The 44,183-nt window shown below is 71.8% G+C and carries 44 protein-coding genes and 1 riboswitch; of the genes, 21 read left to right on the top strand and 23 right to left on the bottom strand.

Annotated elements, in window-relative coordinates; genetic code table 11:
* Positions 1-558: 558 nt before the first annotated feature.
* The 3 genes from ACGFH8_RS32750 to ACGFH8_RS32740 form a co-directional block, all read right to left on the bottom strand.
* A complete protein-coding gene (locus tag ACGFH8_RS32750) occupies positions 559-2,292 on the bottom strand; it encodes a DEAD/DEAH box helicase (RefSeq protein WP_393374963.1) in 1,734 nt (577 codons plus the stop codon).
* Positions 2,293-2,482: 190 nt separating this feature from the next.
* The gene (locus ACGFH8_RS32745) at positions 2,483-3,145 is read right to left on the bottom strand and encodes a trimeric intracellular cation channel family protein (protein WP_393374961.1); all 663 of its coding nucleotides are present in this window, start codon (positions 3,143-3,145) and stop codon (positions 2,483-2,485) included.
* A 40-nt stretch (positions 3,146-3,185) separates the two neighbouring features.
* Positions 3,186-3,404, bottom strand: a complete 219-nt coding sequence (locus ACGFH8_RS32740; protein WP_007456912.1) for a DUF3039 domain-containing protein — start codon at positions 3,402-3,404, stop codon at positions 3,186-3,188.
* A gap of 88 nt (positions 3,405-3,492) precedes the next feature.
* Between ACGFH8_RS32740 and ACGFH8_RS32735 the strand changes: the two genes are divergently transcribed.
* Both ACGFH8_RS32735 and ACGFH8_RS32730 read left to right on the top strand, forming a co-directional pair.
* Positions 3,493-4,428 carry a pseudouridine-5'-phosphate glycosidase gene (locus ACGFH8_RS32735; protein ID WP_393374959.1) on the top strand — a complete coding sequence of 312 codons (936 nt, stop codon included), beginning with the start codon at positions 3,493-3,495 and terminating at the stop codon, positions 4,426-4,428.
* Complete coding sequence (locus tag ACGFH8_RS32730) at positions 4,425-5,324, top strand: carbohydrate kinase family protein (protein WP_393374956.1); 900 nt, start codon at positions 4,425-4,427, stop codon at positions 5,322-5,324. Before ACGFH8_RS32735 ends, ACGFH8_RS32730 begins: the two co-directional genes overlap by 4 nt.
* A gap of 106 nt (positions 5,325-5,430) precedes the next feature.
* On the opposite strand, the gene ACGFH8_RS32725 is transcribed toward ACGFH8_RS32730, so the two are convergent.
* On the bottom strand, positions 5,431-5,790 hold the full coding sequence (locus tag ACGFH8_RS32725) for a DUF3099 domain-containing protein (RefSeq protein ID WP_393374954.1): 360 nt from the start codon (positions 5,788-5,790) through the stop codon (positions 5,431-5,433).
* Positions 5,791-5,894: 104 nt separating this feature from the next.
* Here ACGFH8_RS32725 and ACGFH8_RS32720 point away from each other — a divergent pair, with 104 nt between their 5' ends.
* Both ACGFH8_RS32720 and ACGFH8_RS32715 read left to right on the top strand, forming a co-directional pair.
* The gene (locus tag ACGFH8_RS32720; RefSeq protein ID WP_124771959.1) at positions 5,895-6,182 is read left to right on the top strand and encodes a hypothetical protein; all 288 of its coding nucleotides are present in this window, start codon (positions 5,895-5,897) and stop codon (positions 6,180-6,182) included.
* A gap of 13 nt (positions 6,183-6,195) precedes the next feature.
* Positions 6,196-6,507 carry a hypothetical protein gene (locus ACGFH8_RS32715; RefSeq protein WP_088951534.1) on the top strand — a complete coding sequence of 104 codons (312 nt, stop codon included), beginning with the start codon at positions 6,196-6,198 and terminating at the stop codon, positions 6,505-6,507.
* Positions 6,508-6,510: 3 nt separating this feature from the next.
* On the opposite strand, the gene ACGFH8_RS32710 is transcribed toward ACGFH8_RS32715, so the two are convergent.
* Entirely contained in the window at positions 6,511-7,095 is a 585-nt protein-coding gene (locus tag ACGFH8_RS32710; protein WP_393374951.1) for an HhH-GPD-type base excision DNA repair protein, read from the bottom strand.
* On the opposite strand from ACGFH8_RS32710, the gene ACGFH8_RS32705 reads away from it, so the two are divergent.
* The 3 genes from ACGFH8_RS32705 (at position 7,067) to dtd (ending at position 10,242) form a co-directional block, all read left to right on the top strand.
* Positions 7,067-8,167 (top strand): CPBP family intramembrane glutamic endopeptidase, encoded by a 1,101-nt coding sequence (locus tag ACGFH8_RS32705; protein ID WP_393374949.1) that lies wholly within the window; start codon positions 7,067-7,069, stop codon positions 8,165-8,167. The genes ACGFH8_RS32710 and ACGFH8_RS32705 overlap by 29 nt on opposite strands.
* 37 nt (positions 8,168-8,204) lie before the next feature.
* Positions 8,205-9,689, top strand: a complete 1,485-nt coding sequence (locus tag ACGFH8_RS32700; protein ID WP_393374946.1) for a methyltransferase — start codon at positions 8,205-8,207, stop codon at positions 9,687-9,689.
* 130 nt (positions 9,690-9,819) lie between these two features.
* Entirely contained in the window at positions 9,820-10,242 is a 423-nt protein-coding gene (gene dtd / locus ACGFH8_RS32695; RefSeq protein WP_393374944.1) for a D-aminoacyl-tRNA deacylase, read from the top strand.
* Between the two features lie 142 nt (positions 10,243-10,384).
* On the opposite strand, the gene ACGFH8_RS32690 is transcribed toward dtd, so the two are convergent.
* The gene (locus ACGFH8_RS32690) at positions 10,385-11,173 is read right to left on the bottom strand and encodes a sporulation protein (RefSeq protein WP_393374941.1); all 789 of its coding nucleotides are present in this window, start codon (positions 11,171-11,173) and stop codon (positions 10,385-10,387) included.
* A gap of 229 nt (positions 11,174-11,402) precedes the next feature.
* On the opposite strand from ACGFH8_RS32690, the gene sigB reads away from it, so the two are divergent.
* The 4 genes from sigB to ACGFH8_RS32670 all read left to right on the top strand — a co-directional run bounded on the left by sigB (position 11,403) and on the right by ACGFH8_RS32670 (position 13,821).
* Positions 11,403-12,419, top strand: a complete 1,017-nt coding sequence (sigB, locus tag ACGFH8_RS32685; RefSeq protein WP_393374939.1) for an RNA polymerase sigma factor SigB — start codon at positions 11,403-11,405, stop codon at positions 12,417-12,419.
* 123 nt (positions 12,420-12,542) lie between these two features.
* Entirely contained in the window at positions 12,543-12,914 is a 372-nt protein-coding gene (locus ACGFH8_RS32680; protein WP_393374937.1) for an ArsR/SmtB family transcription factor, read from the top strand.
* Positions 12,915-12,967: 53 nt separating this feature from the next.
* Entirely contained in the window at positions 12,968-13,417 is a 450-nt protein-coding gene (locus ACGFH8_RS32675; protein WP_393375150.1) for an SRPBCC domain-containing protein, read from the top strand.
* A complete protein-coding gene (locus ACGFH8_RS32670; RefSeq protein WP_393374934.1) occupies positions 13,414-13,821 on the top strand; it encodes a VOC family protein in 408 nt (135 codons plus the stop codon). Before ACGFH8_RS32675 ends, ACGFH8_RS32670 begins: the two co-directional genes overlap by 4 nt.
* A gap of 6 nt (positions 13,822-13,827) precedes the next feature.
* Here the strand turns inward: ACGFH8_RS32670 and ACGFH8_RS32665 are convergent, their stop codons facing one another.
* Genes ACGFH8_RS32665 through ACGFH8_RS32655 form a run of 3 tightly spaced genes read right to left on the bottom strand, consistent with a single transcriptional unit; the run spans position 13,828 to position 18,496 of the window.
* Positions 13,828-16,383, bottom strand: a complete 2,556-nt coding sequence (locus ACGFH8_RS32665; protein WP_393374931.1) for a GNAT family N-acetyltransferase — start codon at positions 16,381-16,383, stop codon at positions 13,828-13,830.
* Between the two features lie 22 nt (positions 16,384-16,405).
* A complete protein-coding gene (locus ACGFH8_RS32660; protein ID WP_393374928.1) occupies positions 16,406-17,587 on the bottom strand; it encodes an acetoin utilization protein AcuC in 1,182 nt (393 codons plus the stop codon).
* 48 nt (positions 17,588-17,635) lie between these two features.
* Positions 17,636-18,496: a sulfurtransferase gene (locus ACGFH8_RS32655; RefSeq protein WP_393374926.1), complete on the bottom strand. Its 861-nt coding sequence runs from the start codon at positions 18,494-18,496 to the stop codon at positions 17,636-17,638.
* A gap of 101 nt (positions 18,497-18,597) precedes the next feature.
* Between ACGFH8_RS32655 and ACGFH8_RS32650 the strand changes: the two genes are divergently transcribed.
* The gene (locus tag ACGFH8_RS32650; RefSeq protein WP_393374923.1) at positions 18,598-19,287 is read left to right on the top strand and encodes a metal-dependent transcriptional regulator; all 690 of its coding nucleotides are present in this window, start codon (positions 18,598-18,600) and stop codon (positions 19,285-19,287) included.
* Positions 19,288-19,306: 19 nt separating this feature from the next.
* On the opposite strand, the gene ACGFH8_RS32645 is transcribed toward ACGFH8_RS32650, so the two are convergent.
* Both ACGFH8_RS32645 and ACGFH8_RS32640 read right to left on the bottom strand, forming a co-directional pair.
* Entirely contained in the window at positions 19,307-19,858 is a 552-nt protein-coding gene (locus tag ACGFH8_RS32645; protein ID WP_393374920.1) for a hypothetical protein, read from the bottom strand.
* Between the two features lie 73 nt (positions 19,859-19,931).
* Positions 19,932-20,186: a DUF5522 domain-containing protein gene (locus ACGFH8_RS32640; protein ID WP_393374919.1), complete on the bottom strand. Its 255-nt coding sequence runs from the start codon at positions 20,184-20,186 to the stop codon at positions 19,932-19,934.
* Positions 20,187-20,384: 198 nt separating this feature from the next.
* Here ACGFH8_RS32640 and ACGFH8_RS32635 point away from each other — a divergent pair, with 198 nt between their 5' ends.
* On the top strand, positions 20,385-20,948 hold the full coding sequence (locus ACGFH8_RS32635; protein ID WP_393374916.1) for a dihydrofolate reductase family protein: 564 nt from the start codon (positions 20,385-20,387) through the stop codon (positions 20,946-20,948).
* A gap of 47 nt (positions 20,949-20,995) precedes the next feature.
* Positions 20,996-21,937: a MerR family transcriptional regulator gene (locus ACGFH8_RS32630; RefSeq protein WP_393374915.1), complete on the top strand. Its 942-nt coding sequence runs from the start codon at positions 20,996-20,998 to the stop codon at positions 21,935-21,937.
* 39 nt (positions 21,938-21,976) lie between these two features.
* Here ACGFH8_RS32630 and ACGFH8_RS32625 read toward each other — a convergent pair whose 3' ends face one another.
* On the bottom strand, positions 21,977-22,912 hold the full coding sequence (locus ACGFH8_RS32625) for a DUF2332 family protein (protein ID WP_393374912.1): 936 nt from the start codon (positions 22,910-22,912) through the stop codon (positions 21,977-21,979).
* 183 nt (positions 22,913-23,095) lie between these two features.
* Here ACGFH8_RS32625 and ACGFH8_RS32620 point away from each other — a divergent pair, with 183 nt between their 5' ends.
* On the top strand, positions 23,096-23,860 hold the full coding sequence (locus tag ACGFH8_RS32620) for a hypothetical protein (RefSeq protein WP_393374909.1): 765 nt from the start codon (positions 23,096-23,098) through the stop codon (positions 23,858-23,860).
* Positions 23,861-23,882: 22 nt separating this feature from the next.
* Here the strand turns inward: ACGFH8_RS32620 and ACGFH8_RS32615 are convergent, their stop codons facing one another.
* Together ACGFH8_RS32615 and ACGFH8_RS32610 are read right to left on the bottom strand one after the other, a co-directional pair.
* Entirely contained in the window at positions 23,883-24,848 is a 966-nt protein-coding gene (locus ACGFH8_RS32615) for a CU044_5270 family protein (protein WP_393374906.1), read from the bottom strand.
* An 18-nt stretch (positions 24,849-24,866) separates the two neighbouring features.
* Entirely contained in the window at positions 24,867-25,436 is a 570-nt protein-coding gene (locus tag ACGFH8_RS32610; RefSeq protein ID WP_393374903.1) for an RNA polymerase sigma factor, read from the bottom strand.
* Positions 25,437-25,734: 298 nt separating this feature from the next.
* Between ACGFH8_RS32610 and ACGFH8_RS32605 the strand changes: the two genes are divergently transcribed.
* Positions 25,735-26,634, top strand: coding sequence for a bifunctional 5,10-methylenetetrahydrofolate dehydrogenase/5,10-methenyltetrahydrofolate cyclohydrolase (locus tag ACGFH8_RS32605; RefSeq protein ID WP_393374901.1), 900 nt, complete (start codon positions 25,735-25,737; stop codon positions 26,632-26,634).
* 11 nt (positions 26,635-26,645) lie between these two features.
* A riboswitch (cobalamin riboswitch) is annotated at positions 26,646-26,847 on the top strand.
* Positions 26,848-26,876: 29 nt separating this feature from the next.
* Entirely contained in the window at positions 26,877-27,503 is a 627-nt protein-coding gene (gene bluB, locus ACGFH8_RS32600; RefSeq protein ID WP_393374898.1) for a 5,6-dimethylbenzimidazole synthase, read from the top strand.
* Between the two features lie 162 nt (positions 27,504-27,665).
* On the opposite strand, the gene ACGFH8_RS32595 is transcribed toward bluB, so the two are convergent.
* Complete coding sequence (locus ACGFH8_RS32595) at positions 27,666-27,884, bottom strand: hypothetical protein (RefSeq protein ID WP_393374896.1); 219 nt, start codon at positions 27,882-27,884, stop codon at positions 27,666-27,668.
* Positions 27,885-28,369: 485 nt separating this feature from the next.
* Between ACGFH8_RS32595 and ACGFH8_RS32590 the strand changes: the two genes are divergently transcribed.
* The gene (locus tag ACGFH8_RS32590; protein ID WP_357379401.1) at positions 28,370-28,579 is read left to right on the top strand and encodes a DNA-binding protein; all 210 of its coding nucleotides are present in this window, start codon (positions 28,370-28,372) and stop codon (positions 28,577-28,579) included.
* A 223-nt stretch (positions 28,580-28,802) separates the two neighbouring features.
* On the opposite strand, the gene ACGFH8_RS32585 is transcribed toward ACGFH8_RS32590, so the two are convergent.
* The 3 genes from ACGFH8_RS32585 to nrdR all read right to left on the bottom strand — a co-directional run bounded on the left by ACGFH8_RS32585 (position 28,803) and on the right by nrdR (position 33,500).
* Positions 28,803-29,828, bottom strand: a complete 1,026-nt coding sequence (locus ACGFH8_RS32585; RefSeq protein WP_393374894.1) for a hypothetical protein — start codon at positions 29,826-29,828, stop codon at positions 28,803-28,805.
* A 239-nt stretch (positions 29,829-30,067) separates the two neighbouring features.
* Positions 30,068-32,965: a vitamin B12-dependent ribonucleotide reductase gene (locus ACGFH8_RS32580; protein WP_393374892.1), complete on the bottom strand. Its 2,898-nt coding sequence runs from the start codon at positions 32,963-32,965 to the stop codon at positions 30,068-30,070.
* A gap of 34 nt (positions 32,966-32,999) precedes the next feature.
* Positions 33,000-33,500 (bottom strand): transcriptional regulator NrdR, encoded by a 501-nt coding sequence (nrdR, locus tag ACGFH8_RS32575; protein ID WP_393374889.1) that lies wholly within the window; start codon positions 33,498-33,500, stop codon positions 33,000-33,002.
* 542 nt (positions 33,501-34,042) lie between these two features.
* Here nrdR and lexA point away from each other — a divergent pair.
* Entirely contained in the window at positions 34,043-34,828 is a 786-nt protein-coding gene (gene lexA, locus ACGFH8_RS32570; protein WP_030489395.1) for a transcriptional repressor LexA, read from the top strand.
* 87 nt (positions 34,829-34,915) lie between these two features.
* Here lexA and ACGFH8_RS32565 read toward each other — a convergent pair whose 3' ends face one another.
* Both ACGFH8_RS32565 and hflX read right to left on the bottom strand, forming a co-directional pair.
* Complete coding sequence (locus tag ACGFH8_RS32565; RefSeq protein WP_393374887.1) at positions 34,916-36,685, bottom strand: hypothetical protein; 1,770 nt, start codon at positions 36,683-36,685, stop codon at positions 34,916-34,918.
* Between the two features lie 50 nt (positions 36,686-36,735).
* The gene (gene hflX / locus ACGFH8_RS32560; RefSeq protein WP_393374885.1) at positions 36,736-38,190 is read right to left on the bottom strand and encodes a GTPase HflX; all 1,455 of its coding nucleotides are present in this window, start codon (positions 38,188-38,190) and stop codon (positions 36,736-36,738) included.
* A 183-nt stretch (positions 38,191-38,373) separates the two neighbouring features.
* Here hflX and ACGFH8_RS32555 point away from each other — a divergent pair, with 183 nt between their 5' ends.
* Positions 38,374-39,840 carry an NAD-dependent malic enzyme gene (locus ACGFH8_RS32555; protein ID WP_393374882.1) on the top strand — a complete coding sequence of 489 codons (1,467 nt, stop codon included), beginning with the start codon at positions 38,374-38,376 and terminating at the stop codon, positions 39,838-39,840.
* 154 nt (positions 39,841-39,994) lie between these two features.
* Here the strand turns inward: ACGFH8_RS32555 and dapF are convergent, their stop codons facing one another.
* The 3 genes from dapF to ACGFH8_RS32540 are packed head-to-tail and all read right to left on the bottom strand — an operon-like array spanning position 39,995 to position 42,601.
* Positions 39,995-40,831, bottom strand: a complete 837-nt coding sequence (gene dapF, locus ACGFH8_RS32550) for a diaminopimelate epimerase (RefSeq protein ID WP_393374880.1) — start codon at positions 40,829-40,831, stop codon at positions 39,995-39,997.
* Positions 40,832-40,838: 7 nt separating this feature from the next.
* Entirely contained in the window at positions 40,839-41,774 is a 936-nt protein-coding gene (miaA, locus tag ACGFH8_RS32545) for a tRNA (adenosine(37)-N6)-dimethylallyltransferase MiaA (RefSeq protein ID WP_393375147.1), read from the bottom strand.
* On the bottom strand, positions 41,759-42,601 hold the full coding sequence (locus ACGFH8_RS32540; protein ID WP_393374877.1) for a hypothetical protein: 843 nt from the start codon (positions 42,599-42,601) through the stop codon (positions 41,759-41,761). Before ACGFH8_RS32540 ends, miaA begins: the two co-directional genes overlap by 16 nt.
* Before the next feature lie 150 nt (positions 42,602-42,751).
* On the opposite strand from ACGFH8_RS32540, the gene ACGFH8_RS32535 reads away from it, so the two are divergent.
* A complete protein-coding gene (locus ACGFH8_RS32535; protein WP_393374875.1) occupies positions 42,752-43,960 on the top strand; it encodes a DUF349 domain-containing protein in 1,209 nt (402 codons plus the stop codon).
* Positions 43,961-44,183: the final 223 nt, after the last annotated feature.

The raw sequence follows: 44,183 nt of genomic DNA, 5'->3' as shown, positions 1-44,183 counted from the left end.
ACCAAGATCCACACAACATCGCTGAAGTTGCTGCCTCGACACCCCCGCGAGACAGCAATTGCCCTGATGTTGCGCGGATCTTGCGCCCCGCGCCCCGCGCCCCGCGCCCCGCGCCCCGCGCCCCGCGCCCCGCGCCCCGCGCCCCGCGCCCCGCGCCCCGCGCCCCGCGCCCCGCGCCAAGATCGTGCTCGAACCAGGATGTAGTGGCCTCACCGACACGCCGACACCACTACATCCCGGATGTAGCGCGATCTTGCAATAGCGGTGCCTCACAAAGGGTGCATCCTTGCACTTTTCGGGCAGGAAACGCTCGGCACCGCCCCCGCCCTCGTTGATCCACTCGGTTTCACGGAAGTCGCGCTTTCCACCTCGCTCGAACACCGCGTTTTCAACAAAGCCGAGTGGATCAAGCGCCAGCACGGACACAGGCCACAGCGCACGCGCGAGCGCACACCCCACCGCACCCCGAACGCACGCCACGGCGCAGCCCGCCGGAGACACGGCGCACCACACGCGGCCGCTCCGTCACGGACGCGGACCCGCTACCGCGGGGAGGGTTTAGAGGGTCTGCACGGTGGCGATGCGTTCCTCAAGTTGCTCGATGGTCGCCTGGGCACTCGGCGGGCCACCGCAGAGTCGGCGTAGCTCGGCGTGGATCTTGCCGTGCGGCTGGCCGGTGCGGTGGTGTCGTGCGGCCACCAGAGCGTTCAGTTGGCGTCGGAGCGCCACGCGACGCTGGGCGGCACTCAGAGGTGCCGGTGGCGCTGCCGTAGGCGCAGCGGCAGGCTGAGCGGCCCCGTCGGCGGTACGGCGGCGTTGGGCGGCGAGCTGGGCGGCCTGCCGCTTGGTCAACAGCAGCGAAACCTGGTCGGCGGTGAGGAGGCCGGGCAGCCCGAGGTATTCCTCTTCCTCGGGGGTGCCGGCCTGGGCCGCGGTGCCGAACGACGCCCCGTCGAAGATCACCTGGTCCAGTTCAGCGGTGGCCGAGAGCGCGGCGAACCGCTTTTCCAGCTCGCCGCTGGCCTGGTCGTCGCGCTGCGCCCGTTCCAGCAGGTCGTCGTCGAGGCCGTCGGAATCCTTGGGTTTGCCGAGGACGTGGTCCCGTTCGGTCTCCATCTCGCTGGCCAGCCCGAGGAGGTGCGGCACGCTGGGCAGGAACACCGACGCGGTCTCCCCGGGGCGGCGGGCGCGGACGAACCGGCCGATCGCCTGGGCGAAGTAGAGCGGCGTGCTGGCGCTCGTGGCGTAGACCCCGACCGCGAGCCGGGGGATGTCCACCCCTTCGGACACCATCCGCACCGCCACCAGCCAGCGCTGGTCGGACGCCGCGAACGTCGCGATCCGGGCGGACGCGCCCTGGTCGTCGGAGAGCACCACGGCGGCCTTCTCGCCGGTCACCTGCTCGATCAACTTGGCGTAGGAGCGGGCGGTCTGTTGGTCGGTGGCGATGATCAGACCGCCGGCGTCGGCCATCCCCGCGTTACGCAGCACGGTGAGTCGGGCGTCGGCGGCCCGCAGCACCTGTGGCATCCAGTCGCCGGCCGGGTCCAGGGCGGTACGCCAGGCCTGCGCCACCAGATCCTGCGTCATCGGCTCGCCGAGGCGGGCGGCCAACTCCTCCCCCGCGTTGGTCCGCCACCGGGTCTCTCCCGAGTACGCCAGGAAGAGCACCGGCCGGACCACGCCGTCGCGCAGCGCGTCGGAGTAGCCGTACACGGAGTCGGCGCGGGAGCGCAGCAGCCCGTCCCCGCCCCGCTCGTAGCTGACGAAGGGGATCGGGTTGTCGTCGGAGCGGAACGGTGTGCCGGTGAGCATCAGCCGGCGTACGGCGGGTTCGAAGGCGTTCTTCACGCCGTCGCCCCAGGACCGGGAGTCACCCGCGTGGTGGATCTCGTCGAGGATGACCAGGGTGCGCCGGGTCATGGTGCGCCGGCGGTGCACCTGCGGGGCCATGCCGACCTGGGCGTAGGTGACCACCGCGCCGTGGAAGTCGGCCGCGGAGTGCAGGTCGGCGTTGCGGAAGGCGGCGTCGAGTTGGATGCCCACCCGGGCCGCGGCGTCGGACCACTGGTTCTTCAGGTGCTCGGTCGGTGCGACCACGGTGACCGCCTCGATGGTGCCGTCGGCGAGCAACTCGGCCGCGATCCGCAGGGCGAAGGTGGTCTTGCCGGCACCTGGCGTGGCGACCGCGGTGAAGTCGTCGGTACGCCGACGCAGGTATTCCACCAGGGCTTTACGCTGCCAGGAGCGTAGTGCCGGGAACGTCTCGAGCACCGGCGTCCGGGCTGCCACGCGAAGCTCCTCTCCGACCGCACGATCGCGGACCCCGGGCGAGGGCCACGAGTCCCGCCGCCCATGAAAACGCCTCCGCGCAGTAGCTGCCGCGAAGGCCGACTCAGCATAACCAGCACGGGCCCCGCGGCCCAGGCGACGCCACGCTGGTCACAATCCCGCACTCGAATCGAACAACTGCCGGACCGTCTCACCACTCCCGGTCGGTACGCGGATCGGCTCCACCGGTGCGCGGCGGGCGCAGGGTCGCCACCGGGGCGGACCAGCGTCGACGTAGTGCGATCAGGCGCAGCCCGAAGACCAGGACGGCGGCGGCGGTGAGCGGCGCGGGTCCGGTCTGCCCGGTGACGTACAGCAGCGCCACCGTGACCGAGCCGGCCAGCGCGGCAAGGGCGTAGATCTCCCGGCGCAGCACGACCGGGATCTCGGCGGTGAGCAGGTCGCGGGCGAGCCCGCCGCCGATCGCGGTGAGCATGCCGATGAGGCAGGCGCCGACGGCCGGCACCCGGGCGTCGAGCGCCTTGAGCGTGCCGGTGACGGTGAACAGCGCGAGGCCCGCCGCGTCCAGCACCAGCACCGTGGTGCGCAGTCGGGCCAGTTGGGGGTGCAGCCAGAAGACGGCGAGCGCGGTGATCGCGGCGGTGCCCGCGTACCGCCAGTCGGCGAAGGCCAGCGGCGGCACCTCGTCGATGACCAGGTCCCGGAAGATCCCACCGCCGAGGGCGGCCACGAACCCGACGAACGCGACGCCGAACAGGTCCAGCCGTTTGGCCACCGCCGCCGACGCCCCGGATGCGGCGAACACCGCGACGCCGGTCAGGTCGGCGAGGAGCAGGGGGGTGGAGGTGGTCACCGCCGCAGGCTACGTCGCCGGCCGGGACGCCGGCCCAGGATCACTCGCGGTACGAGTCGTAGATCTCCTTGCACTTGGGGCAGACCGGCGAACCCGGCTTGGCCGCCTTGGTGACCGGGAACGTCTCGCCACAGAGCGCGACGACGAAGGTGCCCATGACGGCACTCTCGGCGATCTTCTCCTTGCGGACGTAGTGGAACATCTCGGGACCGGTGTCGGCGTCCTTCAGTTCGGGACGCTCGAGAACCTCTGTGCTCACGTCTGCACCTCCAACCGTCAAGTTTGGCAGGTCATCACGGCCGGGTCCACCTGAGGCCGACCGGAGCCCGACCCCGTACGGTGCCCGTGTGACTGACTTTCACCTCAGCTACGGCACCGAGGTCGCCGAAGCCCTGCGCGACGGCCGGCCCGTCGTCGCACTGGAGAGCACCATCGTCTCGCACGGGCTGCCCCGGCCGGAGAACCTGCGGGTGGCCAGGGAAATCGAGCGGGCGGTCCGGGACGCCGGGGCCGTTCCCGCGACGATCGGCATGATCGGCGGCAAGCTGGTGGTCGGCCTGGACGACGCGCAGCTGACCCGGTTGGCCACTGTCGATGGAGTGACGAAGCTCTCCGTCCGCGACCTCGCGGTGGCCGCGGCCACCGGCGTGGACGGCGCCACCACTGTTGCCGCGACAAGCGCCGTGGCCGCCGCGGCCGGGATCGGGGTGTTCGCCACCGGCGGGTTGGGCGGGGTGCACCGGGAGGCCACGCACACCTTCGACGAGTCGGCCGACCTGGTCACCCTGGCCCAGACCCCGATCGTGGTGGTCTGCGCCGGCGTCAAGTCGATCCTCGACGTGGGCGCGACGCTGGAGCGGTTGGAGACCCTCGGGGTCGCCGTGCTCGGTTACCGCACCCGCCGGTTCCCCGGCTTCTACCGCACCGACGCCGGCTTCGATCTCGACTGGTCGGTGGACTCGCCGGAGCAGGTCGCCGACGTGCTCGCCGCCCGCGACGCGCACGCGCTGCACACCGGCGGGCTGCTCGTGGCCAACCCGCTGCCGGTCGACGAGCAGCTCGACCCGGACCTGCACGACCGGACGCTCGCCGACGGTCTGGCCCTGTTGGAGCGGGACGGGATCACCGGCAAGGCCGTCACCCCGTACCTGCTGGCGCACTTCCACTCGGCCACCGAGGGCGCGAGCCTCGCCGTCAACGTCCGGATCATCCTGCGCAACGCCGACCTGGCCGCGCGGATCGCGGTCGCCGCGGCGGCCCGCGACACCGCCGCCGCGGTATGACCCGACCGGCCCGGGTGGTCGTCGTCGGGGACGTGATCACCGATGTGGTCGCCGTGCTGTCCGGGCCGCTCGCGGCCGGCTCGGACACCCGAGCCGAGATCAGCATCGGCGGAGGCGGTCAGGCGGCCAACACCGCCGCCTGGTTGGCCGCGCAGCGGGTGGACGTCACGCTCGTCGGTGCCGTCGGTGACGACGACGCCGGACGGGACCGGGTGGCCGAGTTGGAGCGGGCGGGTGTCGACTGCGCGGTCGAGCGGGTCGAGGACGTGCCGACCGGCACGGTGATCGTGTTGGCGACCGACGACGAGCGCACCATGGTCAGCCAGCGGGGCGCGAACGTCCGGCTGAGCGTCGCGCACGTCGAGCGGTCCCTCGCGGCGGTGCCCGACGCCGGGCATCTGCACCTGTCCGCGTACACCCTCCTGGACGCCGGGTCGCGCGACGCCGGGCTGCGGGCGTTGGCCGCCGCCCGCGAGCGTGGGTTGACCACGAGCGTCGACGCGGCCTCCGCGGCCCCGCTGCGGCGGGTGGGCGCGGCGGCGTTCCTGAGTTGGGTACGCGACGTCGACCTGCTCCTGGTCAACGCGGACGAGGCCACGGTGCTGGCCGGCGGGCTGGACCCGGCGGCGCAGGGGCGGGCGCTGTCGGCGACGGCCCGGCGGGTGGTGGTGAAGCGCGGCGCGGCCGGCGCGGTCTGGGTCGACCGCAGCGCGGCGGTCTGGGTGGCTCCGGCCCGGCGGGTGGCGGTGCGGGACGTCACGGGGGCGGGCGACGCCTTCGCGGCCGGTCTGCTCACCGCCTGGCTCGCCGACGCCGCCCCGACCGTGGCGCTGAACCGCGCCACCGACCTGGGCGCGCTGGCCGTCTCCACGGTCGGCGCACGGCCACAGCCGTAGAGGTCGGCGCACGGCCACCGCCGTAGAGGTCGGCGCACGGCCACCGCCGTAGAGGTCGGCGCACGGCCGCGCCTCCCGAGTGCTCGGACCCTGGCCCGTTCGCGGGTCAGGGTTCGACGTCGATGATCTTGTGCGGTCGCTCCTCGGCGGTGAGGCTCATCGGCGGGGTGTCGTCCGTGTGCCGGCGGTGGAACCGGTTGGCCAGCCGGTGCTCTTCCTTCGGCGGCCGGTCGTTGGCCAGCAGCACGGCCAGCCAGGGGATGAGCGCCATGCCGAGGGCGCACAACGGCAGCCAGAGCCAGAGCAGCGGGGCGTTCGCACCGACCAGGATCGCGCCGGCGATGATGCAGGCCACCCGGATGCCCATCATCAGGACGTAGCGGCGCTGACGGCTGGTGAGCTGGTCACCCTGGCTGCGCGAGGCGTCGGTGATCAGAATCGGCTGGTAGGCCTGACGCTTCACCATGGACCTCCTCGAGGGGATTACGCCTCATCCTGTCACCGCGGGACCGTGATCAGCGAACTTCGACTCATCCCAGTACGTGTTACGCCCGTGGTACGCTCCGCGACGTGGGCAGCAGGTTCAGCTTCACCGACGAGGCGTTGGCCAACCTGAGGGTCTACGACGTCACGCCCGGGGAAGTCTGGGAGGCGCTGCACAGCGCCCGACGGGTCATCCGCCACCTGGGCGACGACGTCATGGTGGTCTATGCCGCCGCCCGTCGGGGCCGCCGGCTGGCGGTGCTGCTCGCCGAGGCCGATGGCACCGACAACGACTGGGACATCCTCTCCGCCCGCGAGTTGAGCGACGTCGAGTCCAAGCGCTACGACGAGGCCGTGCGGAGAGATCGCCGATGAGGAGGCCGTGACGATGCACCGAAACGACGCGACCAAGCAGTTCCACAGCGGCGACGACCGGATCGCCGAGCTGATCGACGAGGGCCCGGGGGTCGATCTCCCCGCCCCCGACACCGACGTGCCGATGGTGAGCCGGTCAGTCCGGCTGCCGCTGGAGACCTACGAGCGGGTGCGGGCCGCCGCCGACGCCCGGGGCATCGGGGTCACCACGCTGATGCGCCAGTGGATCGAGGCCGGCCTGGCCGACCTGGACGACTCCGCGACCGTCTCGCTCGCCGACGTCCGGCGCGCGCTGGCCTCGCTGGCACACCCGACCGCCGCCTGAGCGTCAGTCCCGCGCAGCCTTGGCCGCCGCCTTCATCTGCTGCTTGAACTCCCGCACCCGACGCAGCGAGTCGACGTCGGTGACGTCGGCCACCGACCGGTACGCGCCCGGGTCGCCGTAGTCTCCGGCTGCCGTGCGCCAGTCCTGTGGGGTCACCCCGAAGCGCTTGCCGAGCAGGGCCACGAAGATCTGCGCCTTCTGCCTGCCGAAGCCGGGTAGCGCGGAGACCCGGCGCAGCAGCTCCGGACCGTCGGCGACATCCGACCACAGCAGTGCCGCGTCACCGTCGTAGCGCTCGACGAGCACCTGGCAGACCTCCCGCACCCGGGCCGCCATCGCCTTCGGGAAGCGGTGCAGCGCGGGCGGCTGGGCGAAGAGCGCGACCAGGGCCTCCGGGTCGTACGCGGCCAGCTCCGCCGCGTCCAGGTCGTGGCCGAGCCGTTGGGTGAGCACGTACGGCGAGGAGAACGCCTTCTCCATCGAGACTTGTTGATCAAGGACCATCCCGACCAGCAGGGCCAGGGGGCTGCGCTCCAGCAGCCGGTTGGCCTCCGGGTCGATGGGCAGCACGAGCGTCATGCCGACCATCCTGCCCGGCGTACCGGTGCGGGCGGACACCGACGCTCCGATCGCACGACTGTGGCGCCCGTCTGCCACGCTCGACGCCATGCTGCGGACCGCCAGGCCGGGATCCCCGTACCACCGACTCGGCCGCACCGACCGGCACCGCTGGTGGCGGCCCCTGGTCGGCACCCTCGCGCTGCTCGCCTCGGCGGCGGTGGTCATGGGCCTCCTCTTCGTCGTCGCCGCAATCGTGGGCGAGCTCACCAACCGCCCGAACGACGCCGACGGGTTCCCCACCTTCGGCCCGATTCCGGACACCGCGCTGCTGATCGTCTCGCTGGCGCTGCTGCTCCCACTGGTGCTCGGCACCGCCTGGCTCGTACAGCGCCGGCCCGCCGGCACGGTCTCCTCGGTGCTCGGTCGGCTGCGGTGGGGTTGGCTCGGCCGCTGCCTGCTGATCGCCACGCCGCTGATCATCGTGATGCTGGCCGGCGCGGACCTCCTGCTCGGGCTGACCGACGAGGGTTCGGTCCTTGATCCGGTGGCGACGTGGGTGGGTTGGCCGGAATTCGCCGCCGGGCTGCTGATGGTCGTCCTGCTGGTGCCGTTCCAGGCCGCCGCGGAGGAGTACGCGTTCCGGGGCTGGCTGGTGCAGGCCGTCGGCGCGTACCTGCGCACACCCTGGCCCGGGATCGCCCTCCAGGCGGTGCTCTTCGCCGCCGCGCACGGCTGGGGCACGGCCTGGGGCTTCCTGGACCTGGTCTTCATGGGAGCACTCCTGGGCTGGCTGACGATCCGCACCGGCGGGCTCGAGGCCGCGATCGCGCTGCACGTGGTGAACAACCTGATCGCCTTCACCCTGGCGGCGGCGTTCGGCGGGCTGACCGCCGACGAGACGATGGCCGACGCCCCCTGGCAGCTCGTCGTCGTCGACGTGCTGGCACTGTCGGCGTACGCCCTGGTCATCGACAGGTTGGCGGCGCGGCGGGGGCTGGCGACTGTTGTGCCACCGGCTCTGGCGGCGCCCGGCGAGCCCTCGGCCCCGACCGGTGCGGAGCTGGGGCTGCCGAGCGTCGGGGTCGAATCTCGCGGGTGATGACGGCTGCCTCCGCGACGGCAGGCAGGATGTCGGGGTGGACGAACACGACATGCTGCTCTCCCCCGCCGGTGTCGACGCGCTGCGGGCCGCGCTGACCCGGACCGGCTTCACCGGCCACGGCATCGCCGAGCGGTTGGGCGCCCAGGCGACCGCCGCTGTCGGCCGTAACGACTACCGGGCCGCGCTGCGCGCCACCGAGGACGGCGACCCGCTCGGCACCCTGATCCGGGTGTTCATCTGCGACCAGACCGAACCGGAGGCCGCGGTGGCCGCCGCGCTGGCACCGCTGGGCCTGGCGGAGGCGCTGGCCGGCGGGCTGGTCGAGCGGTACGGCGACGGCCTGCGGGCCGGCGTCGACCTGGAGCCGTACGGCGAGGACTGGTGGGTGCTCGCCGACGTGCCCGCGAGTGCCCGGCCGGGTCGCCCGTTGCGCGCCGAGCACGTCCTCGGCGTCGGCGGGGCCACCCACACCCTGATCGGCGCGACCATGCGCCGGCCGGTCGACACCGCGCTGGACCTGGGGACCGGCTCCGGCGTCCAGGCTCTGCACCTGGGCACCCACGCCAGGTCGGTGACCGCCACCGACCTCTCCGAGCGGGCGCTGCGCTTCGCCGCGACCACCGCCGCCCTCAACGGTCAGGACTGGGAACTGCTCCGCGGTGACCTGGTCGCCCCCGTGGCCGGTCGTCGGTTCGACCTGGTGGTGAGCAACCCGCCGTTCGTGGTCGGTCCGGGCACCACCACGCACGTCTACCGCGACTCCGGCCGGGTCGGTGACGCGATCGGCGCCGAGTTGGCCGCCGCCGCCCCGGGCCTGCTCACCGAGGGCGGCACCATGCAGTACCTGGCGAACTGGGTGCACGTCGCCGGCGAGGAGTGGGACGAGCGGGTGGCCGGCTGGTTCGCCGGGACCGGCCTGGACGCCTGGGTGATCCAGCGCGAGGTGGCCGACCCGATGGCGTACGTCGACCTGTGGCTCACCGACGTCGGCGAGACCGCCGACCCGCAGCGGATGGCCGCCTGGCTGGACTGGTTCGACGCGCACAAGGTGGAGGCGATCGGCTTCGGCATCGTGTCCCTGCGCCGGGGCGGGCACGCCGACCCGGTGGTCCGGGTGGAGGACCTGCGCCAGCGGGTGCAGCCACCGCTGGGCGACCAGGTCGCCGCCTGGTTCGACCGCCAGGACTTTCTCCGGGTACGCGACACCGAGGCGTTGCTCGCCGAGCGCTACCGGGCCGCCGAGGGCCTCCAACTGCGGCAGGAGGCCACCATGGGCGACGAGGGCTGGGCGGTGGACCGGCAGGTCCTGGCGATGCCGCACGGCCTGCGCTGGACCGAGGAGATCGACCCGCTGGTGCTGGCGCTTGTCGGTGGCGCCGACGGACGCCTGCCGCTGCGTGACCAGCTCGCCCTGCTCGCCGCCGCGCACGACGTCGAACCCGACGAGATGGCCGAGGCCGCCGGCCCGATCGTGGCGCACCTGCTGGAGCGCGGTTTCATCGAGCCGGTGACCACGTGACTCGGGCCGCCACTGCGTGGACGGGCATTGCGCCGGCTTGCGGCTTCGCGACGGCTTCCGGCTTCGTGGCGGCTTGCGGCTTCGCGACGGCTTCCGGCTTCGTGGCGACCGGCGTGACGGTGGGCCGCTGATGCGTGCGGTGGTGCAGACCGTCGGGCAGGCCAGCGTGACAGTCGACGGCGAGGTGGTCGGCGCGATCGAGAACGGACTGCTGGTGCTGCTCGGGGTGACCCACACCGACACCGCGGAGACCGCTCAGACGATGGCCCGCAAGGTGCACGAGCTGCGCATCCTGGACGACGAGCGGTCCGCCGCCGACACCGGCGCGGCGATCCTGGTGGTCAGCCAGTTCACCCTCTACGGCGACGCGCGCAAGGGTCGCCGTCCAAGCTGGACGGCGGCCGCCCCCGCCGAGGTGGCCGAACCCCTGGTGACCGCCGTCGTCGACGCGCTGCGCCAACGGGGCGCGACTGTGGAAACCGGACGCTTCCGCGCCCACATGCTCGTCGAAAGCACGAACATAGGCCCCCGCACCCTCCTCCTAGACCTCTAACCCCCTCCCGCCCTCCCTCCCACCCCCACCCACCCTCCCACCCACCCTCCCACCCCCACCCCTCCTGGTTGATCATGAGGTTATTGCTCGCCACCTCGGCGTGTCGTGGCGATAACCTCATGATCAACGCGCCGAAGGGGGGTTAGGAGAAGAGGCCTCGGCGGGAGAGGGACTGGCGGAGCCAGTTGTCGAGTTCGGCGGTCCAGTCGGTGCGGTCGGCGGTGGCGTGGGCGACGGTGAACCGACCGAAGGCGTCCCGCCCCTCGGTGAAGACACCGCCGCGCTTGTCGACCTCCAGCACCACCTGCATCTGCTGGGCGTCGGCGATGAAGGTGACCTCCAACTGGTTGATCGAGCGGGCGTACTGCGGCGCCGGGCCGAACTCGATCTCCTGGTAGAACGGCAACGTCTGCCGTACGCCGTAGATGTGGCCACGCTCCACATCGGCACGCGCGAACCGGAAACCCAGTCGCAGTAACGCGTCCAGCAGTCGTTCCTGGGCCGGCAGCGGGTGCACCGACACCGCGTCCAGGTCGCCCTTGTCCACCGCGCGGGCGACCTCCAGCTCGGTACGCAGCCCCATCGTCATGCCGTGCAGGTGCTGCCCGTACAGCTCGGTGACGGGTGTCTCCCACGGCACGTGGAAGCGGAACGGGATGTCGTGGCGCTGCCCCGGCTCCAGCCGGAACGCGCCGGTGACCTGTTGACGGTGGAACTCCTGCGTGGTGTCGTAGTCGTTGTCGCCACTCTCGACCTCGACGCGGGTGACCAGGCCGAGGGCGACGTGGTCGATGTCGACCTGGTGGTCACCGCCGACCACCTGGATGCGGCCCTCCAACTGCCCGCCCGGGCGGCAGTTCGGGTTGGCCAGCACCGTCTCGACCGACGGGCCGCCGACCCCCATCGCCTTCATGAGCCGCTTGAAGACCACGCCGTCCTCCAACTGTGTCCGGGGCCGACCGCGGTGGCCGACCGTCCGCAACGTAGCCGGGGCGGGCAAGCACAGACCGGGGCGACACTCCGCACAACGATCCGACCAATTCCTGTCGGGTGCCCGATCGCCTCACTCCCGTTTTACGCCCTGCCCGCCAAGCTGTGTCTCACACCGGCACCACTGGGCCGGAGACACGGCACAGACGTGGAAACGGGGAGAGACAGAGATGGTCCTGCAGATGACGGAACACCGGACGCGCCCGGCCACCACGACCGACACCGACGGGACCTCCGAGGTCCTCGCCGACCTGGACGCCACCGACGAGCGTGGCATCTCGACCGACCTGGTCCGGGCGTATCTCAACGGGATCGGCCGGACGAAGTTGCTGACCGCCGCACAGGAGGTCGATCTGGCCCGGCGGATCGAGGCCGGCCTGTTCGCGGACGAGAAGCTGGCCACCTGCACCCCCGTCTCCGAGGAGTTGCGGGCCGACCTGGAACTCGTCGTCGCGGAGGGCCGGGCGGCCAAGGACCATCTGTTGGAGGCGAACCTGCGGCTGGTGGTCAGCATCGCCAAGCGCTACACCGGACGCGGCATGGCGTTTCTCGACCTGATCCAGGAGGGCAACCTCGGCCTGATCCGGGCGGTGGAGAAGTTCGACTACGCCAAGGGTTACAAGTTCTCCACGTACGCCACCTGGTGGATCCGGCAGGCGATCACCCGCGCGATGGCCGACCAGGCCCGCACCATCCGCATCCCGGTGCACATGGTCGAGCAGGTCAACCGGATGGTCCGGGCCCGCCGTGAGCTGGCGGTGACGCTGGGCCGCGAGCCCACGGTCGCCGAGGTCGCCCACGCCCTGGAAGTCCCCGAGATCCAGGTCATCGAGCTGATCTCCTACGACCGGGAGCCGGTCAGCCTGGACCAGGCCGTCGGCGACGACGGGGAGAGCGCGCTCGGCGACTTCGTGGCCTCGGTGGACCCGCGTACCGAGCCGAGCGACGCCGCCGCCCAGGGCGAGCTGCGTAACGAGGTCAGCATCGTGCTGGCCACCCTGTCCCAGCGGGAGCAGGCGGTCATCCGGTTGCGGTTCGGGCTGGACGACGGCCGGCAGCGCACGCTCGACGAGGTCGGCCGGGAGTTCGGCCTGTCCCGGGAGCGGATCCGGCAGATCGAGAAGGTGACGCTGCTGAAGTTGCGCGCCCCGGAGCGGGCGCAGCGCCTGGAGGCGTACGCCTGCTGACGCACCCGATTCCCACGGAAGGCCCTGGCGGTTCGCCAGGGCCTTCCGTGCCGCTGTGGTGCTTGACGACGGCACCCATCCACGATAAAACCAACTGGTTATAGAACCAGGAGGTTATGAATAGTGGACACGGAGCTGTTGGATGCGACCTTCGCGGCGCTGGCCGACCCGACCCGGCGGGCCATCCTCGCCCGACTCGCGGCTGGGGAGGCGACCGTGACGGAGCTGGCAGCGCCATTCGAGATGAGCCAGCCGGCCATCTCCAAGCACCTCCGGGTGCTGGAACGCGCTGGTCTCGTCAGCCGGGGTCGGGACGCCCAACGCCGCCCGTGCCGACTGGAGGCCCGCCCCCTGCGTGACGCGACGGCCTGGCTCGCCACCTACCGCGACTACTGGGCGGAGAGCTACCAGCGCCTCGACGTCCTGCTCGACGAGCTCCAGTCCGTCGACGGCACTGAGCATCGGCCCGCCGGACCGGACGGGACGGGCGAGTGACAGGCGTCGACGAACCGCTGGTCGTGCGCACCCCGGGCGACCGGGAGATCGTGATGAGTCGGCTGTTCGAGGCGCCGGCGCGGCTGGTGTTCGCCGCCTTCACCCGACCCGACCTGCTGGTCCGGTGGTACGGCGCACACGGATGGCGGCTGGCGGAGTGCGACGTCGACCTGCGGGTCGGCGGTCGGTGGCGGTTCGTGTCGCAGGGCCCGGAGGGCGCACGGATGGCCCAGGCCGGGGTCTATCGACGGGTCGAGCCGCCACACCGACTTGTCTACACCGAGCTCTTCGACGACCAGTCCTACCCGGGCGAGACAGTTGTCAGCCACGAGTTCACCGAGGTGGCCGGACGAACGACAGTCACCACCACGCTGCTCTACGCCACGGCGCAGGGACGGGACACCGTGCTGCGCTACCCGATGGCGCGGGGGGTCGGGCAGAGCTTCACCCGACTGGCCGACCTGCTGCGCTCCGCAACGACGACAGAGGAAGAGCACCCATGAACTGGACACTCGAAGTGGTGATCGTGCCGGTCTCCGATCTGGACCGGGCGAAGAAGTTCTACGCCGACCAGCTCGGCTTCACTGTCGACCACGACACGGTGATCAATGACGAGGCGCGCATCATCCAGCTGACCCCACCCGGCTCCGGCTGCTCGATCGTGATCGGCAAGGGCGTCGTCCCGGACATGCCACCGGGCTCGCTCAAGGGCCTGCAACTTGTGGTGCCCGACCTGGAGCGGGCACGCACGGAGCTGGTCGAGCGGGGGGTGGAGGTGAGTGAGATCCAGGTGCTGGGCGCCAGCCCGACCCCCACGCCACACCCACTGGACAACGTCGGCTTCGTCTTCTTCACCGACCCGGACGGCAACTCCTGGGCGGTGCAGCAAATCTCCAGCCGCGCCTGACCAGTGCTACAACCGGCGGGGGCCGGTGTCCGGGCGGGTGGCCTCGCCGCCCACCCGGACCTGGGCGTGCAGGACCGCGATGCCGTCCGGGCGGGCGAGCACCGGGTTGAGGGTCAGCGACCGCACGCGGGGCTGTTCGTCGGCGAGCCGCCCCACCCGCAGCAGCAGGTCGGCCAGGGCGGTCCGGTCGACCGGCGCGGCACCCCGGTGCCCGCGCAGCAGTGGCGCCGCCCGGGGCTCGTCGACCAACTCGGCCGCGTCGGTGTCGGTCAGCGGCACCGCCCGCCAGGCCCGGTCGCCCAGCAACTCGGTGGCGACCCCACCGAGACCGAAGCCGACCACCGGCCCGAACGCCGGATCCTCCACCAGCTCCACCACACAGGCCACCCCGGGCGGGACCATCGGCTGGACCAGCGCGCCCGCACCGAAGGCCGTGGCCAGCTCGGTGTACGCCCGACGAAGAGCCGGCTCGTCGGGCAGGTCGAGCCGGACCGCGCCGAGGTCGAGCCGGTGCCGCAGCCCGGGGGCTGCCGCCTTGAGCGCCACCGGATAGCCCAGCAGCGCCGCCGCGTCGACCGCCGCGTCGACCGAGTCGACGGGCACCGACGCCACCACGTCGATCCCGTACGCGGCCAGCAGCGCACCGGGGTCGGTGGCGTCGGTGCGGAACGCGGCAGGCGCGGCGTCCCGATCGACGCCTGGCAACTCCGGCACGACCCCGGGCGGGCGGCGCAGCCACTCGGCGTAGCGGTGCACCCGGGCGAGAGCCCGCACCGCCTCCTCCACTCCCCCGTACGCGGGCACCCCCGGCGGCAGTTGCCCGACCAGAAACGTCGCCACGGTCGGCTTGCCCAGCGCGAGGGCCGCCGGTAGGGCTGCGGTCACGTCGGCGTCCACCTCGGTCCGCTGGCCGGGCAGCGGCGGGGCGAAGACCACCACCAGGGCGTCCACCTGGTCGTCGCCGGCCGTCTCGGCGAGAGCGGCGGCGAACTCGGCGGCACCGGCGCTCGGCCCGACGTCGCGGGGATAACCGTCGGCCACCGTGAGGCCCTGTCCGACGCAGGCGGTGGCGGCCAGGCCGGTCAGGGCCGAGGAGTTGCCCACCACACCGACCCGGCCGCCGACCGGCAACGGCTGGTTGGCCAGCAGCACACCCACGTCGAGCAGCTCCGGCACGGTGTCCACCCGGATCACCCCGGACTGGGCGAAGAGCGCGGCCACCGCCACCTCGTCCGGCCCGGCGGTGTCACCGACCCCCACCGGGCGGGCCGGCGAGGCGAGCGCGACCACCGGTTTGGCGCGGCCGATCCGTCGGGCCAGCCGGGCGAACTTGCGGGGGTTGCCGAAGGTCTCCAGGTACAACATGATCACGTCGGTGCCGGGATCGTCCTGCCAGTACTGCAGCAGGTCGTTACCGGAGACGTCGGCCCGGTTGCCGGCCGAGACGAAGCTGGACAACCCGAGGCCACGCCGGTCCGCCTCGGCGAGCAGCGCCACCCCGAACGCGCCGGACTGGCTGAAGATGCCCACCCGACCCGCCGGCGGTAGTGCCGGGGCGAGGGTGGCGTTGAGGCGTACCGTCGGGTCGGTGTTGGCCACGCCGAGACAGTTCGGGCCGACGACCCGCATGCCGGCGGCGTGCGCCGCGCGGACCAGCGCCCGCTGCGTGGCCGCGCCCTCGGCCCCGGCCTCGGCGAAGCCCGCCGAGATGACCACCAGGCCGTGCACCCCCGCGGCGGCGGCGTCGGCGACCACCGCGGTCGCCACCTCCGGCGGGACCGCCACCACCGCCAGGTCCACCGGCGTGCCGGCATCAACCGCCGACGGGTACGCGGGCAGGCCCGCCACTGTCGACGCGCTCGGGTGCACCGGCACCACCGCGCCGGTGAAACCGCCGTCGCGCAGATGCCCCAGCACCGCCGCGCCGACGCCCTGGCCGGTGGCGCTGGCGCCGTAGACGACGATGCCCCGCGGGGCGAGCAGGCGGGCGATCGAGCGGGCCTCGGTGCGGTGCTCCCGGCCGCGCTGCACCTCGAGCGTGGCCTCGGTGGGCGCGATCGGGAAGCTCAGGTGCACCACACCGTCGGCGTACTCGCGTTGGACCTGGTAACCGAAGTCGGCGAAGACCCGCAGCATCGTCCCGTTGCTCGGCAACACCTCGGCGACGAAGCTCATGATGTCGTTGCGGCGGGCGGTCTCGGCCAGGTGCTCCATCAGCACCGAACCGATGCCCCGGCCCTGGTAGGCGTCCTCCACCACGAAGGCCACCTCCGCGTCCGGCGCCTGCGGGCCGAGCCGCTCGTACCTGCCGACCGCGACAATCCGGTCGGCGGCCAGCACCACGAACGCCTCCCGGTCGTGGTGGTCGACGGTGACGAACCGGATCAGGTCCCGTTCCGGGATGCGGGGGTACGGCGAGAAGTACCGAAGGTAGCGGGTGCGCTCGGAGAACCGGCTGTGCATCGCCACGATGCCCGGCGCGTCCGCCGGGTCGATCGGACGCAACTGGACGGTGCTGCCGTCGCTGAGCAGCACGTCCACCGGCTGGTCCACGGTCGTCACCGGCGCAGCCCTCCCGCTCCGCTCAGTCCCGCGGATCGTGCGGATCGAGCCCGAGCAGCGGAAAGACGGCCTTGCGGGTCGCCGCGATCGCCCGGTCCACCGCGTTCGGCTCGCCGGTCGGCTGCCACGGCTCGTACGACGGGTCCGCGTCGTCGGTCATCCGCAGCGGCACCTCCCGGCCCAGACGACGGGACGCGGCCAACTCCCGCCAGCCCGGCGGGGTGAGCGTCGCCGGGTCGATCGCGGCACCGGTGGCCACGGCCAGCAGGTGACTCCAGGCCCGGGGCACCACCTCGACGAGCGCGTATCCGCCGCCGCCGGTGGCCACCCACCGGCCGTCGCACAACTCGTCGGCGAGCGCGCGCATCGCCAGGTAGGTGGCCCGCTGCCCGTCCACCGTCAGGTTGAGGTCGGCGAGCGGATCCAGTCGGTGCCCGTCGGCGCCGCACTGGCTGACGAGCACCTGCGGCCGGAACGCGCGCAGCACCGACGGCACGATCGCGTGGAACGCCCGCTGCCAGCCGGTGTCGTCGACACCCGGCGGCAGCGGCATGTTGACGACGGTGCCCTGCGCGCCCGGCCCGCCCGTCTCGTCCGCGAACCCGGTGTACGGGAACAGGGCGAGCGGGGTCTCGTGCAGGCTGACCGTGAGCACCCGGGGGTCGTCGAAGAAGACGTGCTGCACGCCGTCGCCGTGGTGCACGTCGACGTCCACGTACGCGATCCGCTCCGCGCCCAGGTCGAGCAGGCGGGCGATGGCCACCGCCGGGTCGTTGTAGACGCAGAAGCCGGACGCGCGGGCGGGCATCGCGTGGTGCAGGCCGCCGGCCACGTTCACGGCCCGCCGGGCGTCACCACGCCAGACCGCCTCGGCGGCGGCCACCGTCGCACCGGTGATCAGCGCGCTGGCCTCGTGCATCCCCTCGAAGATCGGGTTGTCGGAGGTGCCCAGCCCGTACCCGGCGAAGAGCGGATCGCGGGGCGCGGCCCGCACCGCGGCCAGGTAGGCCGGGTGGTGCACGCGGGTGAGCAGGGCGTCGTCGGCGGGCTCCGGCTTGACCATCCGCACGCCGGGCCGATCCAGGATGCCCAGCTCGCGGGCCAGCGCGACGGTCAGCTCCACCCGGACCGGGTCGAGCGGATGGTCACCCATGTCGTAGGCGAGCAGCGACTCGTCCCACACCACCACCGTGTCGTCGGACATGAGCCCATCGTCGCACGAGGACCGTCGCCGACCCACCGCACGCGCTGGTCAGCGCCCGGATGTCGGCCCGGGGGCGACCGGGCGCGTCGGATCGGCCACCCAGTTGCTCCACGATCCGACGTAGAGGGCCGCGTCGGTGCGGCCGGCCAGGTGCAGCGCGAGCACCGCCTGCGCGGCGGTCACCCCGGAGCCGCAGTACGCCCCGACGGCTCGCGCCTCGGTCGCCCCGACGGCGGCGAACCGCTCTCGCAACGCGTCGGCGGCCGGGAAGCGCCCGTCCGGGCCGACGTACTCGCCGGCGGGCAGGTTCGCCGCCCCCGGCACGTGCCCGGCGACCGGGTCGATCGGCTCGACCTCACCCCGGTAGCGGGGCGCCGCCCGGACGTCGAGCAGCACGGCGTCGTCCGCGGCGGCCAGCTCGGCGGCCTGCCCCGCGTCGAGCACCGGAAGATCACCGGGGCGTACCACGACGTCGCCGGGGGTCGGGGTGGGCGCGGCGGTGGAGACGGGCCGGCCGGCGGCGACCCAGGCCGGGTAGCCACCGTGCAGCAGGCGCACCTGCCGGTGTCCCGCCCAGCGCAGCGTCCACCAGGCCCGCGCGGCGGCCAGGCCGTCGCCGCCGTCGTACACCACCACGGGGTGACCGGCGCGGACGCCGGCGGCCCGCAGCGCGGCCTCCAGCGTGGCCGGGTCGGGCAGCGGGTGCCGACCGCCGGCGCCGGGCGGCCCGCAGAGCGCGGTGTCCAGGTCGACGAAGACAGCGCCGGGCAGGTGGCCGGCGCGGTAGTCCTCGCGGCCGGGCGGGCCGACGAGCCGCCAGCGCACGTCGAGCAGGGTGGGCGGATCGGCCTGGTCGAGCTCGGCAGTGAGCTGATCGACCTCGACCAGCGGCTCCTGGGTACCGGACATGGCGACCATCCAACACCATTCACGTCGAGGGCACGCGGTTCGGCGGGGGCCGTGGGCCCGCCTCCCGAGGTAGCATCTAGCACCGGAGGGCCGCTGACGTTATGAAGTCTCACGACCTGGTCGATACGACCGAAATGTACCTGCGCACCATCCTCGAACTGGAAGAGGAGGGGGTGCCGCCGCTGCGTGCACGGATCGCCGAACGGCTGCAGCAGAGCGGCCCCACCGTGAGCCAGACCGTCGCCCGGATGGAACGCGACGGCCTTCTCACCGTCGAGGGCGACCGGCACCTGGCGCTCACCGTGCAGGGCCGCAGCAGCGCCGTGTCCGTGATGCGCAAGCACCGCCTCGCCGAGCTGCTGCTGGTAAACGTCATCGGGATGCCCTATGAGGAGGCCCACGAGGAGGCCTGCCGCTGGGAGCACGTGATGAGCGACGCGGTGGAGAAGCGGGTGTACGACCTGCTCAACCGGCCGACCCGCTCCCCGTACGGCAACCCGATCCCGGGGCTACAGGAGCTGGGCTCGCCGGTGGCGGAGGCCACCGAGGCCGTCGAGAGCGAGCGCAACCTGGCCTTCCCCGGCCTCTCCGGGACTGTCGTCGTGCGCCGGATCTGCGAGAGCGTGCAGAAGGACGCCGACGTGCTGCGTCAACTGCACGCCGCCGGTGTCGACCCGGGCGCCACGGTGACCGTGGCACAGGAACGCGACGGGGTGTCGATCGACAGGTCCGGCGACCGGGTGCGACTCCCCCGCGAGGTCGCCTCCCGGGTCTTCGTCGCCGCCAACTGACCAACCGGCCGCCCGGGCGTCACAGCGCCCGGGTGTCCACCTTCCTGGCCAGCGCGGCCAGGTCACCTGTGATCTTCTCCGCCGCCGAGCGTTCGCTGCCACGCGCACCGGTCCAGCTCAACGTTGCGAGCCGCCCGTCGGCGGCCAGCCAGCCCACCTCGGCGACCGGCCCGTGCCCGCTCGCCGCGGCGGTGGTCCGCCGGTACGCCTGCTGACCCACCCCGGTGACCTTCGCCGCCCTGTCCGGCACCACGTCCGCACCGAACGTCACCTTGTCGATCGTGGTCTCTGACACAGTGAGCGTCAACTCCGGCAGCGCCGCGCCCCCGGTCCGCACCACACAGGTGTGCGTGTCGCCCTGCTCGCTGGCCGCCGCCACGTCGAAGCGCACCTTCACCAACTGCTCGATCACCGCGAAGTCCAACAACCGGCAGGCACCGCCCGAGGAGGCCGCCACCACCTCCACGGCGATCGGCACCGGCGGCGGCAGCACCGCCGCCGGCTCGGCCTCGGCGGCGCAGCCGCTCACCAGCAGCCCCGCCAGCCCTCCGACCACGATCCGCCCGCGCACGCTCCACCCTCCGCCGAATGTCCGTCGGCCACCGTACGGGGTGTGGGTGTCCGGCGGAAGCCCTCGCTGACGCCTATTCCGACGGTGGATCGTCCACGTACGGGCAGTGCCGGCAGCCGCGCCCGCAGCAGGTGCCGCGCCGAGCCAGGAACCCGGCGCTGAGCACGAACAACCCCGTCGCCGGGTCGAGGTAGCCGGCCTCCCCGGCGGTCAGCGCGGCGGCGTGCGTGGCGAGGATCCGGGCCCGGTCGGGGTGCGCGGGCGACAGCCGGGACGGGTGCGGCTCGGTGAGCGGCCGATCCGCCAGGGGTCGTCGCTCCCCGGTCACCAGCAGCAGTCCTTCCGGGTCACCCGCAGCAGTCTAGGCCGTCGTCAGATTCCTCGGTCGAGCGTGCTGGGCACCTGGGCGGCGTGCCTGTTCGTGGTCTGCCCTCCGCTGCGACGAATGCGGGACACGCCGCCGGTTTCGTCGTAGGGTCCGACGATGCTCGGCATCGATCGTTGTGCCGAGCACGGAGGAGACACCATGCGGAAGATCGTTGTGCACATGAGCCTGTCGCTGGACGGGTTCTTCGAGGGCCCCGGTGGCGACATCGGTTGGCACCAGGTCGACGAGGAGCTGCACCAGCAACTCAACGACGTGATCGCGCAAATGGGCGGGTTCCTCAACGGCCGGGTCAGCTACGAGCTGATGGCCGACTTCTGGCCGACCGCCGACCAGGACCCGACCAGCAGTGCGCCGATGCGCGAGTTCGCCGGTATCTGGCGGGACATGCCGAAGATCGTCTACTCCCGCACGCTCGACCACGCCGACTGGAACGCCACGGTGGTCCGGGAGGTGGATCCGGAGGAGGTACGGCGGCTCACCGCCGAGCCCGGCGGCGACCTGGGGCTCGGCGGGGCCGACCTGGCCGCGACGTTCGCCCGGCACGACCTGATCGACGAGTACCGGATCTACGTCCACCCGGTGTTGCTCGGCCGGGGTCGCCGACTCTTCCCCGACGCCGACGCCCCGACCGGCCTGCGGCTGGCGGAGAGCCGCGTCTTCGGCAACGGTGTGGTCCTGCTCCGCCACGAGCGGGCTCGCTGACGTCAGTCACTTGAGTCTCCACCGGGGGGAGACAGCAGGGTGGGGGCATGAGTGCTGCGGAGCGGTACACGATCGGCGAGTTGGCCCGACGCACCGGCCTGAGCGTCAAGACCGTCCGGTACTACGCCGACAGCGGGATCGTGCCGCCGACGGACCGGAGCCCGACCGGCTATCGCCGCTTCGACGGCGAGGCGGCGGCCCGGTTGGAGCTGGTCCGGACGTTGCGCGACCTGGGCGTGGGCCTGGCCACCATCCGGCGGGTGGTGGACCACGAGGTGCCCCTGCACGAGGTGGCCGCCGCGCACGCCGAGGCGTTGGCGGTGCAGATCCGGGTGCTGCGCCTGCGCCAGGCGGTGCTCACCGTCGCGGCGAGGCGCGGGTCGGGCCCGGCTGAGGTGGACGAGCTGCACCGGTTGGCCCAGCTCACCACCCGTGCGCGGGCACACCTGGTGGGCGACTTCCTGGCCAGCGTCTTCGCCGGCCTCGGCGACCAACCCGCGTACCCGGGTGTGATCGTCTCGATGACACCGGAGCTGCCCGACGACCCGAGCACCGAGCAGGTGCAGGCGTGGCTGGAGCTGGCCGAGTTGTGCCGGGAGCCCACCTTCCGGGCGAGTATGCGGCGGATGGCGCGGCAGCACGCCACCGACCACGACGTGCCCGGGTTACCCCGCCCGGACGCCGTCGCGGTGGTCCGGGACGGGGTGGCCCCCGCCCTCGCGGCCGGCCTCGACCCGACCAGCCCGGCCGCCGATCCGGTGGTCGCGGCGACCACCAGCCGGTACGCGAGCCTGCACGGTCACTCCGACGACGCCGACCTGCGTCAGCGGTTGCTCGACCGGCTGGTGCTTGCCAACGATCCCCGCCGGGACCGCTACCTCGACCTGGTGGCGGTGCTCAACGGCTGGTCGACAGGCGATGCGACCGCGCCGGCGGTGGACTGGTTCATCCGGGCCCTGCACGCCCGGATGCCCGAACAGCCTCGTTGAGCCGGCCGGGCGGCTGGGCGGCTCGGCGGCTCGGCGGCTTCAGCCGAACCAGGTCATCGCCTGGCCGTGCCCCCTGGCCCAGGCCAGCGGTTTGCCGTCGAGCGCGAGGACGTTGTGCAGCGCGTCGCTCGGCGGGTCGGGCAACCCGTCGTACGGCAGCACCTCCGGCGCCTCGTTCGCGATCCAGTGCCCCGGCAGCTCCCGGACCAGCCGGACGAACGCGTCCCGGCGCGGCGCCGGCACCTGGTAGAGCACCGAGGTGTGGAAGACCACGAGCGTCGCGTCGGCCGGCGCGCGGGCGGCCAGCGCCGGCAGGTCGTCCACCAGATCGCCGCGGACCAGCAGCGGAGGATCGGCCGCGGCGACCGCCGCCGCGGCCCGCAACCGGGCCCGCCGGTGCGCGTGCTCCGGCCAGATCAGGGCGTCCAACCAGGACACGTCGCCGGGGTCGGTCACGTCGAGCGGGTTGAGATCCAGGCCAGCCCGCCACACCACACGGGGTACGCGGACCGGCGGCACCAGGCCGTCGGCAGCGCACTCCAGGACCGGCTCACCCGAGCCCACCTGATGATCGCCGTAGCGGTACGCGTACCGGTCGGGGTAGAGGCAGAGCCCGGCCGATGCGCCGACCTCCACCAGGGCGAGGGGCTGCGGCAGCGCGGCGAGCAGCGGCAGCAGGACCGCGCACCGGCCGCTCTCGTTGGTCTGGGTGGCCCGGACCCGCAGCTGCGCCTCGATGGCCGGCCAGTGCGTCACCGCGTAGTCGTGGAAGGTGGCCGGGTCGTCGACCGGGCCGCCGAGCCAGCGCACGACGCCGAACAGCAGATTCGGCTGCCGCTTGGCCGGCGGGAGCCCGTCGAGCAGGGCGAGCAGGGCGTCGTCGCGGGCGACGGCCTGCGCCAGACGCTCGTACGTGGGCGACACCCCACGCGCCTCGCGGCTGCCGAACTCGGCGTACGTCTCAGCGGTCGTCATGCCCTCATCGTCGCAGCCCATTCCTCGGAAGGTCAGGCCCCGTTTCCGTGTGCTGACTCACCGCCCGCACCGGCAACGCGACCCGTGGTGGGCCGGGCTGACCGTGGTGGATCCACAGCGGCCGGTAGCGCGTCCAAGGAGGGCGGCCGAATCCGGCTGTCCGACCTGCGTAGGGAGTCACGGATGAACGACGAGGAAGCCGGCCGACTGCCCGAACGGCTCACGGACCGTGGACCCGTCGGGCCCACGCCGGTGGACCATCTGCTTCGCGCGACCAGATCGACACAGCGCAGGAGGCGGCACCTCGGGCTCTTCGGTGCTGCCGCGGCGACGGCCCTCGCGCTCGGCGGCGGTGTCGTCGCCTTAGATCTTGTCGGCGCGGGATCGCGGGGCGGAAACGACTCTGCCGACGGGCCGCGCCTGGCGGCTCTGTCCGCCTCCCCGGTGACCGACGGGGACGATCCGACGCGGGACCGGTCCGGGCCACTGCCGGACGCTGGCGCGGCGAGCTGTGTGGAGGTATTCAGCCCGGAGACGCTCGCCAACCGGGCGTTCGCGTTCGACGGTGTCGTGGCCACCATCGGACCAGCCCGCACCAACCGTCCGGGCGTCGACAGGCTGGACCTCGTGGGAGTCACCTTCACCGTCGGCGAGTGGTTCTCCGGTGGCACCGCGTCGCGCGTCACAGTGGACATGGATCCGCCGGTGAGGGGAACGCACGACCTCACGGCGGAGAGCTTCACGTCGTACGCGGTCGGTTCGCGGTTGCTTGTCAGCGGTGGGCCTCGTCAGCCTCGTCCCGGAGGATCTCCGCTCGACGACGCCATCGCCTGGGGATGTGGGTTCACCCGCTACCACGACCAGTCGACAGCTCAGTCCTGGCGGCGGGCCGCGACGGCACCGACAGTCCCGCCAGCCACCCCGATGCCGGCTGGCGGGACATCCTGATCGGCGACGCGCCCGGCACCGCTCAGGGCAGCTGACCCGGCCGGTCGACGACGGCGATACGGAGGAGTGCGAAAGTCAAGTCCACCGACTCCTTGCCGTCGCGTATCACCGACCCCCGTTGGCCGAGGTAGACGTGGGTGTCCCGGTCGAAGAGGACGTCCTGGTTACCGCCGATCACGCCGGGCATCCGAATCGCCACCCCGTGCCGACCGGCGGCGTCCACCACGTTGCCGGAGATGACGACCGCCCCGGGCTCCCGTGCCAACAGTTCGAACAGCGCCGCCAGCGCTCGGGGTGGCACGTAGCCGCTGAGCATCGATCGCGCGGTGGTGTACGCCATGCTCTCGTCCCCGTAGACGGCCTCCTCGTCGGCTGCTTCGGGGAGATGCAGGTCGACCGGGTGCTCCCGGAGGTATCGAAGCAAAGCGTCCGGGTCGGTGGGCAGGTCGCCGTGGTACGCGGGCGCCTGGAAGGCGTCGAGCTCCTTCTCGGGATCCCCGGGATCACCGAGACGGAGCTCGGTCAGGTCGCTCCACCCGTTCGGATCGGTCTCCGGTCGATAGCGTCCCTGCGAGTACGCGACTCCGCCGGCCGACTGCCACAGCTGGTTCCGTATGGTCCGGTACGGGCCGCTGGCCGGCATTTCCCTGACCACCGCGAGGGATTCCGTGAAGACGTACTGGTCGGGTCGGGCGGTCAGCTCGGGCTGCTGCCGGGCGGCGTCGGCCGCCATCCGGAAGATCTCCGACGCGGTTGCCGTGGGCGGCGGCTTGTCGCCCACCCTCATCGTCTGGACCGCCAGCGCGCCGGCGGTCAGGACGACTGTCAGTCCGAATGCTCCAGCCAGGCGCCAACCGCGCGGGAACCGGGTACGGAGTCCGGCGGCACGGGTCGCCGAAGCCACCTCGGCCCGCCGGGCGACGTGGGCGGTCAGATCTCTGAGGAGCTGCTCCTCGAAACCGTCGGTCGACTCTTCGATCTTGTTCATGATCTCAGCTCCGTCTCATCAGGCGAGGGTGGTGGCCGGGCGGGCGAGCACGGCCTGGACGACGCGACGGGCACGGTGCAGGCGGACCCGGGCAGCGACCGGGGACATCCCGACCACGGTCGCCGCCTCCGCGACACTGAGGCCGTCGACGGCGACGAGTTCGACAAGCGTTCGGGTGCCCTCGGGCAGCTCGCTCAACGCCCGATAGGTGTGGCGGGCCGCCGACTCGGCGTCGATCCGCTCCTCGATGCGGGCGATGTCATCGGGGCCCAGGTCCCGTCGTCCGGCCAGTCGGCCGGTCACCCGCAGCCGTTGGGCCGCCCGACGTCGCTCGTCGCCGATGACGTTGCGGGCCACCCCGTAGAGCCAGCCGACCTGGCTACCCCGGTCCGGCCGGTAGCCGCCCGCCGACTCGATCACCGCGAGGAACACGTCGGCGGTCAGGTCGGCGGCGAGGTGCGGGTCGTCGACCCGCCGCGCCACGAACCGGCCCACCGCCTCCAGGTGCCGCCGGTAGAAGACCTCGAAGGCCACCGGATCGGCCCCGATGCCGGAGATGTCACCCCCCGCTTCGCCGGGCTCATTCACAGGCTGTCCTCTCTCGTAGCCTTCACACCTCTACTTCGTAAGACGGGCCGCTTGTGTTACCGAACGCTCCGGCCGACCGATCGGCCCCTCGCGCCGCCGACGCGGCACCGCGTACCCGCCCGCCCTGCGGCACCGCGTACCCGCCCGCCCTGCGGCGGCGCTGCCGGTCCGGTTGGGCAGCTGCCCTGGTGATGCGGCATCATCGAGGGCACCGGCGACTGGCGGCACGGGGATGGTCGAACCATCGGGGAGCCTCTCGCGGGCGTCGACCGCCTGGGCGCCTGCGTGGAGGAACATCATGACCACGACACGTGGATCCGCAGAGCACCACACCCCGGCGGGCACGGCCCGGCTCCTGCCGGGTGCTCCCGTCGCCGAAGCCGTCCTGGCCGAGACCGCCGCCGCTGCCACAGGCCTGCGCCGCCGCGGGATCACACCGAGCCTGGCCACGATTCTCGTCGGCGACGACGACGCCAGCGCCGGCTACATCTCCATCAAGCAGCGTCAGGCGGCCGAACTCGGGTTCGACTCCCCGCACGTGCACCTGCCCGCCACCGCCACCCAGGCCGAGCTGCACCAGGCCATCGCCCGCTTCAACACCGACCCGGCCGTGCACGGACTGCTCGTGCAGTACCCCGTTCCGGGCCATCTGGACTACGACGCGGCGCTACAGACAATCGACCCGGACAAGGACGTCGACGGCATGCACCCGCTGAACATGGGACGCCTCGCCGTCGGCCTGCCCGGCCCGCTGCCGTGCACCCCCGCCGGCATCGAAGCCCTCCTGGCGTACCACGAGATCCCCGTCGCCGGTCGCGAGGTCGTCATCCTCGGCCGGGGCGCCACCCTCGGCCGGCCCCTGGCGATGCTGCTCGCCCAGAAGCGCCCCACCGCCAACGCCGCCGTCACCGTCGTACACACGGGCGTGCCCGACTGGGCCCGCTACACCCGCCGCGCCGACATCCTCGTCGCCGCCGCCGGCGTACCCGGGATCGTGCGACCCGAGCACGTCAAGCCGGGCGCCGTCGTCATCGGCGCCGGCGTCCGCTACGACGGGCGACGCCTCCTGCCGGACGTGGACGAAGCGTGCGCCGAGGTCGCCGGCGCCATCACGCCCCGGGTCGGCGGGGTCGGTCCGACCACTGTCGCGATGCTCTTCCGCAACGCCGTGCGCGCCGCCGAGCGCGCGAGTCGGTAGCTATGCTGCCGGTGGCACAAACGTTGCGAGGTGCCCCCGCGCGAGTGGGGAGAATCGGGAAGCCGGTGTGAGTCCGGCACGGGCCCGCCGCGGTGACCGGGGAGCTGCCACCCACGCGTACCAGACGCAGCCACTGGCCCTGAGGGGCTGGGAAGGCGGGTGGCCAGCGCAGATCCGGGAGTCCGAAGACCGGCCTCGCGTCATGGGCCCCGTCAGGGGCGCGAGCGCAGCGGGAGCCTGCCGTGAACACCGGACTCTACGAGACCATCCACCGCCGCCGCGACGTACGTGCCCAGTTCACCGGGGCGCCGATCCCCTCCGAGACGCTGGATCGGATCCTCACGGCGGCGCACGCCGCGCCGAGCGTCGGTCTCTCCCAACCCTGGGACTTCATCCTGGTCCGCGATCCCGAGCTGCGGCAGGAGTTCCACCGACACGTGGAGCGGGAGCGGAACACCTTCGCGGCCACTCTCGACGGCCCGGCGGCGGAACGCTTCGCCCGGATCAAGATCGATGGTGTACGGGAGTCGACGTTGTCGGTCGTGGTCACGTACGACCCGGAGCGGGGTGGGCCGGCCGTGCTCGGTCGTCACGCGATCGCCGACGCCGGCCTCTACTCGGTCTGTCTGGCGATCCAGAACCTGTGGCTGGCCGCAACCGCCGAGCAGCTCGGGGTCGGCTGGGTCTCGTTCTACCGGGAGCCGTTCCTGCGCGAGCTGCTCGGCATCCCGGCCACCGTCCGCCCGGTGGCGTGGCTCTGCCTCGGCCCGGTCACCCATCTGGAGCAGACGCCGGACCTGGAGCGGCACGGCTGGCGTCAACGTCGCCCGCTGTCGTCGGTGATCCACCACGATCGTTGGTCCGGGTGACTGCAGCCCTGGGCGCGCAGCCGAGCGCGCGAGCCAGTAGCCCGGTTCCGCCGTTACCGCCAAGATCACTTAATGCTGAGTAGTCAGAACGGGTCGCCCACAACTACTCAGCATTAAGTGATCGAGGCGGCTACCTGCGCTCCTCGCCGCATCGGATGAGGCTCACCGGACCCAGCCCAGAAAGCGCCGGTGCAGCACCCCGGCGGACACCCAGGTCAGGTCCTCCGCAGCCCAGACCAGGTAGGACGCCATGTAGAGACCCAACGACACCGCCGCGCCATCGAACTCGGCACGCAGCTCGGTACGCCGGGTCCGACAGGGCCAAGGGGCGTCACAGCCGCCGCAGGTCCACAACGGAAGGACCGGGCCATGGGTGGTCACTGCACCCTGTTCGGGGAGAGGTCGGCGGCGGACCGGGCGTGCCAGCGGGCGACCCATTCCGCCTGGCAACAGGGGTACGGAGACAGCCGCGCCCGCCACCAGCGACAGCCCGCACAGAGGCCGTCAACGCCGGGCGAGTCCACGGACAGGATCGGCCCGAGGTGATCCTCGATCATTCCTGCTCCTCCCCTGGCCAGTGGCCGCGCCGGATCGGGATGCGGTGTCTAGCTCGGCACGGCAGGTCCGCCCCGCATCGGCAGATCCGCCGCCACCGCCGCCATGACCAGACCGGCCGATGTCGCCGAGCGAAGGTCAGCGCCACCGCCAGCAGGTAGTCGTCGTACGGCACATGCTTCGGCACCCGACCTCCCGGCGAGTTGTCCCGCCGTTGCCTGGCGTGACCACTCCACCACACACCACTCGATGATGTCTTGTCAATCTGCAAGTGACGATAGTCAAGTGTAAGTTGCGCTTAGTTTCAGGCCGTGAAGCGACCGCGCTTGTACGGGCCTGGCGAGTTGGCCGCCCTGTTCAACGTGTCGCGGCAGCGGGTCCTGCAGATCACCCGCCGACCCGGCTTCCCTGAGCCGATGGCCCGCCTGATCGGGACGACCATCTGGGATGCGGACGAGGTAGACGACTGGGCCAAGCACAACCGCCCACCACGCCCAACCGAGGGCGACGAAGACCGCTGACACGGATGCGCTTACCGCACGCCCTGCCGGACTGGGTCCGTCAGCACCTGGACCTCGGAGGTGACGTGACGCGTGAGAGGTCTATGCCACCAGCCAGAGGTCATCCCCGAAGTTCTTGAATACGCATCGTGGTGCGCGACAGCATGAATCCCATCGGGTCAGCCCTTCACTTCAGAAGAGGTGCCTGGATGCGGATCATTCGCAGCATCCCGCAGTTGGGGCCTCAGGCTCTCCCGCTCCCGGCGACCTCCTCGTCGTCATTCTTGCCTGCGGCGCTCTTAGCTCCCCCCGAAACCAGCATCAAGATGATGGCGCCGGCGATCACCCAGGGCCAATAGTTGGTCTCCTCGCTGGGGCGCTTCTCGGCCCAGGTGCGAACGTCCAGGTGGACCGTAGTGCGGCCGCCGTCACGACGCAGCCGCTTGACAGTCAGGAGACTTCTTCTGCCGGCGTCAGTGAGCACACAATAACGCGCACCCACCTTCAACTCTTTGAACGGTATGGCACCATCCGGGACATAGTCGGTATTTGCCGAACACATACTGAAAGTCGCTGCTGCGGATCCCTCGACCACCGCGATCTGGGCGCCAGCATTCAGACTCCGGACGAAAGCCTTGCCATTGTTGCCGACGTCTTGCTTCGTGCCGAGCACGTCTGTGACGTTCCAGTCGGGGCAGAGGGAATCTAGGTCCGCGTAATAGCCCTGTGAGATGACCAGCGCTCCCTCGTGGCGTACGGCATCGACGACGCCCGTGCCGCTAGATGTGGGTGCGATCCCAGCCGTGGAAGCACACGGCTCCGCGCTTCCCACCGGGGAACTCGCCGACGGAGACGCACTCGCTGATGGAGGTGCGCTCGCAGAAGGGGAATGATCTTGCGTAGTCCGATCATCTTGAGCCTTCGACCCGTCGGTCTGCCCCCCGTTCGCAAGAAGGCCCGCGGCGACCACGATCAACAGGCCTACGGCCATCACCGCGAGGCCAGTCAACACGCTTGGCCGCCTGAAGAACGACACCTGGGGCTCGGAACCTTCGCCACCCTGGGCAGAAGACCTGCGCTGTTGCTCAACCAAAGCCCCAGTGAATGTCCCGAGTGCGAGCAGCATCCCAATGACGCTCGCCGCCTTGTCGGCCCGGTCGAGAGAATTCTCGCCCATGCAAACCGCCAGCAAGATCCAGGTCGCGAGCGCTATGCACCCCACCACGACGGCCGGGTGCATCTTCCTGCGGCGCGTCGGTGGCTCCGTCATCCCGGCATGATCTCAGACTGACTACGCAGCATCATCCCTAATCTATGTCGGCTAGAAGACAGAATGAGCGACACGGCCGGACCAACAAATAGACGGCAAGCCTCATGCCGCAGAGTCATAAATGTACCTCTGAGGTATATCGCCAACAGACGCGTACTTCCGCGCGGCCCGGGCCAGCTGGAAACGGCGCTGCCCCGACTCCTGGAGGGGAGCCGGGGCAGCGCCGCTTTTCGCGTACGTCAGCTGCAGCCGCTTGTGGAGCCGCAGCCCTCGCAGACGTAGCAGCTACCGGCCGGGCGCATCTTCGTACCGCAGGTGAAGCAGAGCGGCGCGTCGGCGGCCTTGCCGATCACGGCCTCCAGCAACTCGGTGCTGGAACCCACGCTCGGCGCCGGCTTGGCGGCGGCCACGTCGGCCATCTCCTGGGCCGGCTGGGCGACGGCCTCCGACTTGGCCGGGGCCTCCACCGGTGCCGAGGACGCCATCGCGGTGAGCTCCGCTCCGGTGACCGCGGCGGCTTCCGCGTCGGCCTCGGCCCGCAGCTGCGCGGCCCGCTCGGACGCGGTGAAGATGCCCAGCTCGGCGCGGCGCTCGTAGGGCAGGAAGTCCAGCGCCAGGCGACGGAAGATGTAGTCCATCACCGAGGCCGCCATCCGCACGTCCGGGTCGTCGGTCATGCCGGCCGGCTCGAAGCGCATGTTCGTGAACTTGCTGACGAACGTCTCCAGCGGCACGCCGTACTGCAGGCCGATGCTGATGGCCACCGAGAAGGCGTCCATCACGCCGGCCAGGGTCGAGCCCTGCTTGGACATCTTGAGGAAGACCTCGCCGAGGCCGTCGTCCGGGTAGGACGACGCGGTGAGGTAGCCCTCGGCGCCACCGACGGAGAAGCTGACCGTCTCGGACGGGCGCTTCTTCGGCAGGCGCTTGCGGACCGGCCGGTACTCGATGACCTTCTCGACGGCGACCGGCGCGGCCTCGACGGCGGCCGGCTCGGTGGCCTTGTTGGACTTGGCCACCGAGAGCGGCTGACCGACCTTGCAGTTGTCCCGGTAGATCGCGAGCGCCTTGAGGCCGAGCTTCCAGCCCTCGAAGTAGATCTTCTCGACGTCCTCGACGGTGGCCGCCTCCGGCATGTTCACCGTCTTGGAGATGGCGCCGGAGACGAACGGCTGGATGGCCGCCATCATCCGCACGTGACCCATCGGGGCGATCGTCCGCTCACCCATGGCGCAGTCGAAGACCGGGTAGTGCTCCGGCTTGAGGCCCGGGGCGTCCACCACGTGGCCGTGGTCGGCGATGTGCTCGATGATCGCCTCGACCTGCTCCTCGGGGTAACCGAGGCTGCGCAGCGCGCGCGGCACCGTCTGGTTGACGATCTGCATCGAGCCGCCGCCGACCAGCTTCTTGAACTTGACGAGCGCCAGGTCCGGCTCCACACCTGTCGTGTCGCAGTCCATCATGAAGCCGATCGTGCCGGTCGGGGCGAGGACGCTCGCCTGCGCGTTGCGCCAACCGAACTTGTCACCGATCTTGTTGCCCTGGGTCCACTGCCTGGTCGCCTCGCGGACGATGGCGGTGGCCACCGGGCTGGTCGGCTTGATCTCGTCGTTGGCCGCGGCGTGCTTGCGCATGACCCGCTTGTGCGGCTCGGCGTTGCGGGCGTAGCCGTCGTACGGGCCGACCACGCCGGCCAGCTCGGCCGAGCGGCGGTACGCGGTGCCGGTCATCAGGGACGTGATCGACGCGGCGACCGAGCGGCCCTGCTCCGAGTCGTACGGCAGGCCGGTGGCCATCAGCAGGGCGCCCAGGTTGGCGTAGCCGATGCCGAGCTGCCGGTAGGCGCGGGACGTCTCACCGATCTTGTCGGTCGGGAAGTCCGCGAAGCAGATCGAGATGTCCATCGCGGTGATGACGAACTCGACGGACTTGACGAACTTCTCCACCTCGAAGCCACCGTCGGCGCGGAGGAACTTCATCAGGTTGAGCGAGGCCAGGTTGCACGAGGAGTTGTCCAGGTGCAGGTACTCCGAGCACGGGTTCGACGCGGTGATCCGCCCGGTCTCCGGGCAGGTGTGCCAGTCGTTGATCGTGTCGTCGTACTGCAGGCCCGGGTCGGCGCACTCCCAGGCGGCCTGGGAGATGGTGCGGAACAGCTTCTTGGCGTCGACGGTGTCGATCACCGAGCCGTCCAGCCGGCCACGCAGGTCGAAGCCGCCGCCGTTCTCCACGGCCGCCATGAACTCGTCGGAGACCCGGACCGAGTTGTTGGCGTTCTGGTACTGCACGCTGACGATGTCGGAGCCGCCGAGGTCCATGTCGAACCCGGCGTCGCGCAGCGCACGGATCTTGTGCTCCTCGCGCGCCTTGGTGACCACGAACTCCTCGATGTCCGGGTGGTCCACGTCGAGGATGACCATCTTGGCCGCACGGCGGGTCGCGCCGCCGGACTTGATGGTGCCGGCCGAGGCGTCCGCGCCGCGCATGAAGCTGACCGGGCCGGAGGCGGTGCCGCCGGAGGAGAGCAGCTCCCGCGACGAGCGGATCCGCGACAGGTTGACCCCGGAGCCGGAGCCGCCCTTGAAGATCAGCCCCTCCTCCTTGTACCAGTCGAGGATCGAGTCCATCGAGTCGTCGACGGCCAGGATGAAGCAGGCGCTGACCTGCTGCGGCGACGGCGTGCCGACGTTGAACCAGACCGGCGAGTTGAAGCTGAACACCTGGTGCAGCAGCATCCAGGTCAGCTCGTGGGCGAAGATCTCGGCGTCCGCCGGGCTGGCGAAGTAGCCGTACTCCTCACCGGCGGTGCGGTAGGTGGTGACCACCCGGTCGATCAACTGCTTGAGCGACCACTCCCGCTCCGGGGTCCCCACCGCGCCCCGGAAGTACTTGGTGGTGACGATGTTTGCCGCGTTGACGCTCCACGACTGCGGGAACTCGACCCCACGCTGCTCGAAGTTGATCGAGCCGTCCCGCCAGTTCGTCATCACGACGTCGCGGCGCTCCCACGCGACGTCGTCGTACGGGTGGACCCCCTCGGTCGTCCACACCCGCTCGATCTTCAGCCCCGCGCCTGCCTTGCTCCGTGAACGGCTAGTTGTCACGCCGTCGCCCCCCTCGTCTGCGCGGTCACCCACCGCGCGTCCCAATCTCTCGAAAAACTGTGCAGATTCAGTTGGCCGGACCGGCGGCCTCGACCGCGTCGGCCCGACCCTGCCCCCGGGCGCGCGCCGCGCCCCGCAACGTCTCGATCTCGCGCTCGAAGTCGGCGAGCGAGTCGAAGGAGCGGTAGACGCTGGCGAACCGCAGGTAGGCGATCTCGTCCAGGTCGCGCAGCGGGCCCAGGATCGCCAGGCCCACCTCGTGACTCGGGATCTCGGCGGCCCCCTTGGCCCGGACGGTCTCCTCCACCCGCTGCGCGAGCAGCGCGAGGGAGTCGTCGTCCACCGGCCGGCCCTGGCACGCCTTGCGCACCCCGCCGATGATCTTCGTCCGGCTGAACGGCTCGGTCACCCCGCTGCGCTTGACGACCGCGAGGACCGCCTCCTCGACGGTGGTGAACCGCTTGCCACACTCCGGGCAGGACCGCCGCCGTCGAATGAGCTGACCGTCGTCGGCCTCCCGCGAGTCGACCACCCGGGAGTCAGCGTGTCGGCAGTACGGACACCGCATCGCCCACCTCCTTCACAATGATCGACTGTGCCCCGCACCGAGCGACTCCGGGCACGACCGACCGCGACGGTGCCGTCCTCGGACGACGCCCGCCGTGATCGACGTTACGGGAGTGCGGTCGGTAGTCGGACCCAACCTGTGGGCAACTTACGCCCGTGTCACTACTACATCTAGGGGTTGACCGTATGTCGCCGGGGAAGCCGGGTCAAGTTGACCGGCGTGTCCGGCGCGTCACGCACGATCCGGTCACCCACACCCGCCGACACGTCCGAAAACCCCAACGTCGAGACCTCTCCCGGGTTACCGACCGGCCGGCCCGAGTAGCCCGGAAAACGGTCGACCATCGAACACCAGTGCTATCCGACGTACCATTTATCAGAACATCCGTACGACGGGAGCGGTTTTTCACCCCGACACGCCGGTGAGAGGTCGTACAGATGTTTGAAAATGACCGATCTCACCTATACGGTCATGAACAACGTGGCACCACCGCACGCACCACGAGCCGACGAGGCACCCAGCGCCGACCAGGGAGGACGGACGTGACCGAGGACCGGGCCAGCCGGCCGAAGAGCCCGCAGCAGATCACCGAGGCGGGCCCCCCGGCCACCCGACGCCGCAGCGCCGCGCGCAGCCGGACGGGTCAGCCCGCCGTACGCCCGGTGACCCCGGTCGTCAGCGCCTTCCCCGACCCCGCGACTGTCGACCTGACCGCCCGCCAGCGTCGCATCCTGGAGTTCATCCGCAACTGGGTGGAGCGACACGGCTACCCGCCAAGCGTCCGGGAGATCGGCGAGGCGGTCGGCCTGGTGTCGCCGTCAAGCGTCGCCTACCAGCTCAAGGAGCTGGAAAAGAAGGGCTTCCTGCGTCGCGACCCCAACCGGCCGCGCGCGGTGGACGTCCGCGCCCCCAGCGAGGCAATCGACGACGAGCTGTCCCGGGCACAACGACCGACCCCGGCGTACGTGCCGATGCTCGGTCGGATCGCCGCCGGTGGGCCGATCCTCGCCGAGCAGGCCGTGGAGGACATCTTCCCGCTCCCCCGCGAGTTGGTGGGCGAGGGCGAGGTCTTCATGCTCCAGGTCAAGGGCGACTCGATGCTCGACGCGGCGATCTGCGACGGCGACTGGGTGGTCGTCCGGCAGCAGCCGACCGCCGACTCGGGCGAGATCGTGGCCGCCATGCTCGACGGCGAGGCGACGGTCAAGACCTACCGGCGGCGCGACGGGCACGTCTGGCTGATGCCGCAGAACCCGGCCTTCGACCCGATCCCCGGTGACGACGCCACCATCATGGGTCGCGTCGTGGCGGTGTTGCGCCGCATCTGATCTACCGGCGGGTGAGTGCCCACGGGCGCTCACCCGCGTCGGTGGTCGGCAGCGGAGTCGGTGGTCAGGGACGCGGGTGAGGGCCGATCAGTAACGGTCGCCCCGGTGACCGCGCCCCCCGCCGGGATACTGCCCGTACGGGTCCACAGGCCCGTCGTCGTCACGGCGACGGCCGGGCCGCTGGCCCCGAGGGTCGGGCTCCTGCCCACCTCGTCGGGGCGGCTCCGCGCGACCGGTGCCGGTGTGGCCACCGTCACCGCCGTACGCACCACTGCCGGGGCGTCCGCCCGGTGGAACGCCGCCGGCGCCCTGCGGGCGGCCACCGCCCCCGCCAGCACCCTGGGGACGACCGTCACCACCCACCGGAGGGCGACCACCAGCGTGGGGGCGACCACCAGTGGCCGGCGGGCGACCACCACCACCGGCTGGGGGACGACCGCCGCCACCTACTGGAGGGCGACCGCCGCCGTACACACTGGCGGCGCCGCCGTCCGGCCGTGCCGCACCGTAGCCACCGTCGGACGCGGCCGGTCGGCCACCGCCGTACACGGCACCACCCGCCGGAGTCGGCCCACCGCGACCCGCGCCACCGCTGTAGGGGCCCGCCGGCGCGCCGCCACCGTAGACGCCGCCCGTACGGTCACCGAGCGCTGACGAACCATCGACCGCTCGGCCCGCGCGCGGGTTGAACGGCTCACCGTCGTCCGGATCCGATGCCTTCGACGCGTCGGCGGCGGGCAGCCGCCGGCGAGCCCGGACGATGCCGACGATGCCGGCACCGACAAGCAGCAGACCGATCACCCCGACCGCGCCCACCAGATAGGTGATGTCGTCGAAGTCCAGCCCGGCGGCCCAGGATGTCGAGGCCCCCTGCTTGACGCCGCCCGCCGACGCCGCGAGTGGCACCGTGGTCGAGGTGGACGGCGTGTAAGCGAGGATGTCGAGGGGCTCGTCATCGCCGAACCGGAACGCGTCGGACACGGTCAGGAACGTCTTGCCGTCCGTGGAGTAGCTGATGGCCTCGCCGAACGGGTCCGCCAGCGCCGTTACCCGGGGCTTGCCGGTGGTGAGCGCGCCGACGATGTCACCGCCGTTCACGTCGTACTCGAAGGCGTCGGCGTAGGTGCGCAGGACCACCCGGGAGCCGTCCGGCGACCGGGCCGCGCCGGTGATGGCGATCCGGCCGAACGTGTTGAGCGGATTCTCCGTCTGCGTCTTCGGCAGCGTGATGTCGCCGACCTTGCGCATCGGCACCGCCTCGGCGTCGCCGTTGCGCAGCGCCGCCGACGGCGCGTAGATCTCGGCCTTGCCGCTGGTGACCCTCGTGATGATCAGCGGTTTTCCGTCGTCGCCGATGAGCAGCGCCTCGGCGTCGTGCGGCTTGCCCTCGGGGTAGGAGATCCGGTGCTGCGTCGGTTGCCTCGCACCGGTGACCGGCATCGACCAGAGCGCGACGCGCGTACGGCGCTCCTTCGCGTCGGCATTGTCACCGGTGTCGGCGATCCAGAGGGTGTCGCCGTCCTTGGAGAGGGCGAGGTCCTCGGTGTCGACCGGGCCCTGCCCCGCGTACCGGACCGGCTCCTTCGAGATCTTGCACTTGGTGTCGAGGAAGAAGATCCGCTCACGTGCCGGGTTGTCGGTGCTGTCGTTGATGACGATGTAGCCGCTCTTGGTCGCGACCAGACCCGACAGCTCCCGCAGGCGCTCGTCGCTGATCGTGCACCGCTTCTGGCCGGCGGTGACGGCGGGCGGCTGGGACGACCCGGGGGCGGGAGCCGCCGCGGCGACTCCGGCGAGCGCCACGGTTGCCCCAAGCAGGCCGAGGGCAACCGTGACCGAGGAAACAACGCGGCGCATTCGGCCAGTGTCGCATGCCACGCGTTTCCGGCGGATAACACCGTGGCCGCTCAGGAGCGGCTGCCGGCCGCCTGCCCCTGACGCTCGACGTCGAACGGCGCCAACTCCGCGGCGAGGTCCGCGGCGACGCGGACATGCAGCAGGGTGCCCTCCGGCAGGTGCGCCGTGCTGAGCACCTCGCCCGTGCGATGCACCCGGGCAACCAGGTCACCGCGGTCGTACGGCAGTACGGCCCGGACCTCCACGGCAGGTCGCGGCAGCCGCTCCTCGATCGCCGCGCGCAGCCCGTCGATGCCCCGCCCGGAGTGCGCGGAGACGAAGATCGCGTCCGGCCAGAGCCGCTTGAGCCGAAGCAGCGTGTCCTCGTCGGCCGCATCGGTCTTGTTGACCACCAGCAACTCGGGAAGCCGCTCCGCGCTCACCTCGGCGAGCACCGCGTGGACCGCCCGGACCTGCTCCTCCGGATCCGGGTGGGTGCCGTCGACGACGTGCACCACCAGATCCGCCTCCGCGACCTCCTCCAGCGTCGACCGGAACGCCTCGACGATCTGGTGCGGCAGGTGACGGACGAAACCGACGGTGTCGGACAGGGTGTAGAGCCGTCCGTCCGCGGCGGTCGCCTTGCGGGTGGTCGGGTCGAGCGTCGCGAACAGCGCGTTCTCCACCAGCACGCCCGCGCCGGTCAACCTGTTGAGCAGGCTGGACTTGCCGGCGTTCGTGTAGCCGGCGATGGCCACGGCGGGGACGGAGTTGCGGCTGCGTCGGGCGCGCTTGGTGACGCGTACCGTGCGCATGCTCTTGATCTCGCGGCGCAGCCGGGAGATGCGGTGCCGGATCCGTCGCCGGTCGGTCTCCAGCTTGGTCTCACCGGGACCACGCACACCCACACCGCCGCCGGCGCCGCCACCACGGCCGGAACCACCTGTCTGCCGGGAGAGCGTCTCACCCCAACCGCGCAGCCGGGGCAGCAGGTATTCGAGCTGGGCCAGCTCGACCTGCGCCTTGCCTTCCTTGCTCTTGGCGTGCTGGGCGAAGATGTCGAGGATCAGCGCGGTCCGGTCGACGACCTTGACCTTGGTGCGCTGCTCCAGGTTGCGCAACTGCGACGGGGACAACTCACCGTCACAGATGACCGTGTCGGCGCCGCTGGACAGCACCACCGCGCTGAGGTCGTCGACCTTGCCGCGGCCGATGTACGTGGCCGGGTCGGGTCGGCTGCGGCGCTGGATGAGCGCTTCGAGCACCTGCGAACCGGCGGTCTCGGCCAGCGCGGCAAGCTCGGTGAGCGAATTTTCCGCGTCCGCCGCCGTGCCCTCGGTCCAGACGCCCACCAGGACGACCCGCTCCAGCCGCAGCTGGCGGTATTCCACCTCGGTGACGTCGGTGAGCTCGGTTGACAGGCCCGGGACGCGTCGGAGGGACTGTCGCTCCGACAGATCCATCTCGCCGGTGGTGACGTCGTCGAGCTCGTCCTCGACGGGGACAAAGCTCTCCTGGTCTCGCAAGCGGTTCTCCTGTCCGTTTTGATTAGTGGAACGTAATCCTGACATGACACAACGCCGAACGCACCTGCTATATGCCCGTGCCCAGGGTCGCCAAAAGTGGGGGCGAATGCTGGTCGGCCGCGACAACCCGGTAGAAATGCGGGCGGCGGCCGACCGGCCGCACAGCCGTGACGGAGGGATCCCGTGGCCATCACCCGACTGCCGAGTGCCGGATTTTCGATCACCATCCGGATCGCCGTGACCGCGGACGCGTCCTCGATCGGCCGGCTCACCACCTCCGTCGGCGAGGCCGGCGCGATCGTCACGGCGTTGGACGTGGTGGACTCCGACCCGACGAACGTGATCGTCGACCTGACCTGCGACACCGCCGACGCCGGCCACGCCGACCAGGTGGTCGACGCGCTGACCGCGCTGGACGGCGTGGACGTGCGGAAGGTGTCGGACCGGACGTTCCTCCTGCACCTGGGCGGCAAGATCGAGGTGACGTCGAAGGTCGCGCTGCGCAACCGCGACGAGCTGTCCCGGGCGTACACCCCGGGGGTGGCCCGGGTCTGCATGGCGATCGCCGAGAACCCGGCGGACGCCCGGCGACTGACCATCAAGCGCAACACCGTCGCGGTGGTCAGCGACGGCTCGGCGGTGCTCGGGCTGGGCAACCTGGGCCCGGCCGCCTCGCTGCCGGTGATGGAGGGCAAGGCCGCCCTGTTCAAGCGCTTCGGCGGGGTGGACGCCTGGCCGGTGGTGCTGGACACCCAGGACACCGACGAGATCGTGCAGATCGTGAAGGCGATCGCGCCGGCGTACGGCGGGATCAACCTGGAGGACATCGCCGCGCCGCGCTGCTTCGAGATCGAGGCCCGGCTGCGCGAGGCGCTGGACATCCCGGTGTTCCACGACGACCAGCACGGCACCGCGATCTGCGTGCTGGCCGCGCTGACCAACGCGCTGCGGGTGGTCGGCAAGCGGCTGGAGGACGTCCGGGTGGTCGTCTCCGGCGCCGGCGCGGCCGGCACCGCGATCATGAAGCTGCTGCTGCGCCAGGGCGTCGGCGACATCATCGCGTACGACCGGCAGGGCGCCCTGCACCGTGGGCTGACCGGGCTCAACTCGGCGTGGCAGTGGCTGGCGGACAACACCAACAAGGAGAACTACTCGGGCGACCTGCCGGGTGCGATCCGGGGTGCCGACGTGTTCATCGGGGTGAGCGCGCCGAATCTACTCACCGGTGACGACATCGCCCAGATGGCCAAGGACTCGATCGTCTTCGCGCTCGCCAACCCGGACCCGGAGGTCGACCCGCGGGAGGCGCGCAAGCACGCCGCCGTGGTCGCCACCGGCCGCTCGGACCAGCCGAACCAGATCAACAACGTGCTCGCCTTCCCCGGGGTGTTCCGCGGGATGCTCGACGCGCACGCCGAGGAGTTCACCGAGGAGATGGCGATCGCGGCCGCCCGGGCCATCGCCGACGTGGTGGGCGAAGACAAGATCAACCCGACGGTGATCGTGCCGAGCGTCTTCGACTCCCGGGTCGCCCCGGCGGTCGCCGCCGCCGTCCGCGCCGCCGCGCACAACCCCAGCCCGCTGCCGGCAGCCGACCCCGGCCCCGCCGACCTCCCCGAGATAGCGGCAAACGCCAGCGCAACGCCCTGAACCCCCACCCCCACCCCACCCCGCTTCGTTGATCATGAGGTTATAGCGGCGACACGCCGATGCGAGTGGCTATAACATCATGATCAACGGGCGGCGGCCGGGTGGGGGCCGGGCGGTGCGGGGTGGTGCGGGGTGGGGTTGGGGTTTGGGTTTGTTAGGTGGGGAGGTCGACCTCTCCGGTGGCTATCAGGACGGCGGGGCCGGACAGCCAGCAGGAGGTTGCGGTGACCGTCACCGTCAGGCGGCCACCGGGGACGTCCACGGCGATCACCCCGGTGTCCCGGCCGAGGTCGCGCAGGGCCACCGCGCCCACCGCGCAGGCGCCCGTGCCGCAGGACAGGGTCTCGGCGCTGCCGCGCTCGTACACCCGCATCAGGGTGTGCCCGTCGGTGTCGTCGACCGGGTCGCCCGCGACGATGAACTCGACGTTCACCCCGCTCGGGAAGAACGCCGGGTCGAACCCCGGCGCGGTGGTCAGGTCCAGCGCGGACAACTCCACGCCGGGCGGCAGCACGCAGACCAGGTGCGGGTTGCCGGTGTCTACGGCGGTGCCGGACAGGGTCAGCCCGCCCAGGGTGGCGACCGAGCTGTCGTACACCCGGGGTCGGCGCAACTCGACGGACACGGCGTCGCCCTCGACAAGCGCGCGCACGACGCCGGCCCGGGTGGCCACCGGCAGCGCCGCACCGGCGGGCGTGGCCAAGCCGGTGTCGAGCAGGTAGCGCACGAAGACCCGCGCGCCGTTGCCGCACATCTCGGCGAACGACCCGTCGGCGTTCCAGTAGTCCATGAACCACTCGGCCTCGCCGGCCAGCCCGGCGCCGTCCGGATGCTTGGCCGCCCGGACCACCCGCAGCACGCCGTCCGCGCCGATGCCGCGCCGCCTGTCACAGAGCGCCGCGACCAGCTCCGGGGTCAGGTCAAGCTGACCGTCCGGGTCGGGAAGGAGGACGAAGTCGTTGCCGGTGCCGTGGCCCTTGGTGAACTCCACGCCCCCATTATCGCGTCTCGGCCGGCACCAGACGCAGCGCGGCTCCGATCAGGTCCGGGGTCGTCGAGTCCAGCCAGTGGATCCGCGGGTCACGCCGGAACCAGGACCGCTGCCGGCGGACGAAGCGCCGGGTGGCCCGGACCGTCTCGTCGTGCGCCTGCGGCTCGGTCAGCTCACCGGCGAGCAGGCGCAGCACCTGCTGGTAGCCCAGCGCCCGACTCGCCGTCCGCCCCTCGGGCAGCCCTCGCCCGACCAACTCACGGGTCTCCGGCACCAGGCCGTCGGCCCACATCCGGTCGACCCGTAGGGCGATCCGCTCGTCCAGCAGCGCGGTGTCCAGGTCGACGCCGAGCTGCACGGACGGGTAGTACGGCGTGGGCTGCGGCAGCGACGCCGTGAACGGCGCGCCGGTGAGCTCGATCACCTCCAGGGCCCGGACGATCCGCCGACCGTTGCCGGGCAGGATGCCCTCGGCGGCCGCCGGGTCGGCGGACCGCAGCCGCGCGTACAGCGGGGCCGGGCCGACCTCGGCCAACTCCCGTTCCAGGCGCTCGCGCAGCGCCGCGTCGGTGCCGGGGAACTCGAAACGCTCCAGCACCGCCCGGACGTACAGCCCGGACCCACCGACCAGCAGCGGCACCCGCCCCCGGGACAGGATGTCGTCCACCGCCGCGCGCGCCAGCCGCTGGTACTCCGCGACGCTCGCCGGCTCGATGACCTCCCAGATGTCCAACAGGTGGTGCGGCACCCCGTCCCGCTCGGCGGGGGTCAGCTTGGCGGTGCCGATGTCCATGCCCCGGTAGAGCTGCATCGAGTCGGCGTTGACCACCTCACCGTCGATCGCGTGCGCCAACGCGATGCTCAACGCCGACTTGCCCGCCGCGGTCGGACCGACCACCGCGACGACAGTGCCTCCCCCGTCGCCTGTCACATCCGCTCCCAGGAGGCCACGAAGTAGGCGACACCGTAGGGGGCCGCGTCGTGCAGCAGCTCGCCGCGCCACCCGCCACCGGCCGAGCCGGCCGCCCTGGCGAGCACCTGCCAGGGCGCGCGGCCGGCGGCCTTCAGCTCCGCCGACAACACCGGGTCGAGGTCGAGCAGCACGTCCAGGTCCGCCTCGGCCAGCGCCGCGGCGACCCGCCTGTCGTACGGGAGGGCGCGCGCGTCGTCGTACCCGGGCGCCTTCTCACCCCGGCAGGCCGAGCCGTCCCCGAGCACCAGCACCGCCACCCGGTCCCCCGCGGCGCCGACCTCGTCCGCGAGCGCGGCCAGCTCGGCCGGACCGGCGTCGGCGGCCACCTGCGCAGCGGTCACCGACTCCCGCGCGTCGTGCTCGCGCGTGCCGTGCGCCCGCGTGCCGTGCTCGCGCGTGCCGTGCTCGCGCGTGCCGTGCTCCCGCGTGCCGTGCCGGGCCAGCAACCACGCGCCGATGGTCAGGCTCAACGGCAGCACCGCGCCCCGGTCGGGTTGGCCGGGGACCAGCGGCACGTCCAGGTCGACTCCCCACGGCTGGAGGGAGCCGGTGGCCGGGGTGCGGATCAGGCCGGTCACCGGGCCGGTGCCGAGCAGCACCACGGTGTCCGGGTCGACGGCCAGCAACCGACGTACGGCCGTGTCACAGGCCGCTCGCAGGCCGTCCAACTCCGGGGCCGCGGAGCCGGCCACCTCGGGCACGAGCAGGGGCGGATGTGGGCAGACAGCAGCGGCGACCAGTGGCACCCATTTACCGTAGCGGGAATCGTCGGTGCGTCTCCGCGCCGATCCGGTCATTCGGCCCCTAGGACACCGTATGGTCACGGTCGGCGATAGGCGCTCGACGCGGACCGGGTCGGACCTGTGACAATGCCGGAAGCAACTTGGCTGCGCCGTGGCGGCGACGGGGGATCGATCCCTCGACGCCGGGAGAACGAGGATGGGCACATGAGCGACTGGACTGCCTTCGGACGGGTGGATGCGGACGGCACCGTGTACGTCAAGACCACCGAGGGCGAGCGGGTTGTCGGATCCTGGCAGGCGGGAGCACCGGAGGAGGGCCTGGCACACTTCGCGCGCCGCTTCGCCGATCTGGTGACCGAGGTGGACCTGACCGAAGCGCGTCTCAAGTCGGGTGCGGCCGACGCCGGGCACTCGCTGAGCACGATCCGGCGGATCCGTGCCACACTGCCCGAGGCCAACGTGGTCGGCGACATCGACGCCCTGGCCGCCCGCCTGGACAAGCTGGCCACCCTCGCCGAGGAGAAGGCCGGCGAGGCGCGCGCCGCCCGGGACGCCGCTCGCGGCGAGGCCCTGGCCCGCAAGACCGCGCTCGTCGAAGAGGCCGAGAAGCTCGCCGCCGAGTCCACCGGTTGGAAGACCGCCGGGGACCGGCTCAAGGAGATCCTCGACGAGTGGAAGACCATCCGTGGGGTCGACAAGAAGGCCGACGGTGAGCTGTGGAAGCGCTTCGCCGCCGCCCGGGACGGTTTCACCCGACGCCGGGGCGCCCACTTCGCCTCCCTGGACTCCCAGCGCAAGCAGGCGCAGACGGTCAAGGAGGAGCTGGTCGCCGAGGCGGAGAAGCTCTCCGAGTCCACCGACTGGGCCGCGACCGCCAACCAGCTCAAGGATCTGATGACCCAGTGGAAGGCCGCGCCGCGCGCTTCCAAGGAGGCCGAGCAGAAGCTCTGGGAACGATTCCGGGGCGCGCAGGACGCCTTCTTCAGCCGGCGTAGCGAGGTCTTCTCCGCCCGGGACAACGAGCAGCGCGGCAACCTGGAACGCAAGCAGGCCCTGCTCGCCGAGGCCGAGGCGCTGGACATCGACGCCGACCCGAAGGGCGCCCAGGCCAAGCTGCGGGAGATCCAGGCACAGTGGCACGAGGCCGGCCGGGTGCCCCGCGAGGCAGCCGCCGGGCTGGAGCGCCGTCTGCGCGTCATCGACGACAAGGTCCGCGACGTGATGGACTCGGCGTGGCGCCGCACCACCAAGGAGGACAACCCGCTGCTCGCGCAGATGCGGGCGCAGGTGGTGGAGGCCGAGGAGCGGCTGGCCCGGGCCCAGAGCGCCGGCGACGCGCGTCGGATCAAGGACGCCGAGCAGGCACTCGCCGCCAAGCGGCAGTTCCTCCAGCTCGCCGAGCAGGCCGGCTGACCTGACGTCCTCCGGAGCCCCCGGTCCCTCGCGGGACCGGGGGCTTCCGCGTGTCCGTCCCCCCACGCGCTCCGCGCCCTCGCATCACGCTCCCCGAAGTCTCCACGCGCCTCACTCGGTCTCACTCGGCCCCGCGCCCCGCGCCCCGCGCCCCGCGCCCCGCGCCCCGCGCCCCGCGCCCCGCGCCCCGCGCCCCGCGCCCCGCGCCCCGCGCCCCGCGCCC

Origin of the sequence: Micromonospora sp. NPDC049175 (genome assembly GCF_043197345.1) — a bacterium.
In the GTDB taxonomy this organism is placed as follows: domain Bacteria; phylum Actinomycetota; class Actinomycetes; order Mycobacteriales; family Micromonosporaceae; genus Micromonospora.
This window is presented reverse-complemented; position numbering and strand designations above follow the sequence as displayed.

Excerpts from the sequence above, each read along its gene's own strand:
- nrdR (WP_393374889.1), bottom strand. The coding sequence starts at position 33,500 with ATGCGGTGTCCGTACTGCCGACACGCTGACTCCCGGGTGGTCGACTCG.
- ACGFH8_RS32605 (WP_393374901.1), top strand. The coding sequence starts at position 25,735 with ATGACCACGACACGTGGATCCGCAGAGCACCACACCCCGGCGGGCACG.
- ACGFH8_RS32705 (WP_393374949.1), top strand. The coding sequence starts at position 7,067 with ATGGGCAGCACGAGCGTCATGCCGACCATCCTGCCCGGCGTACCGGTG.
- ACGFH8_RS32615 (WP_393374906.1), bottom strand. The coding sequence starts at position 24,848 with ATGAACAAGATCGAAGAGTCGACCGACGGTTTCGAGGAGCAGCTCCTC.
- ACGFH8_RS32585 (WP_393374894.1), bottom strand. The coding sequence starts at position 29,828 with ATGACGGAGCCACCGACGCGCCGCAGGAAGATGCACCCGGCCGTCGTG.
- ACGFH8_RS32625 (WP_393374912.1), bottom strand. The coding sequence starts at position 22,912 with ATGACGACCGCTGAGACGTACGCCGAGTTCGGCAGCCGCGAGGCGCGT.
- ACGFH8_RS32630 (WP_393374915.1), top strand. The coding sequence starts at position 20,996 with ATGAGTGCTGCGGAGCGGTACACGATCGGCGAGTTGGCCCGACGCACC.
- ACGFH8_RS32725 (WP_393374954.1), bottom strand. The coding sequence starts at position 5,790 with ATGGTGAAGCGTCAGGCCTACCAGCCGATTCTGATCACCGACGCCTCG.
- sigB (WP_393374939.1), top strand. The coding sequence starts at position 11,403 with ATGGTCCTGCAGATGACGGAACACCGGACGCGCCCGGCCACCACGACC.
- ACGFH8_RS32620 (WP_393374909.1), top strand. The coding sequence starts at position 23,096 with ATGAACGACGAGGAAGCCGGCCGACTGCCCGAACGGCTCACGGACCGT.
- ACGFH8_RS32650 (WP_393374923.1), top strand. The coding sequence starts at position 18,598 with ATGAAGTCTCACGACCTGGTCGATACGACCGAAATGTACCTGCGCACC.
- dtd (WP_393374944.1), top strand. The coding sequence starts at position 9,820 with ATGCGTGCGGTGGTGCAGACCGTCGGGCAGGCCAGCGTGACAGTCGAC.
- ACGFH8_RS32540 (WP_393374877.1), bottom strand. The coding sequence starts at position 42,601 with ATGACCGGATCGGCGCGGAGACGCACCGACGATTCCCGCTACGGTAAA.
- ACGFH8_RS32670 (WP_393374934.1), top strand. The coding sequence starts at position 13,414 with ATGAACTGGACACTCGAAGTGGTGATCGTGCCGGTCTCCGATCTGGAC.
- ACGFH8_RS32715 (WP_088951534.1), top strand. The coding sequence starts at position 6,196 with ATGCACCGAAACGACGCGACCAAGCAGTTCCACAGCGGCGACGACCGG.
- ACGFH8_RS32710 (WP_393374951.1), bottom strand. The coding sequence starts at position 7,095 with ATGGTCGGCATGACGCTCGTGCTGCCCATCGACCCGGAGGCCAACCGG.
- ACGFH8_RS32635 (WP_393374916.1), top strand. The coding sequence starts at position 20,385 with ATGCGGAAGATCGTTGTGCACATGAGCCTGTCGCTGGACGGGTTCTTC.
- ACGFH8_RS32675 (WP_393375150.1), top strand. The coding sequence starts at position 12,968 with ATGAGTCGGCTGTTCGAGGCGCCGGCGCGGCTGGTGTTCGCCGCCTTC.
- ACGFH8_RS32565 (WP_393374887.1), bottom strand. The coding sequence starts at position 36,685 with ATGCGCCGCGTTGTTTCCTCGGTCACGGTTGCCCTCGGCCTGCTTGGG.
- ACGFH8_RS32535 (WP_393374875.1), top strand. The coding sequence starts at position 42,752 with ATGAGCGACTGGACTGCCTTCGGACGGGTGGATGCGGACGGCACCGTG.
- ACGFH8_RS32730 (WP_393374956.1), top strand. The coding sequence starts at position 4,425 with ATGACCCGACCGGCCCGGGTGGTCGTCGTCGGGGACGTGATCACCGAT.
- ACGFH8_RS32655 (WP_393374926.1), bottom strand. The coding sequence starts at position 18,496 with ATGTCCGGTACCCAGGAGCCGCTGGTCGAGGTCGATCAGCTCACTGCC.
- ACGFH8_RS32660 (WP_393374928.1), bottom strand. The coding sequence starts at position 17,587 with ATGTCCGACGACACGGTGGTGGTGTGGGACGAGTCGCTGCTCGCCTAC.